This window comes from Legionella yabuuchiae, assembly GCF_900640115.1.
GTDB classification, from domain to species: Bacteria; Pseudomonadota; Gammaproteobacteria; order Legionellales; family Legionellaceae; genus Legionella_A; species Legionella_A yabuuchiae.
Genome location: NZ_CAAAIW010000005.1, coordinates 1 through 57,671 on the forward strand (window position 1 = coordinate 1; position 57,671 = coordinate 57,671).

Below are 57,671 nucleotides of genomic sequence, written 5' to 3' on the forward strand. Positions count from 1 at the left end.
GGGCAAATTTAAAAAAGAAAATTAAGAATGAAATTGCTAATTTTGATTCTTTAGCTCAGGCGATTGATCATGCTTTTCAGGGGATCGTTTAAATTTTAATTCACTATAATTGTTCCGGCATGCGTTAGGTGATTCTGCTTTTTTATGAATCACAAAGGCAACGCATGCGGTCAGTCTTTTAGCCATATCCAGATGCAAAAACTCATTGGGGCCGTGAGCATTTGAATTTGGGCCAAGCACACCAGTAATCATAAACTCGGCTTTCGGATAGGATTTACCGAGCATCGCCATAAAAGGAATTGTGCCGCCTTCTCCCATATACATGGCGGGCTTATGATAAAAGGTCATCGAAGCTTCATTCACGGCTTTAGATAACCAATCGGGCATGATGGGTGCGTGCCAGCCAGAGGCTTTATCTTCGATTTTAAAACGAACGCTCGCATTATAGGGCGGCGTATGGGTTAGTTGTTGTTCTAGCGCTGTTGCGGCTTTATCGGCATCTGTCAGTGGCGGAATACGCATGGACAGTTTCAACTTTGTTTTGGGCCTCAATACATTCCCTGCGTCTTCAATTGACGGTAATCCTTCAGCGCCTGTAACCGTTAATGCGGCTCGCCAGGTACGGTTTAAGAGCAACTGCTGCACATTAGACGTTACTGGTTTGACATGGGAATGAAACGGGAGAGACTCATATATGCTCTCATGCAGTACCTTCGCTTGTTCAGCTGCTTCATTAATACGCTCTGGTGGTATTTCACATTGCAATTCCGATAAAACCACCTCACCCGTTAATTCATTTTCAATCCGGCTTAACAAGGATCGAATTACGCGGAAACTATCGGCCGCGATGCCGCTCCCATAACCGGAGTGGATGCCTTCTTTGAGCAGCTCAACACTTAATTCACCAACAATATTTCCGCGTAGTGATGTTGTCATCCACAACTGTTCATAGTTACCCGCACCAGAATCTAAACAAATAATGAGCCGAGGGTTACCAATTCTTTCTTTCAGCCCCTCAATATAATAGGGTAAATCCTGACTTCCGCTTTCTTCGCTGGCTTCAATAATAATCACACAACGAGGGTGTTTAATTTGTTGCTCCTGCAGCGCTTTTATCGCGGTAATCGCGGCATAGGCAGCATAGCCATCATCCGCAGCACCCCGCCCATACAATCGCCCCTCTTTAATGACTGGGTCCCATGGGCCGTGATCTTTATCCCATCCAGCCATTTCAGGCTGTTTGTCTAAATGACCATAGAGCAGAACGGTATCATCAATTTCACCAGGAATTTCCATATAAATGAGCGGCGTTCTTCCCTTCTGGCGGATGACTTCTAGGATCATGTTCTCTGGCGCATTAGACTCACACCAATTGGCCACGTGTTGAACCGCTTGTTCCATAAACCCATGCTGTTCCCACTCACGATCAAAATGCGGGGATTTATTTGGGATTTTAATAAATTCACATAAACTGGGGATAATCGACTCATCCCACTGTTTAATGATGTAATCTTTTAATTGATCAGAATTCAACATGTTTACTTCCTTGCTGTTCGTTTGATTAATTCAATGATCGCATCACTACTGGAGTGAATGTGTAACTGTTCCATGTTTCGAACGCGCTCATTGTTCGTATTCATCACTTCCCCCACAGCTTCTATCAAACGCTCGGAGCTTAACTGCTCTTCATCAATTACATAACTAATGCCTAATGAGGCAAAATAACGAGCATTATGGATTTGATCGCCTCGGCTCGCTTTTTTCGACAGTGGAATCAAGACATGCGGTTTATTTAACGCTAAAAGCTCATACAGCGAATTGGCACCGGAGCGTGAAATAACCACGTCGCTTGCAGCCAGTAAATCGCCTAATTCGTGATTTACATATTCAAACTGTCGATAGCTTTTTTTTGAGTTCAAACCGGGATCGAGATTTCCTTTACCACAAATATGAATAACCTGAGCGAACGATAACAGCCTATCTAAGGCATTGCGAACCGATTGATTAATAACTCGTGACCCCAAGCTACCGCCCATAACTAACAGACAAGGTAAATCGTCTTGAAACCCACAAAGCGCTAACCCTTTTTCTTTGTTCCCGTTTAACAGGCCTTCACGAATTGGCGTGCCGGTCACTTCCACTTTGGATTGATTCTTAAAGTGTTGTTTTGCAGGTTCAAAAGTCAGGCAGACCTTCTCAGCAAAAGGGAAACTCAATCGGTTCGCTAGACCTGGCGTCATATCCGATTCATGAGCAACCACCGGGATACGCGTAAACCAAGCGCCAACGACCACCGGAAATCCAACAAACCCACCTTTTGAAAAAACGATATTCGGCTTCAGGCGATGTAAAATAAAAATCGACTGTAAAATTCCATATACAATTTTGATGGGATCAAGAACATTTTTCCAACTGAAATAACGTCTAAGCTTTCCACTTTTAACCGCATGATAAGGAATATTAAGCGCTGAGATCATCTCTTTTTCAATCCCTTCCTCAGACCCAATGTAGTCGACTTGCCAACCTTCCTTTTGTAAGGGAGCAATGAGCGCAATGTTTGGTGTTACATGCCCCGCTGTACCGCCTCCGGTGAAAACAATTCGCTTAGTCATATAGTTCTCAATCTTATTGGTTTAATCACCCAGGTTGATGATCAATAAGCTTAAATCAATTGCTTGAATGGATTTAGTTACAGCACCAACGGAAATAAAATCAACACCCGTCTCGGCAATTGTACGAATTGTCTTCAAGGTCACACCACCAGAAGCTTCCAGTGCACACGGATATTTTTGATTTAATTCAACCGCTTTCTTTAATTCTTCAATAGAAAAATTATCCAGCAAAATTCTATCCGGTTTTGCTTGTAGCGCTTCGCACAATTCCTCTAAGGTCTCCACCTCTATTTCAACAAACATGTTGTTATTCGCCTTGCGGGCTGATTGGATGGCGCTAAGAATAGAACCTTTGGCTTTTATATGATTTTCCTTAATCAAAACAGCATCGTACAACCCATGGCGATGATTCACTCCTCCCGCACAGGAAACGGCATATTTTTGCGCATGCCTTAACCCTGGGATTGTTTTTCGTGTGTCTAATAATTGTGTGCCGGTTCCTTTGAGTTCTTCTAAATAATGATGCACTTGGGTTGCAGTCGCACTGATGGTTTGTAAAAAGTTTAAGGCCGAGCGCTCGGCGGTTAAAATCGAATGCACCGGACCCTCTAATTCACATAATGTGGCTGGTTTATTAATCCACTCCCCTTCTTCATGTTGCCAGTAGATTTTTATTTCCGGATCCACTTCCTTAAACACAGTGTTCACCCAGGGTTGACCACAGAGGAGCATCGACTCACGGGTTTTAATCACTGCCCTACCCCACAAATCAGAGGGTAGTAACGAAGCGGTCACATCGCCCGTTCCGATATCTTCTTCTAAAGCGTGCCTAACATGAGATTGAATAATGGATTGATTAGGAATCATAATAACTACACCGTTGCCTGTTGCTTTGCATACCGCGCTTTCATCCAAAGCGGCGCGATTAAAGTCGTGACGATAACCATAAGAATAATGGCGGAAAATAGCTGATCTGAAATCACTTCGAGTTTTCGTCCAATAGAAGCAAAAATAAGCCCCACCTCACCTCGGGGTAACATACCAATACCCACTAATAGGCGATCAGATTTCCGACTCGCCCCAAAACCGCAAACCAATTTTCCTAAAATGGCTGCAATTATAAGCCCACTAGCCAGAAATAAAACATTCAAATTAAAAAATAGTTCGATTTTAACCTGAATTCCCATTAACACGAAAAATAGCGGCGCTAATATGAATTCTAACGGAGCAACCAACTCCGCCACGTTCAAACGATTATGGCGATCAAACTTCTTGGGGAACAGCTCTTCACTAATGATAATGCCTGCGGCGAATGCGCCGATGATGGTCGCCAATTGAATCAAGGTTGCAAACCAGGAAAAGAGCATGACAAAAATAAAACTAACGAATAATTTAGCTTCCCACACCTCCAAAAATTTAAAGAGATACAGGATTTTTTTCAGAAACCAAGGCCCAAGTAACAGTGCGAAAGAAAAGAACAAGACCGATAAAATAACAATTTGGCTCACGTTAAAAATATCAACAGCTCCGCTCACTACAATGCTGGTCACAATGGCAAGCGCAATTAATCCTAAAATATCGTCAATCATGGCCGCGCCAAGAATGGTTTTAGCTTCTCGGGTTTGTACTTTTCGCAATTCTTTTAGCACGCGTGCCGTGATTCCAATACTAGTGGCTGATAATGTGGCGGCAACAAATAAATCGGATTCAAAAGAATAATTCGGCATAAAGAGGAACATAAACACCATAGCCAGAAGAATGGGAGCGAGCACACCAATGATGGCGACTTTGAGTGACTCAGTCCCAGTATGCATTAACTCATCGACTGACGTTTCCAACCCCACCATAAACAGCAAAAAAATAACCCCATAGCGGGAAAAGATATCGACCACATAAGCGACTTTAAGCCAACTGGCACCACCGATTCCTTGCAGAGCTTGAATCATTTGCATTGCTTCAGTGGGGTCATGAATACTCTCATTAACCGCCGTATCAAGTGGAACTCCAGTGAGTAAACCATTCATAATGGTGTAAATAGCAGGCCCTTCCCGTAATACGATAGCCAGCGGCATTCCAAAAAAATAAAATAAATTTCCGACAAATACCCCCATGAGCAACTCACCTAGCACTCCTGGCTGGTTGAGCAGCTCGGCAATGTAGCGCCCAGTAATCCCAACAAAGAAAATCAAGGTTACCCACAAAATAACGGAGGCCACAGGCTCAAAATGACCTTCGGAAGCGCCTGCGTATAATAGTGCCGGAAAAAATAATGAGATAATGGGCCATAATCGGAAACGACGCATTAGGTTTCATCCTTTGAAAAACATGTTTTCTTCCTAGATCCCAGCCCCTAGATCATAACGATTGACTGAAGAAACTGGCTAGTTTGAATAGCTTAAGTTAAGAATTACTTTTTTGCCAGAAACAAACACGTCTCAAGCACCGAATCCGGATTTAGAGAAATACTATCAATTCCTTCTTGCATGAGCCACTCAGCAAAGTCTTGATGATCGGACGGCCCTTGACCGCATATGCCAACGTACTTTCCTTGTTGTTTGCAAGCAGAAATGGCCAAATGCAACAATTTCTTAACTGCTTCATCTCGCTCATCAAACTGGGAAGCAATTAAAGCAGAATCTCTATCCAATCCCAGGGTCAACTGCGTTAAATCATTTGAGCCAATTGAAAACCCATCAAAATAGTTTAAAAACTCTTCCGCCAACAACGCATTGGAAGGCAATTCGCACATCATTATGATGCGTAACCCCTCTTTTCCTCGTTCAAGTCCATGTTTTTTGAGAATCTGAATGACCGTCTCGGCTTCGCGAACGGTTCGTACAAAGGGAATCATGACTTCAACATTATCCAGGCCCATATCGTTACGAACCCGCTTAACGGCTTGACACTCCAACGCAAAACAATCTGCAAAATCCTCAGAAACATAACGCGATGCGCCACGGAATCCTAACATAGGATTTTCTTCCTCTGGCTCATAAAGTTTTCCACCGACTAAATTAGCGTATTCATTCGATTTAAAATCAGATAAACGCACAATTACAGGTTTGGGATAAAACGCTGCGGCAATCGTTGCAATCCCTTCTTTTAACCGCTCAATATAAAATTCAACGGGCGATTGGTAGGCGGCCGTTTTTTCGAAAATATGTTCTTTTAATTGTTTGTCCTGTAATGTGTCAAACTGCAACAGTGCCTTGGGATGAATACCAATGGTGTTGGAGATTAAAAATTCAAGCCTAGCCAGCCCAACCCCTGCATTTGGGATCGATTGAAATGTAAATGCACGTTCTGGATTACCCACATTTAACATTACTTTCACGGGCAAGTCAGGCATGGTATCCACATCAAGTTGGATGCATTCATAAGGCACAAGTCCTTCATAGACGTAACCATTATCACCTTCAGCACAACTAACTGTTACAGGAGTTCCATCCTGAATAACCTTCGTCGCATCACCACATCCAACCACCGCAGGAATTCCCAACTCTCTTGCAATAATAGCGGCGTGACAGGTGCGCCCGCCACGATTCGTGACAATAGCAGAAGCGCGTTTCATAATGGGTTCCCAATCAGGATCGGTCATATCTGAAATTAACACATCCCCTGGAGCGACTTTGTCCATTTCACTAATGTCAGTAATCACACGGGCGTTACCTTGTCCGATACGCTGACCAATACTGCGACCTTCGCTCAAAATGATTCCGCTTTCTTTAAGTTGATAGCGCTCAAGCACTTGTTTATTAGAGCGACTTTTAACCGTTTCAGGCCTGGCTTGTAAAATATACAGTTTGCCATCAACCCCGTCTTTCGCCCACTCGATATCCATTGGTCGGCCATAATGCTCCTCGATAATCACCGCTTGCTTAGCTAACAACTCTGCTTCTTCCGAAGTCAATGAGAAGAGCCGCTGCTCATTTTTAGGCACATCAATGACTTTGACGTTTTCTTTAGCTTCAGGGGTATCGTTATAAATCATTTTTATGGCTTTAGCGCCCAAATTACGACGCACCACCGCTGATTTACCAGCAACAAGCGCTGGCTTATGAACGTAAAACTCATCCGGATTTACAGCCCCTTGCACCACCATTTCACCAAGACCATAGGATGACGTAATAAACACGACCTGGTCAAAACCGGTTTCGGTATCCATCGTAAACATGACGCCACTGACGGCTAAATCACTGCGGATCATTTGCTGCACACCCACCGATAAGGCGACCTCCTGATGATCAAACCCTTGATGCACGCGATAAGCAATAGCGCGATCATTGTATAAAGAGGCAAACACCTTCTTAATGGCAATTAAAACCTCATCAATTCCATTGACGTTTAAAATCGTTTCTTGCTGACCTGCAAAAGAAGCATCCGGCAAATCCTCAGCCGTTGCAGAAGAGCGCACGGCTACACTAAAGTGCTCGTCACCAACGGTGTTGACTAAATTTAAATACGCTGTTCGTACAGCATCCTCAAACGCGCCTGACAAAGAGGCCTCCTCAACCATCGTTCGAATTTTTTTACCAACCTTAGCCAACGCTGTAATATCTTCAACATTCAAGGATGAAAGCAATACATGGATTTTTTTATCCAGGCCATTGTCGGCTAAAAAGCTTCGAAAGGCATCGGCTGTAGTGGCGAATCCGGTGGGCACAGATACGCCTGCAGAGGATAAGTGACGAATCATTTCACCTAAGGATGCGTTTTTACCGCCTACTTGATCTAAATCCTTCATCGTCAAGTGTTGAAGCTCTAATGTGTACGCGTGCTCAGCCATAAAATCCTCATATCCAATACGATTGTAAAAATCATTCTACTTAAATTGCTGGAGGTTGTGAATTACAAGATCATTTAATATCATATGCACTTTCTAATTTCTTGGTAATGCCATGACTTTGTCTCCATTAAACGCGATTTCTCCGATAGACGGCCGTTACCTCTCTAAATCTCGTAAACTAAGCCCCTATTTTAGCGAACAAGCTCTCATTTATTATCGCCTTATGGTGGAAGTTCGTTGGTTAGAATCCCTGGCTCTAAATCCTGTGATTAAAGAAATTCCCAAGCTCGGTTCGAATGAGAAAGCCTTTCTCAAAGCCATTTTAAATGACTTTAACGAGCAGGAAGCTGAACAAGTTAAACAGTATGAACAGCAAACGAATCATGATGTTAAAGCAGTTGAATACTATCTCAGAGACCGGCTGCAAGAACACGACGTTTTAAAACATGCGACAAGCTTTATTCATTTTGCTTGCACATCAGAAGACATTAATAATCTGGCTTACGCATTAATGATTAAAGAAGCGATTGCCAAAGTTATTCTGCCCAATTTAGCTGAAATTACCGCCATCATCACATTGCTTGGCAAGCAGCACGGCGATTGCGCCATGCTTGGCCGCACGCATGGTCAAGCAGCTACTCCAACCACGATGGGCAAAGAACTCATTAATTTTGCTGCTCGCTTAAAACGCCCTCAACAACAACTGGCTGAAGTCTTAATCTCCGCAAAATGCAACGGAGCGGTTGGAAATTACAATGCTCATGTGGTCGCTTATCCAGAAGTTGACTGGCGTGCTCATTGCTCAAAATTTGTTGCCAACTTAGGGTTGTCCTTTAGCGCATACACCACCCAGATTGAACCCCATGATGGGGTCGCTGAGGTTTCACATCTTATGATACGGATTAATAATATTCTTTTGGATTTAACGAAAGACATATGGAGTTATATCTCGTTGGGTTACTTCAAGCAAAAATCCGTTGACCAAGAAGTTGGCTCGTCCACGATGCCTCATAAAATCAATCCCATTGATTTTGAAAACGCTGAAGGTAACTTAGGACTGGCAAATGCGCTTTTTGATCATTTTGCTAATAAACTACCCCAATCTCGTTTACAACGTGATTTATCAGACTCGACCGTTATGCGAAATATCGGGGTTGCTTTTGCTTATACGCTTATTGCTTATAAATCGATCGTCAAAGGCAGTGAAAAGCTTCAAATTAACAAGCAGGCATTAAAAGAAGATCTGGCGGAAAAGTGGGAGGTCTTAGCGGAAGCAATTCAAACCACTATGCGACGCTACAATGTCCCCAACGCTTATGAACAATTAAAAGATTTGACTCGCGGCCATGGGATTGATGCCAATAGTCTCAAAGCCTTTATCCAATCACTAGATATCCCAGAAACAGCGAAGCGCCGGCTACTTGAATTAACACCCGAAGGATATACGGGGCTCGCCACGCAATTGGTTAAAGCGTTTTCATGAGCCCCCCCTTTTCTCAACAAGGAGAAACCTTCGAATTTGACGCGTTAGTGATCGGAACAGGGCTTGCTGGGTTGCATTATTGCAAACAGCTTTTAGAGCACGCCCCTCATGTTAACATTGCCTTAATCAGCAAAGCCAATGCCGAGGAATCAAACAGTCATTACGCACAAGGCGGCATTGCCGCGGTTTTTTTGCCAGAAGACTCTCTTGATTCTCACATCGAAGATACTCTTTTGGCTGGCGATGGCCTATGTTATCAACCATCAGTCGAACGTATTATTCGCCAAGGCCCAGAAGCCATTCGACAATTACAGCGCTATGAGATTCAGTTTGATAAAACCTCCGATGGTCGCTATGCGCTTGCAAAAGAAGGCGGCCACTCTCATCGCCGAATCTTTAATTGCGGTGATCGAACCGGGATGAGTACAACCAATGCGTTGCTTCACTCGGTTAAACAAGAACCACACATCACCTGTTTTGAAAATCACATTGCCGTGAATTTAATCGCTCGCTACCACCCCCACCAAACCGAGAATCAAGGCGAAATATTGGGGGCTTACGTGTTAGATTGTGAGCAAAACCGCATTCATACGTTTTTAGCACGCTGTGTGGTGTTAGCTACGGGAGGCGCTGGCAAAACGTTTCGTTATACTTCTAATCCAATGGTTGCTACCGGTGACGGGCTGGCTATGGCCTATCGCGCTGGCGCAAGGGTAGGAAATATGGAATTTTATCAATTTCACCCAACCTTATTGCACCACCACACGCTAAATAATTTTTTAATATCGGAAGCCATACGGGGCGAAGGTGGCTTATTAAAAAACGCCGATACCTATGAACGATTTATGCATCGTTATGCGCCCGACAAGCTGGAGTTGGCAACGCGCGATGTGGTATCCCGCGCCATCTTTAGTGAAATTGAACAAAGCCAACATGGGTTTGTTTATCTTGATATTACGCACCAATCCAAAGGTTTCTTAACAAAACGGTTTCCTAATATTTATAATACCCTGGCAGCTATTGGAATCGATATGAGCCAGGACATGATTCCAGTGGTTCCAGCCGCGCACTATCAATGCGGTGGAGTGCTCACCGATGTTCAAGGACAAACCGATTTAAAACGTTTATACGCCATTGGGGAGGTTGCCTTTACTGGTCTTCATGGCGCAAACCGTCTGGCCAGCAATTCCCTGCTTGAAGCGGTGGTTATGGCTTCGAATGCGGCAAGAGCCAGCCTTAGTGATCTCAATCAACCTTGGACCGCAACGGAGCCAATCCCGAACTGGAACTCCCCCTCCGAAGTCAATACTAGACGAGCGAGCCAGATTAATGCTCATTGGCGAAGTTTGCGGGGTGAAATGACGTCTTATGCCGGTATTGTTCGCACCGAAGATGGGCTTGAAGATCTGCTACAATTAATCATAAAAAGAAAAAAAATTATTGAAGAGTATTACTGGAATCATTGTATTACGCGCGATTTTATTGAATTAAGAAACATTATTCTTAATGCTGAGCTCATTGTACGGGCAGCGCTCATTCGTCGGGAATCACGAGGCGGTCATTATCGTGAAGACTACCCTTATAAGAGCGCCCATACACAAGAAAGTATCTCGCGCTTGAATTCCCCGCAGTTTCCATTTTTGTAACATAGGTGTCTCTGATGTTTAAAACCAATCATACCTACCAACCTGAAAAAACACTCATGCGCATTACAAACGATATGAGCATTTGTCAAAGCGATTATCCCATAGATTGGTATCAAGAAGAGCTTATTCCTTACGCAGAAGCCTACCAAGCGCTTCCAGACCGCAAACTTACCACGGTGTTAGAGTGGATGCGGCCTTTTATGACGAAGGCCCAAGATCATTTTGGTGATCAACTGTTGCTGCTTGCTCATTATTATATGGGCGGTGATATCGTCAGGCTCATTGAACAGTTTGGAGGGAAAATTGGCGATTCCTATCAGCTCGCGCTCATGGCGGCCAATCATCCTGAAAAATCCGTTATTGTGGAATCAGCCGTTCATTTTATGGCAGAATCCATTAGCATTCTGGCGAGCAACCATCAACAAGTGTATATCACCAATCCCAAATCAGGTTGCACCATGGAAATGTTGGCTAAGGATTTCATGGTAGAGCCAGCATTCCTCGATTTGAATGAACGGTACGGAGCCGACAAAATTTTACCCGTCTGTTACATGAATACTTCTGGTCGTGTAAAAGCCATGACTGGCGCGCAAGGAGGGGCTGTGTGCACCAGTTCTAACGTTAAAAAAATTGTTCAATGGGCACAAAGCCAAGGAAAAAAAATATTGTTTATCCCCGATCAACATATGGGAGAAAACATTGCCTGGTGGCTCAACATCCAACATTTAGCCTACTGGCCAGGCGGGACAGCGGGGGCGCAATATTCCCTGCACCATCAAGATAAAAACACCTTAGCTCAATTTGATAAAGCAGAACTTATTCTCTTTGCGAGCGAATGCGCCGTGCATACTTATTACCAACCCGATATGTGCGCCTATTGGCAGATCCAAGGTTACACCACCATTGTCCATCCAGAATGCCGCAATGACGTGGTTCGCATCGCCGATCACGCAGGCTCCACCGCCTTTATCTGGGATTATGTTACTAAAGATCGTGCTCATACCAAACGGTATGCGATAGGTACGGAAAATCATATGGTCGAAAATTTAAAGCAATATTGTAAACCGCTCGGTATTCAGGTTGTCAATTTAGCCGAAGCCCCTATCACCGAGAGCCCGCCTGGAGTGGGTTGTGGATGCGCGACCATGTCTCGAAATGATCCCCCTCATCTGGTTGGCTTACTAGACCTACTCCGCCAAGGCAAAGCCATGCCTTATAATGAAGTCAAAGCAGGCGATGTGGTGAATGAATTCAGTGGCACTCGTCAAAGACTTGAAACAAACGATCAAGCCTGGGTGATTGAAAACGCGAAAAAAGCTTTACAGATGATGATTGATATTACTGAGGGTAAACTTTAGAACTTATTGTTATTATGAAAAAGCAGGCGTAGCCTGGGAGTAGGCCCAAAGGGCCGTATCCCAGGGTTACATTCACGACTTATTTACTCTCCAAACTCACCTTGACCACCATCATATCCCCAATTTTCTTGCAAAACTGCATTCTGAACATAACGATGAAAACTGGAATAGGGCCATTCTTTAGCTGAGGATACATATCCATGTTTAACAGGGTTAAAGTGAATATAATCGATATGTGCTTGAAAGTCTGATTCATCACGTATTCGATGCTCCCAGAACCGACGTTGCCATAGATGATACTCTCCTCGTTGATCTTTTGTTATTTTTACGCCTTGCTTGATTAAATTTTTTGTAAAATACGATTTGATCTGATGCCAGCGTAATGAGTAATTAAAATCATCGTCTGGCAGTTTCCACACAGCATGTAAATGATCGGGCAATACAACTATAGCCTCCATACTAAAAGGATATTTTTGTTTCATTTTTCGAAATGCCTCACCCAACAGGCCAATATGGCTAGTTAATAATTGTGATTTCCGATTTCTCAAGGCAAGAGTAAAAAAATAAGTGCCGCCAGGCGTAAAATCTCTGCGAAAATAAACCATAATTATTTATAAAGTTGGATTTCTTGTGAAGGGAATTTTATAAGGGTTTGTTGAGCTATGGAAGTAAAATGAAACCCTGGGATACGGCCCTTTAGGCCTACTCCCAGGCTACGCCGGCTAAAAAAATCTGAGTAGTACAGAGCGTGTAGGGTATCGCGTTAAGGATAAAAAACACAGGTTTCAAGAGAATCGGTACAAGCATAACCGCCGAGATCTTCATGCCATTGGAACTCGGTGCGAGCAGGTCTTTTAACTCTAGTCTGCCACCAAATTGAATAGTTACCTAAAGAATTCTGATACGTACACATAACGCCAACCGTCATGCCAGCAAGTAAAATATTCGCCCGCACAAAGCGAGTGCCTTCTTCTCCCTGAGGTGGCTCAGAAAAAGGATTCACCTGCCAAGGTTCTGGTACTTCCCCCCAGGCCAGCGAACTGGTCTCAGGATGAGGACAAACCGCAGCATAGGCTTGAGTAAATAGAGCCAAGCTGATAACAGCAACTAGATAATGGAACCTACTCATACCAGCACCTCAATCATAGGGGAATATAATTCAGTATAAACTAAATTCTACCTTCTAATAAAAAACTTTTTTTAAATACCCATTGTGTAACGGAAGCACTTTGCTATAATGAGCGCCTGTGCCGGGGTGGCGGAATTGGTAGACGCGCCGGATTCAAAATCCGGTGGTGGTGACACCGTGTGGGTTCGAGTCCCACCCTCGGTACCAAGCCTTTGATTTATCTTGCATTACAAGTACTTTTTATCTTATCTCCTACATTAGCTATAGGACTTCTTAGAACGCACGTTTGAACTAGGACTGGGGTGTTGCTGGTTTATCAAGTGGTTCTTTCCTGAATGATCGTGTTTCTTCTTCATCCATCAGAGGCTTAATCTTAATAAGAAATGGAATAAATCCTAAAGCAAGAAGAACCGAAATTTGGTACAACCCTACCCAACCGAAAAAAGAATATAAATACGCCGCGATGGGGCCTGAAAAAATTCTCGGTGTAGTCGACAGTGCGGCTAAAATTGAAAATTGTGTGGCTGTGAAACGGCGATCAACGACTTTCATAATTAAGGCCACAAGAGCCGTTGATCCCATGCCAGTAGCAAAATTATCACAAATGACGGCCAACGCAAATAAAGCCACATTGTTTCCTACAACGGCCAGTGCTACGAATAATGTGTTCGCAATAGCTTGCATAAGACCGAACGTCATTAAAGCACGGTATAAGGACCACCGCATCATTAAGATTCCTGCAGTCAATCCGCCGATAAGGATAGCCACGACGCCCATAATTTTATTGACGTACCCGATGGTATCTAAGGAAAATCCTATCCCCTGAATTAAAAATGGCATTACAATCCCACTAGTGGTCGCGGTAAACGCTTCCCCCAGCTTGTATAATAAAATAAATACAATCAGAGCAAAGATACCTTTACGAGCGAATAATTCTTTAATAGGCTCAGAAAATGACTGAGCAAGAGTGGTATTGGTTGCCGTTGAAGTTGATGGCTCAGAACTCCAGAGCGTCGCAAGCATGCCAACGATCATTAACAACCCCATAAAACGGTAAGCAAACGCCCAGCCAAATTTTTGGGCAATAATTAAAGCGAATCCACCGGACACTAATAACGCAACTCGGTATCCAAATACCGCAAATGACGCGCCTAAAGCGTATTGTGTTGGCGTAAGATATTCGGTTCGATGCGCCTCGATCGCCATATCTTGCGTGGCGGAGGTGCACGCCAAAATTATAGCAATCAAAGCAAGCCAATAGGAATGAGCCGCTGGACTAAACCACGCCATAAGATTAAAACCCAACAGCAGCAGAACTTGGGTCGTTAATATCCAACTGCGACGTTTCCCTAGTGAAAATAACGTATAGCGATCTAACAGTGGCGCCCAAACCACGCGATAAAGATAAGGCAAACCAATAAGGCTCAACATCCCTGTAGCCATAACCGACATGCCGGACACGGCAAACCAAGCTTGTAAGGTGCTGCTCACTAAGGATAGGGGAAGGCCAGAAGAGAATCCCAAAATAAAAACTATCAGAAGGCGTTTGTTCATAAATAAGCCAATAATGGGAATAAAGAGATTTACTGTCTGTAGCCCAGATAGAAGCGTAGCTGTAATTCGGAGTTACTTTAAAATGGCTGAACGTGGGTCGTTGCGAATGAAATAAAGCAATCTAGATCGATATTCAATTGAAATACCGACCTGGATTGCTTCGCCAGTGCTCGCAAGGACGCATCAGTCGCATTTTGAGGTATCATGAATATACACCTCTGATTTCCCCGACTTTCGCCAGGGAAATCCGGCTACAACATCACACTTAATGTGGGTTTAATGAATTAGAGTTTACTTTTTAACCGAAACCAAATGAATTTTAAAAATTAACGTTTCATTTGGTCCAATTGGGCCACCAACACTTCGAGAGCCATACGCTAAATCAGATGGCACGTATATTTCCCAGGTAGCGCCCTCTTGCATTAATTGCAGTGCTTCAGTCCAGCCAGGAATGACTTGGGACAGTTTAAACGTGGCGGGTTTGCCTGTTTTTTCAGTGCTATCAAACACTTCGCCGTTAATTAATCGGCCAGTGTATTCCACCGTTACTGTATCATCTTTGTTAGGCTTTGGGCCAGAACCGGCTTGTAGCACTTTATATTGCAAGCCATTAGGAAGCGCTACAACGCCTTCTTTCGCTTTATTTTCCTTCAGAAACGCTTCACCTTTTTTTTTATTTTCTTCTGCTGTTTTATTGAATTCAGCGGTACGTTTTTCCATTAGATCTTTTTGAAACTTGGTCAGCACATCTTTCATTTGTTGGTCGGTTAACAGTTGCTTTCCACCGTTCATGCCGTCTTTCATCCCTTGTGCCAAGACTTCGGGGTTAACTTCAATGCCTTGACGCTTAAAGTTTTTACCGAGGTCAATACCGATGCTATAAGATAGCTTATCCTGATCCGTCTTTAAGACTTGTGTATCGTTTGCAGCCATTGAGGTGGACATAGCAACGCTCATCATAGCTGCAGCGACCAGTTTCATCTTCATAAATTATTCCCCTTTGTCTTCCATAAATAACATCAAAAAAATAGCAATAACGTCTAGGAGCACTCCCCTAGCTGTTCAGAACCTAAGCAAAAAACGCTTTCTGGCTTGTACCTAGGTTCTGTTCCCCAGCTATTCTGCCTAAAACAAACAAGAATTGCTAGAGTGAATTCAACTAACTAAAGCGTCATCTCGATGCATCAGATCCTCTTTAAGCATATCTAGGGCTACTTGATCCTGAAGTTTATTGATTAAAGCATCGCCTCTGGCCAAGATATCGTTTGTCAAATGGGTGAGATGCGTCGGTATTGCGGGCAACTGCTCGCGCAAACCGTTGAGTACCGCTATTAATCGCCTTGTCGCTTCAGTACCCTCTATATTGGCCAGTTGAGTTGCCCTATCGAGTGTACCGAATAGGGTTCTTATTGCCTCTAGCTTTTTCCGATTCCGGGGGATAAATAAACCGGCTTGAGTCAACCGACTTGAGAGCCACTTAGATCTAGGATCTAGAGGATTAAATTTCTCATCGAAACTGTCTTGTAATCCATCGAACAGTTTTTGAGACAGCATAGAAAGTTCTTCAAGTCCAAGCTGCTGAAGTATGGGCAAGCGCTCGACCGCATGCAAATCAGATGTCATGTGACGAATCACCATATCTTGCATTTGATTTAATGTGTTTAGATAGCGGCTTTTCCCACTGCGATTGAGCTTAAACCAACCTCTGGTTTGATTAATCTTAAAATCCTCCTCAATGGCTTTGATCTTTGCTTGTTGAATCGCTGCAAGAACCAATTCGTAACGGCGCTCACCTTCTGCAATAGGCTGATTCATAATGTCATCAATCTCTGCCTGAAGTTCATTCGCTTCAACCTTACGATGTGCCGCTTTAAACCAGCTTCCTTGATAAGCGCTTAATAGAGATTTAACCTCTTGTCCCATCACAGTAACTTGAGCGTTTGTTTCGGTTAATCGAATGTTTGATTCCCCGATCACTTCAAATTCATTCGCAAGCTTCATTAATTTAGTTTGCTGGTTTACGTTTAGATCCCTGATTTTACCAAGACATGACTTGACTGGATTAGCATCCAACACCGTTTGCGCATGCGCTAGGTATTTATTAAAACCAGCTTGCAATAGGCGCTCATTTTGCTCTGTATCAATTGGATGGATAGGATTAGACTCAGCCAGTTGCTCATCAGAAACAAATACCTCTTTCTGCAATAGGTGCATCAGAATAATTCGTCGCTCTCGTTCAGCGTTTGATTCATTTGAAGCAAAAGAAAAAGATGGACTTAATGCGGACTGATCAAATAACGCTTCTGACTTGACGCTTTCTAGCGGTAACGCGCTATAAAAATCTATCAGCACCGACCGAACTTTAGAGGTGTATATGGGCGATACGTTTTGACTGAGATAAAAGGCTCCATTGTCAAATAAAACATAAGACAAGTTTGTTTGCTCAAACAAATCAACCATGTTCCTAAGCACCGCTGGTGTTTGGGTTCTGAAGCGCTCTACTCCTGAAAGCAATGCCTCAATTGAAACTTCAGAATGTTGCTCATGATAAGAAATTGCTTTAAACATTGCTTGATACAATAACTCAGCCGCATCTAGAGTAATTTCTTCATCCGCTAGGTAGTTTAGAACTCGCTCTAATACCTGAGGGTATCGTTTAAAGTATTTTTTATCACTAGCCACGATAGTCATCGCGAACCTAATTTTTTCTTCATCCTTTATTACTTTCAAACTTAGCAAAAGACGTTCAAACAGTGCTTCTGCAGAGAGCGTTCTTCCTTGTTCAAATGAAGAAACCACTAGTGTTATCATCTCATTTAGTAAGAAGGTCTGATTTAAAGAAAATGTTGGATCTGCCAAATAATCTAACAGTTGTGCAAACAATTTCGGGAATTTTTCAAAAGAAGCTTCATGGTTTATCACCGCATCCATCAGAATGATAAATCGCTCTACATCCAAAGACCGCAATTTCTCAAGAATCTCTGCTCTATTTAACGCTTCAGCCTTCTCATCTAAAAGACGATAGACTTTCGCTAAGGCCACTATCTTTTGAGTAAAGCGTGCCGTCTTTTCGGACTTGGAATACCTAGACGCATCGATCGCTTGCCATAGAGACTTAATTTGCTCTTGATGATTTAACATTTGCTGATTTGATAATTCTTTTAAAATGGGTCTCATCACCTCAAACCAAGATTTACCTTGAAGCGTCAAGCCCCAAGCTAATAGGTCGCTCACTTGACTGATTTGGCCCCCTGGTTTGCCCAAGAGCATCCATAGCGCTTCAAGATTCTCTTTGTACTGCCCTGTTCCACCTTTATTCCACCACTCTGTTGTCTTTTTGACCAATCCAGCAAAGACATCCCAGTTTTGACCTTCTTCAAATTGTTCCATTATTCTACAAAACGCCAATAGTAATGGTAAGCGCTCTTGTGGGGTATGATTTATAGAACCCCAAGATTCCCATTTCGTTAACATCCGAACTCGATGTTCGGTGGTACCCGAAATCGCTCTATCGATATGATGGAGTACCTCTTCATAAGAACATCCCTCAAAATCGACCGTGTTTGCAATCTTACCAATGGTATGGAAATGCTTGATATTCATTGGACGAGCTATAGAAAAACGCATCGCTAAACGAGTAGACGATGATTCGCTCAATAACCGATCGTACTGAATTAAATAATCGCTGCCCCATCGTTGCTGTTGCTCAACGGTTAAACGATTAAGATAGTCAAGTACAGGGGAGATTTCTGCAATACGACTTTCCTTGCTCAGCATGCTGGTTTGACATAAGCGTTGAACCGCAAGCGTTTGAAGTTCAGGAACCAAACCGCGTAATTGGCGCATAGCGGCAAGTTTAATAGGCTCTGATACGCTGTCAAAGAAATGAGCCATCGCAATTTCAGAATTGGCTGAAGCCTCAACCGCTTGAAACGCATCCGATGGGTTAATGATTTGACGCACTGTGAGTTGCAGTGTTTGTAAAAATTCTTCTTGTGAAGTGCAACGAGCCATCAAATTAGCAAATCGTTGCAACGATTTATGCTCTTCCAAAATCCGCATGAGCTTTGGAACGTCTTGTAGTTTTGCATGATCTGGCAATCTAGAGATCACCCCACCAATGGCAGCAAGCGCTCGATCATCCTCGCTAGAGGCTTTGGGGTTCTTTGCAAGAACGAGCTTGATAGGCCGCGCATCGTATTTTGCTAACTCAAAGCGAAGAGCGTGGGCTTGGGTAGTCTCTGTATAGGTTCGCTCAAATTGTTGAGTCTGTTGAAGAATCGTATCATGAATTGCTGATATTTTTCCGTTCAAGTTTAAGTTCTGGCTTGATAGATCAATCCATTCTTTTTCTAGAGTTTTAAGCATCCGGCTAAACCGAGTCGTTAAGCTATATCGCTGTGTTGGTTCTTTAATCCCACCGAGGATATCCATGCCCCAGCTTGATAATTGTGCGATTGCACGACGATATTCCTGATTGGCTATATTTTGTAAGCTAAATACAAATTCGCGTAACGCCATAACGCGTTGAAAACATTGTTCATCCTCATTTTCTCCAATGGCCTCAGCTAATGCATCACCAATGCTGTCATAAGCTTCAGGGTAATGAGTGCCTAATAGCTCCAAAAGACGTCGCTCTTCCGCTTGTAACTCCTTACGGATGTAAAATTGGAAGACTTCCCCTTCTTCACCATTTCGCCCGGTTCGACCGCCTTTTTGTAACAAATCATTCAGATCATTAACATCAAACAGAAACACGGCTTCAACACCAACGTTATCGCCACGGCCGAAGCCAGAGGCCGCAAGTCCAATCCCGCGTTGTTTTTTCCCTCCATGCCACTGTTCCATTTGCATCTTGGACTCTAACACATCCGACGGACTTCTCTGTTCTTCATTGGTAAAGAAAATGAACTGCTGATCAATTTGTTCGTCAGAAAAATGAGAGGCCAATCTTTCTTTTAACCAATCAACTTGTTTGTCATTTTTACAGGAGAATAAAAAGGATTTATTTTGTTCCAAACAGTGTTGTATTTGAACCACCACATCGTGTATTCGCTCTTCTGCTGAATCGTAAAATTTTGGTTTATTCCAAAAGCGTAAATCGCGTTGGTTGGTAGGAACATGCAATACTTCTGTACCATACTCACGATTAAGCATTTCCGCTTGAGCCGCGGAAATTGTCCCTGAGAATCCTTCCCAACTTCCCCAAAGTTGTTTCATTCGCTGACTCACGACTTGAGAGCTAATGATGTTGCTTTCAGGGTGAATATGGAAATTTTGTGGTTCATCTCGAAGCCTTGCCTCCGTATTTAAACGAACGGCTAGCAATTGATGAACCCCTGCACTGTAGGTTGAACCAAACATGGTTTGGTTATCCGCAGACAGCGGCATAATTTCACGCATGGGGTAAGATTCAGATTCATCACCCATGTGGATTTCCACTTCGCGAACGGTAAATTCTACGCCCCAATTCAACTCATGCGCTTCATGAGCCGATTGTAGCCATTGAACCAGTTGTAAGGGTTCATTAAGCAATCTAATGACGAGACTTTGTCGCTCTTCGTTTTCTCCTGCAGCGAGCTGTAAAGCCTGACCAAGCGCTTTGAGCGTTTCTGCATCAATACGACCCCCATCAACCAAAGCGTCTTTATTCAAAAGATAAAACTCATTGATGGCTTGATAAAACCAAGTCATTTGTTTTGGCGTCGCACCGGTCGGTCTTGCGTAGTTGTATTCCGTTTTGCGGCCTTCTTCAAAGACAATAAAATCAAACTCATCAAATAACGCGACGCGTTTACGGGGATCAATTTCAATCGGCTCACCTGCATAACTCTGTTCATCTAAGAATAATGAAATATCTCCTGCAGTCGAGTAGCGAACTTGGCTATTCACATATTCTTCGCGACTGGATTTCGGATGGATGTAAGCGGTGTGAATATCAAGATAATCAAAAAATGATTGATAATCATCGATTAAATCGCGCTTGGCCAAAGTACGTTTTGCTGTGCAAACGTCTACTTGTTTGCCAAGACCAACGTTTCTCGCCGCACGCATTGCAACCAAATGACTCTTACCTTCTCCCGTGGCAAACTGCAACACCCGTGTTGCCACATTCACGCTAATATCATTAGCAATGAGTGAAAATTGCTGCGCTAAGTGAGGATATTTACGCGTGGTGCGACCTAAGGCTTCAAAAATAATTGCCCATATTTGTGCACGCAAATGGTCATCGCCTGGCTGTTGTTTAGAGGCTTCGGATAGTCCGTTAAAGGCATTTACCAGCTCTTGCCGTGTCATGCTAGAAACAGGCTTATTAACTCCAGAAATCTGCTCATGACCGGACTCAAGCTTTTTTAACTCTGCAAAAACTAGAATCAGTCGCGAAACACTTGCTGCATCTAACGACTGTCTCGCCGCTTGAGCACTTACCTTGGTATCGGTAATCATGCGAAGCAAATCCTCATCGCGTGTAGAGGCAAGGCTGCCGTAATCTGGGCGTGGTTCTTTAAAAGGGTGAGTAAGAAAATCGTCCATGGCTTCTTTAAGGCTTTTTTGTTCACCCTTAACCGATTTAATCATACGAAGCAGATCATCTGCTCCTGGAGAAGGTTGTGCGGGATAAACGTCGGCCATTAAACGAAGATCTATGTCCGATAAAGACTTTAAACGATCAACTAATTTACGGGCTTTGCGGTTAAACTCAGATACATGAGTTGCTGTGTCTTTTAAGCCTTGTCTTAAAGTGCTAAACGCCAGAACATGTAAAATTAAGGCTTGTCTTTGAGACCCGTCGTCAATACTACTACGAATGTTAACCAACAGATCTTCAGAAGCTTGCTGCTCATTTAATGCTTTTAACCATAAAGCGCTCATGGCAGGCCAATGCTCCACCACATGGTCATTACCTGGGTGTTGCAACAGCCAACGGCTCTTCTCAAAGCGAAGTTCCAGTTCATGGAACGTTTTAGATGCGGCCAGAATGTTTAGAGCAAAATCACGGCTTTCAGCGAATACGTCATCAGAAAACACCGCCATAATTTCATTCACCAGAGAAATACTGCCCTGCCAATTAAATTCTTTAAGCGCCGTTTTACATAAAACGGTTTGTTGTCCACGATTGAACACCGTATTTTTTAAAATGCATTGAATGGGGGCTATCAAGGAGCTAGGAAATGACTTTTCGATGCCATCAATTGGCTTCGGCGCTATCGTATGCTCTTCGAGTGCCGCTTTTAATAAGGATATAGGGTAAGCGGTTTGGTCATTGTCTGGTTGGAAAGCACGCAACATTTCATAAAAATAGCTCGCGCTCCAATACTTACCCTGCTCTGTTTTTTCTAAGGTTGAAATCAACGGCTCAATTTCATTTAAGTAGGTTCGATTCAGTTGCAAGCGCTTTAAGAAACGTATGATTGGCATTAAGGCTTCTTGTGCCTCTCCTTGCACGGGAACTGCAATATGCGCCTTTAAAAAGCGCCATAATCGCTCTTCGTGATCGATAAAGTAGCCAAGATCGGCAGGGGCATCCTGTTCTTTCGTTGTGAGCGCACGAAATTCCCCAGTTTTTGAGTATTTAAATTGAATACCACGCTGATTTAAGGTTTCAATCAGTTGAATTCGATGCGTCGCGGTATGGGCCAAATCTTGTCGCATTGCTTGGATGCATTCGATGAGGTTTGACCAGTTTGCTGAATTCGTTAATTGTTCAAGATCACTCGTCGCATAATCAATCGATAAGAGCTGGATATACAAGAGTTTAAGTTCTTGCTGCACCACAGGTGGTAGTGTTTTGGTACTAACAAACAATTGTTGCAACTGCGTTTGTTCTACCCCAAATAAAACAGCTAGTTTTAAGCTTTGATTAAATAATCCCTCCGGATAGGCGTGAGGTTTTTGAGTATTTTGTTCAAACAAACGAGCCACAGCGCGAGACTGATCGAACCGCTTGGAGTGATGCAAAATGGTTATTGCTTCTAAGAAAGTCCCCTTAGGATGTTGTTGTAATAACTCGTCCATTGCATGACTTAATGATTGCAGTTGTATCACTGCATCTAAGCTGACAACCAGAGATTTTTGACCTAATTCATAGACCGCTCGATGTAAGTGTTGAGCAATCCGTGTTTGATAGCGATCATTAACTTCTTCCAAAGAAGCGAGCGTTTCTTCAAGAGCCTCCATTCTATAATCGGTATGTAATAACCACATGAGCTTATGTCTAGAAGCCATTGAGCCATTATCCAAAGCCTGCTTCAAGGTATTAAATGCTTCAGCACTAAAGCGAGACTGAGAAGCCAAGGCACGCCGCATGTTTAAGGGAGCCGCATCCTCTCGCCAACGATAGAGGCCAGATAGATCAGAGGCGTAGGTAGGGGTTCCTTGGTGGAAATCATACAATTGAAGATCGCTGTCGAAAAATTTAAAGCGCTCATGCTGCAAGGCATAATGGACACCACCATGGCTTAAATCCATACGCGCAAGATTTTTTAAAAAAAGTTGTTGCGATTCCAAGCCAGGGATGGCTTTAAGACTCGCTAAAATTCTGTCCATGAAGACCAGCATGTTTTCAGGATTTAAACCATCAAACTCGTTGCCCTCAAGCTCTAACCCAAGTTCTGCAATCTCTGCAGCAAAATACTCAAAGCCATGCCACAATACTTCTGTATTTTCCCAGCCAACCGATTGTAAATGATGGATAAAAATACGTTGCCAGGCTAATTTTAGCCCGATTGCATGCTGCGGTCTTAGTTTCTCAATCATCGTATCGATGGCAGTAAACCACTCAACCGACATAAAACAATTAAAATTATCACTGGCACTTAAGAGCTGCCTGACTTCGTCAAAAAATTCATGACCTAATGCTTGTTCAACTTGACGTACTTTAGTTAAGAAATACCTAACTCCATCCTCGCCAAAGCGATAATAAACTTGTCCCAAAGCACGTAAATTTTTATCATCCGCTAAACGATGGTAAAACCACTCACGCAAATCTGCAGATACATTGGCCAATAATAGTGTAACGGCCTCATCAAGGGGTAATACCAAGTCTTCCTCAGGGGTATCTAAAAATTGTTGAATCCCATCGCGTCCTAAGTGTTGCCAGATTTGTAAGAACACTAACCAGTTCGCTTTGACTTTGGTTTGATTGCGTTCGATGTTCCTTAAAAGCTGGTCGGTGGAAACGCTGCTAAATATCCCTGTAGATCTAGGAAAGTAGGTTTTTACAAATTGATCGTAATCTTCATCATAGCTTGCTCTAACCGGCTGTAATTTGGCAAACAGTAAAATTCGATTTAAGTCACGGTGATCGAGGGTTGAGGTAGCGCTTGATAAATACTTATCAACCTCAAACAGTCTAAAATCTCCTTTCCAAGTCTCAGAGACTGGGGTCCGAATCGCCAAACCTAGAGTCAATGGATTGGGCGTAATGCTGTAAGCAAACTCAGGGCTGTAACATAAAACCAATACACCATCCTTTGACCGCTGAGTGTAAAATCCTTTCGGTAGATTATCTGGATTTAGACCAGAAGTAAGGCGTGTGTGTTTTCTGAGTAGTTCTTTCGCGGCTTCCAGTGTAATTTTTTGGATAGACTCACGAGCAGGAATAAGGGGGTTAGCGTTTACCCAGGTATGAAAAAATCCCTGCAGTAGTGTTTCGCCCTCGACTTTTAATGTTGCAGCGCGTTCTATTATCTCATGCTCTGCGGCGTATTCAGTATAAAAATCCCCTAACAGCACATCAACAGATGTATAATCAACCAACGTCATACTGAGCGCATGATCCAACTGATTCACCACCATCCGTTGTTGTTCTTTTTGAATTTGTCGTGCTTGCTGGATTTGTTGCTGCTGTTGCAACTGCAATTGAACGGTCCCGCCCCGTTTTAAGGGCCAGGGACCTAAACTATCTAAGCGCTGTAGTGCAAAATCCACCTCCTGTAGTTCTCCTTCACCCTCTTCTTCAGCGAATAACGGATGTTCTTCATCAGCAACTAAAGCCTCTTCCTCTGGGACAGAAAAATCACTTGCCTCTTTAATCGTTTTCAGAATCTTTTGCGAAGGGACTCTCTGGCGATTAATTAAGATGATATCATTGAGCAACGCATAAACTTGACGTAACTCGCGCTCGTCATCGCGGACTCGCTCTTTATCTTCAAGTTCAGGAATCGCAATAATACTGGTCCAACGCTCAGATTGCGCCTGGCGGATAAGGGAGCGTAAAAATACACCAAATTCAGCCTTATGATCCAGGCAGTTGGTCAACGTTATTTTCTCAAATGAATCGAGGCGATTTAATTCACTTAACAACCTCGATAACATACGGTCGTTACCGTGTTGATAGGGAAGCCCTAACTCGCTGTAGGGGAAATAGCATCGTCTTTGCAAATGCTCTAGGAGCAACGTGAAATAAGAATCATACTCAGTGGTAGGACAGGCAGCAAAAAACGCCGGTTTTTGCATTCCATATAAAGTTTTTAATGACTCTTGCTCGGTCTCATCGTTAAGAAATGATAATGTCTGCTGCAACCCCTTTATACCCATCTCTTCAACACAGCGTTTAAATAATTCATTCTCTTGTTTGGGCAATAAAATATCTGGATTACTATGTAGGTGAAGGATCCAATAGCGTGCTGCTTGCTTCCAATAATCATCACTCATAGGGGGCAAATACCCATTCGCCTTTAGCCAACGATTGCGCGCAAAAATAGGTAATAAGTGTTGCCGAACCTGTTCAAGCGATGAATTACCAAGCGGATTTAATAACTCGGTCACATAAGCATTATTCCCCATAAACCGAAAAATGGTTCGTTGATCGGCTTCAGATAAGCTATAGCGCTTTGGTAACTGAATATTTAATATCGATTTTTTAGCTCGGGCACGGAATACGGTCAAAACCATTGCACCCGCTTGTGAAGAAAGTGTTGGCGCATCAAACTGATTCTCTCGGAAATTTTTTGTAATAAACCCCCAGCCAACAGCATAAGGCTGACAATGACGCGAATATTTTTCCTGCAAAGTAGGCCATATCGCGTTTAAATCTTCTGGGATTGTTAAACAAATGGTGTGTTCGTCTAGGTCAGTTAAGATAGTGTCCTGGCTAGCACCCGGTAATGGGGTATCAGCCATAGCCGCATCCAAAGCGAGTGAAAAGCTTCGCCCGTTACGGTGCGTTTGAGAATCTTTAACACGATCGTAACTTTTGGAATAATTCCCTAGTTGAGTCATTTGATGATAATAGCGAATCGCCCCTACCAGATCATTCGGCCCATACCCTGGCGCTAGAGGATTATGATCACCTAAGATCGCAGCTCTTGCGAAATTATAACTATCTTCGTAATAGCCTGTATTTTTAGCTTCTTCCATCACAAAGCTCGTCTCTTCCTGGCCCAAATAGGATAAGTACTGTTGTATAAATGTAAATTCTTCAACCATCGCATAATAGTCAGAATGGCGGGTTAGCGCACATCCACTGCGCTCGATTTCGTCATTGATCCAAGCAAGGGCGGTTAAACCTGTGGAAAATGAAAAATCGGCCGTCCCCCCGAGGTAAGACACTGGTCGAGAATTAAGTTCTTTTTCGATCCCAAGCTTTTCATCCTCAGTTAAAAGCGCTTCACAAAATACATCTACAGGCATTTTTGAAAAATTTACCACACACCACTTAGGCATTTTTTTAGGATTATCGGTTACATTGACTAAGACAACGTTATTAACATTACTCTTCAAGTGAACAAGGTGATGCGATAGATTTCGTAGATGGCAAACGGAAAAAAGGTGTTTTGTAGCACTTCTTTGCATGCGATTCACAGCACGAACAAGATCGATATAACTAAGTGGATCTTGGGAGGTTAAGGTTCCTGTTTCAAGTTTCTCCCGCCAAGCAATTTGATGGGATGGTACGCGTTCTAATGTGGGGACAAATATATGTTGTTGAGTAATGAGTTGATGAATTAACCCGCGCGGAACGATTAAACTCGATAATGTTGCATTAACCTCGTCAAGTGTATATAAGCCTATGAGTTCTGTCATGCAGCGATTAAAAAACTCCCAGTAACTTCCTCTAATATTTCTCTGTTTAGCGAGCTCATCGAGAACACCCAATTGAAAAAGATCACTGAAATTTTTTTCAAGGGCCTCTGCAATCACTTCGAAGTTATCAAAGTTAAAATACTCAATTAAATGAGGGAAGTTTTCTGAGTACATAATCACCTTCTTTTGATTTGTAGAGCAGCTAAATCGGTCCAAGTACCAAACCCATAAAGATCAACTGTAGATCACAGTGCTCATTATTCGGGCTTGTTAGGTTATCAAAAATAGGGGCGGTGTACAAGATTTACACTTAGTTTATTTTTTCTACATGCTTGTAAATTGACTGAACTATAGAGTTTGATACCATGTGAAAAACTCAACACAGTGACTCTGATGCTAGAAAAACCCCCTATCCTAACCGTAACTGAACTCAATCGTCATATCCGCTCCCTTCTCGAATACGAAGTTGGAGAAGTATGGGTTGAAGGTGAGATTTCTAATGTAAGCAAACCGAGTTCCGGGCATTTTTATTTTACCTTGAAAGATGCCAACGCCCAGCTCCGATGCGTCTATTTCCGTAATCGTCATGCTACCGGATTAAAATCACTCGTGAGCGGCATGAGAATAATTGCGAATGGCACATTAAGCCTGTATGAAGCTCGCGGCGATTTTCAGCTGATTGTTCACGCTCTAAAAGAAGCCGGCTTGGGTGATTTATACCGCCAATTTGAACTACTAAAAACCAAACTACAAGCCCAGGGGCTATTTGAACCTGCACGCAAAAAAACCATCCCTGGATTCCCTGACGTCATTGGAATCATTACTTCAGCGACAGGAGCAGCCCTAAAGGATGTTCTATCCACGCTTTCTCGCCGCTTTCCCTTAGCGAGCGTTAAATTATATGCCTCCGAAGTGCAAGGCAAGAACGCTCCTATTCAATTAATTAAACAGTTAGAAAAAGCCAATCAGGAACGACAGTGTGATGTGTTGTTACTCGTGCGCGGCGGGGGCAGTATAGAAGATTTATGGGCCTTTAATGACGAGCAACTGGCTTATGCCATCGCCAAAAGCACCATTCCAGTGGTGTGTGGAGTTGGGCATGAAACCGATTTTACCATTGCTGATTTTGTCGCGGATTTAAGAGCCGCAACTCCAACGGCTGCTGCAGAATCGGTAACACCAAACCGCGAGGATTTAGCGCTCATCATTCAGACCTTAAAATCGCGCTTAGTCAGCGCGATGTCGCGAAGTTTAAGCCATAACAGGCTCTTACTTAATCATCAAATTAGAACACTAACGTCACCAGGCCAATTAATTTTAAGCCACTGGCAGACCCTAGATTATCTACGAAGTTATTTATTCCGCGCTTTAAACCTAATTCTAACGCAAGCACAGCACCAACTTAAGTTGCTTCAAGCGCGTCTTTTAGCCCAAAGTCCTGCACGTGTTTTAATGGAGACTAAACAACAATTGTTACTCTTAGGAAATGAACTCATTCGCCAAATAAATGATTCTATTGCCGCGCGCCATCAAACAATGGCTCATTTGAAAGCGACTTTACAAGCCGTAAGCCCACTAGCAACCTTAGAACGAGGTTATGCGATTGTGACTCATGGCAATCAGGTGCTCATGGATAGTCAAAACGTTCCTCTTGGCGATGAAATTACGGTACGATTAGCCAAAGGAAAGATTACCGGAACCGTCACGAAAAAAAATTAACCTAAACGAGTTATTCATGCTTGAACAAATTAATGCCAGTTTAGACGTAATCATTCAACAAACCCAAGCTAACTTAGAGATGCTAAGCATCATTCTTTTGATTCCTTGGACCATTTATATTATCAGTTTATTTCAACCAAGAATTTTACTGCTTGGAATTATACCAAGAACAATTCCTGGACTCACAGGCATCCTGTTTGCACCCTTGCTGCATGGAAATTTTAATCACATTTTTTTTAATTCCATTCCATTAGTGGTGTTAAGTAATTTTATTTTAATTAACGGCCTAACTTATTTTTTAATGGTGACCCTCCTCATCACGGTGAGTAGTGGATTTCTACTTTGGTGTTTTGGCAAGCCTGGACTCCATATTGGAGCCAGCGGTCTTATCACCGGTTACTGGGCCTTATTGGTTGGTGATATTGTTCAGCAAGGTACAGTAACGGCTATCATTTTAGGGATACTAAGCGCCTACTACTTTGCAGGAATTTTTTTCGGCATTTTCCCAGCAAAAAAAGGCGTATCCTGGGAGGGCCATTTATTTGGCCTTATTTCTGGGTTTGCAGTCAGTTATTTGAGTCATTATCAGAGTGTTTTATCGACTAATTTTTGACTATGGAGGCTATAGTTGTATTGCCCGATCATTTACATGCTGTGTGGAAACTGCTAGACGATGATTTTAATTACTCATTACGCTGGCATCAGAATGTAACCCTGGGATACGGACCTTTGGACCTACTCCCAGGCTACGCCTGCTTCCAGATACCACGCCTATATCAGGGGAATAAGGTTTCAAGCGCATCGGGAGCTTCCGGTAGGTCAAATTCTTTTTTGTTATGTCGCAGTTGGCAAGAGGCACATATAAGTTCTACCTTCTCACCTTCTTTAAGGTCCTTTGCTTTGTTTATGTCACTTGGATGCACTATACAGCGAAATTCCACCCCCGCTTCGGTTTTAAACTTATGCAAAATTGTGTCTCTTTTTACATCGGCAAATGAGACAAAACTCCATGAAGCAAATAAAAAAGCGATGCTTATCTAATGATAATCTACCCATTGCTCATAGTTTTCTCCAAAAACCATTATGTCAACTGGTAGTATAGTCTATACTCTGCGATCGTTCATAATGCGTGATGTAAGCTTTTCTTTTTCGCCCAGTCGCATTTTGAAGTTGATTGGGTATATAATCCAAAAATTTTATAGGTATAGATGTTCAATGTTTAAACCAGCGTTACTCTTAAATCAGCCACCATCCAAAAACGTTTGGGGTCAGCTTTATGGGAGCGCCTTACCCTTGGCTGTTGCCGAATATGCGCAACAAGAATCAGGCATTAAACTCATCATTACCCCGGATAATCTAAGTGCGGCACAGCTTCAAGCGGAGCTTTCTTTTTTCTTACCTAAAGATACAGCGCAAGAAGTGTTAATGTTTCCTGATTGGGAAACGTTACCTTATGATCAGTTTTCACCCCATCAGGATATTATCTCTCAGCGGCTATATTGTCTAAGCCGTTTGCAACATGCCACCAATGCAATCGTTATCAGCGCTGTTAATACCTTAATGCATCGCTTATGCCCCCCCTCTTTTTTAAATCAACACGTTTTAATGCTCAAAGCAGGGCAAACCATAAACGTTGAGCACTTTCGGCATCAATTACAGCATGCCGGATATTATGTGGTTAACAAGGTGCTGGAGCATGGGGAGTTTGCCGTGCGAGGTTCGATTATTGATGTCTTTCCTATGGGAAGCAACTCGCCTTTTCGAATCGAGCTGTTTGATGATGAAATCGAGAGTCTGCGCTGTTTTGAGCCAGAATCACAGCGTACCATTGAAAAAATAAATGAAATACAAGTGCTTCCTGCCCGAGAGTTTCCTTTAAATGATGAAAGCATTACCCACTTTCGCCGCGCTTTTCGCGAACAATTCGCCGTTAATCCCAGCAACTGTCCGATTTATGAAGCCGTTAGTGACGGACAATTTCCAAGTGGTATTGATTACTATCTACCCCTATTTTTCAGAGAAACCGCCACTATATTTGATTACTTGCCTACAGAAGCTAAGCTCTGTTTGGTAGAAAACGTTCACGAGCAAGCCGACTCTTTTTGGCAAGAAGTGACCACACGATATGGTCAGCGAAGCTACGACGTATCCCGCCCTATTCTCAAGCCCGAATATTGTTTCCTAAATCCGATTGAGTTTTTTACGCATGCCAAAGTCTTCCATTCCTTGAGAGTTCAGCATAAACCCTCCGAAAAGAAAGGCAGTTACAACGTTGACGTAGAAAAAGCGCCTCCATTACCAGTGGAACGCCAATCCAGCCAACCTTTAAAGCAACTCGTTGACTACTGTGCAGATCCTTTAAAACGATATTTGCTTGTGGTCGAAAGTGCGGGGCGTCGCGAAGTGATTTTGGATTTATTAAAAACCAGTTCCCTCAAGCTTAAACCCCAAGCCTCTTGGCATGACTTTTTGCTGGATAATGCACCATTTAATATCCTGGTTGGCCCACTTATTTATGGAACCGAGCTACCTAAGCTTGCCATCATAGTAGAATCACAGCTATTCGGTGAACAAGCCATTCCTCAGCGGCAAAGCCGCCAAAAATCGGTTGATCCAGACTTAATTATTCGGGATTTGGCCGAGCTATCGATTGGTGCGCCAGTGGTTCATTTAGAATTTGGCGTAGGCCGTTATCAGGGGCTTAAAACCATTGAAAGCGGTGGGATGATCAATGAATTTTTGATGCTTACTTATGCTGGTGAAGACAAAATCTACGTACCGGTGACTTCTTTAAATATCATTAGTCGCTATACTGGCGCCGATAGTGAACACGCCCCCTTGCATCGACTCGGTACGGATCAATGGCAAAAAGCCAAGCGCAAAGCCGCGGAGAAAATTCATGATATTGCCATCGAGTTGTTAGAAATCTATGCAAAGCGGGAAGCAAAGCCTGGCTTTGTCTATGACTATTCTCCCAATGATTATCAACGATTTGCGAGTGGATTCCCGTTTACGGAAACTCCTGATCAAACGCTTGCCATTCAACAAATCATTCAAGACATGCAATCACCGCGACCAATGGATCGTTTAATCTGTGGTGATGTAGGCTTTGGTAAAACGGAAGTCGCCATGCGCGCCGCCTTTCTAGCCGTTCAAAATGGGAAGCAGGTATGCGTGCTTGTTCCAACCACGTTGCTGGCAGGTCAGCACTTTGAGAATTTTAGAGATCGCTTCGCTGAATTCCCCATGAACATTGAACTCTTATCCCGTTTTCGCAGTGGAAAAGAAGCGGAAAAAGTAATCGCCAATCTTAAAAATGGCCAAATTGATATCGTCATCGGTACCCATAAACTCTTTCAAAAAGACATTGAGTTTCGTAATTTAGGCTTGTTGATTATTGATGAAGAACATCGTTTTGGTGTGAAACAAAAAGAACATATTAAATCATTACGGACGAACGTAGATATTTTATCTATGACGGCAACACCAATTCCACGAACGCTAAACATGGCCATGGCTGGAATTCGAGATATTTCGCTGATATCCACACCGCCGGCAAAACGATTGGCGATTAAAACCTTTTGGCAAGAACGCAACGACAGCATTCTTCGCGAAGCGATTTTGCGAGAAATTTTACGTGGCGGCCAGGTCTTTTTCTTACATAACAATATTCAAACGATTGACAGGATTCGGCAAGAGCTAGAAACGCTCGTACCCGAAGCAAAAATCCATACGGCCCATGGACAAATGCGTGAGCGCGAATTAGAACGCATCATGTCGGACTTTTACCACCATCGTTTTAATGTGTTAGTGTGTACAACAATTATTGAGACTGGTATTGATATCCCTACCGCCAATACCATCATCATTGATCGTGCCGATAAATTTGGACTTGCACAACTTCATCAATTACGAGGACGTGTTGGGCGATCGCACCATCAAGCTTATGCTTATTTATTAACCCCCTCCAAAGAGCTTTTAACGCCAGATGCCGTAAAACGCCTTGAAGCCATTGTATCGCTTGAAGATTTAGGAGCAGGATTTACCTTAGCCACGCATGATTTAGAAATTCGCGGTGCCGGAGAGCTGCTTGGCGAAGAGCAAAGCGGGAATATGCAAGCCATTGGTTTTAATTTGTTCATGGAAATGCTGGATAAAGCCGTGGAGGATTTAAAAGAAGGAAAAACCCCCGAGTTATCTGCTCCGCTTCATCAGGGTGCTGAAATCGATTTAAGAATAAGCGCCATTATTCCAGAGGATTATATTGGCGATATTCATACCCGATTAATCATGTACAAACGCATCGCCAATGCGAAAGACAAAGAACAATTGCGCGAGTTACAAATTGAAATGATTGACCGTTTCGGCCTGCTACCCCCGCAAATCAAGCATTTATTTTTGATTACCGAATTAAAATTACTAGCCAATGAGCTTGGCGTAACTCGAATTCAAGCCCCAGGGCAAAGCGGTAAGCTTGAATTTAACGATCAGCCTAACATTGATGCCGGTGTCTTAATTAAATTGATCCAAGTCCACGCCACCCGCTATCAGATGGAAGGGCCGAACCGCTTAAAATTCAACCTCGATAGCACCACCCATGAAGAACGCATCCATGAAATAAAAGCGCTTTTAACGAAACTTTCAAATCAATCCTAATGCCTTTGAAGTTCAGCGGACAAATCTATTCCCAAACGATAGTATCAGACTGCTCAATCACGTTTTGAATCTCTTTCTCATATTCCGATTCAACCTCTCGCCGCTTAACTTTTAAGGTGGGCGTTAAAAAGTTATTCTCGACGTTCCAAGTATCCTTAACGACGAGCACATGACTAATTTTTTCATATCCTTTTAAGTCCTGGTTCACTGATTTTAACGTTTTCCTAAGTCGCTCACGGACTTCATTTTCAGGCTTTTTGCGTGCTTCTTCAGTCAAACATACCACCATCACATTACTGGGCAACTCTTTGCCAACAAGGCAGAGATGCTCAATGTGATTATTATCGGAAAACGCTTTTTCTATTGGAGTAGGCGCGATGAATTCACCTTTTTGATTTTTAAAATTTTCCGACAATCGGCCTAAAATTTTAACGCGCTGTTGTTCATCAATTTCAACGATATCACCCGTCCTCAACCACCCATCTTCAGTGAATGCTTCTGCTGTTTGCTCAGGGCTTTTATAAAATTCTTTCATCAAGCAAGGGCAGCGCATCAACAGCTCATCGTCCTTACCCTTTTTAATTTCTACGTTTAGTCTTGGGGTTCCAACATAACCTGGCCTGCGTTCTTCGGGTAAAGATAACGTTGCATAAGCAAAATTTTCCGTCTGGCCATAGCCTTCTAATATTGGAATATCTAAGTTATCAAAAAAATTATAAATCGATAGCGGTAAATGCGCCGCACCAGAAATGTTTCCTTCGCTTCGACTCAAACCAAGCTGCTGTTTAACCTTGTGCTTCACTAATTTTGAAAGAAATGGAATTTGCAATAACACATGCGGCAAACCTGAAGAAATTTTTTCTTCAATTTTATTCTGAAATACGCCCCAAATTCGCGGAACGGCTGCAAATAATGAAGGTTCGACTTCCCGGAGATTCTCAGCGAAGGTATCCAAGCTTTGCACAAAAGAAACATCGCTTGAAATAGCAATACTACCCAATTGGATTGCAGAGCGCTCATAGACATGTGCCAAAGGTAAATAGGATAATAAATGATAATGATCTAATGGTGCGAGTCGATTGATGTCTTCTGGAAAAATAGCCAAATAGTTCGCAATGGCCTGGTGCGTATAAACAGCGCCTTTGGGTTTTCCTGAGGTTCCGGAGGAATAAATAATAGTATAGGTATCTTCAGGCGCGGGTTTTTTGACTTCCTTTAAGGGTTCACAGCCTAACACATCAACCCAGCGATACTGAGCGTCCATATCGGGATGATAATCAAACGCAACCGTCATCAAATCGTTTGGAATGTATTGCCGTACTTCATTGTGATTATCGAGTTTACCCAGAAACACCAACTTAACTTCGGCATGATCCAAAACGTACTCAATGCTTTCTTCGTGCTGATTAGCAAACAAAGGAACATTAACCATGCCAGCTAAAGTAATGCCAAAATCGGTGATAAACCATTCCGCGCAATTTTTAGAAAAAATCGAGACGTGTGCGCCTTTCTTTAGCCCTATTTGTTTGAGAAATTGAGCGACTTGCCTAGCCTGCTTTAAAGTCTTTTCCCAGGAATACTCATGCCACTTGCCGTGACGTGGTTGTCTTAAATAGATGCGATCAGCATGTTCTTTTTCATGATTTAACAAAATATCAACAACGGAGCTTCCTTTCATCGTTATTCTCCTGAAATGCCCTATTTTTTGTAATAAGTCCTCATTAAATTTAACGCTTGATGAATAATATGCGTTCTGGGGATCGCTTGTTCATCTACTTTGGCTTTAGGATTGGTGATTTTAATATGGCCCGATGCCTCGAGTGTCGTCAACCGATCTGATTCAATAATTCCCATATTGACATAACTTCCCGCTAAGATAAACGAATCGCGGTTATGTTTGTTTAATAAATGTTGACCAATACTATAATCTGAAATCGGATTTTCGCAAGAAAATAACCCTTGTAGTAACGTCGGAACCAAATCATACCCACTTGTTCGATGGTTGAATCGTTGGGGAATTGCGCCAGGCCAATGAACAATCATTGGGGTATGCACCTGGGTTTGGGTATAGTTTCCACTATGCCCCCAGTAATTTTGTTGATTATCATTAAATTCCTCGCCATGGTCTGATGTGATAATAACAATACTGTTTTCATAATAACCATTTTGCTGTAAATAAACCAGTAAACGATGAATTTCAGCATCCAAAAAATGGGCCGCATTCAAGTAGCGGTTGTAATAAGGTAACGGCTCCAATTCATCCGAAATACCAAATCTTAGGCAATTTTCTTTAGCTGGTTGAAACGGTTTGGAATACGTTTGCTTGCGGCAGTAGCTATGGGTGGCATCATAGAACAGATGCATAAAAAATGGCTGTTGTGGCCTGGCATTGGAGAGATAGCGTAGTGCTTCATCCGTCGTGTTTTTATCTTTTTCAGCCGTATCATTACCCAAAGCCCCACCTACATTCAGATCAGGCACATTCAAATAAATGGTTTGATCAAACGCGGGAGGAGTAATAAATGAACTCCAAATCACTTTAATGTCGTAATTATTTTCTCTAAGCACATCCATTAACACAGGAGCCTTTCTTTCCGTTTTAGCCGCAGTCCAATAGCTACTAGGCAAGCTATAAAAGAGCGAAAATAGTCCGGCTTGGGTTGAGTTTCCTCCGCTCAAATTATTTTGAAATTGCCAACGTTGTTCCGCAAATTGACTTACATGCGGCATCACTTGACGATTGACCGTATCAAAACGAAGTGCATCAGCCATAATCAAAATAATATTGGTTGGGTGCTTTGGCTTTTTGCAGCGCAAGGCTTTTTGGGGATAATTTAATGGCTCATTCGAGAATGGTGGTTGAATAAAAAACTGCTCGCTCCAGTTATAAATCATTCTCTTACTGTCTGATGAAGGAAAAACGTAGGCATAGAGTTTACTGAACAGAGGCAGATTAGGGATTTGTTGGCTGAAGATATTATTATAATGCACAATGGACATGGTTAAGGTGAAGTAACTCACACAGATCCCACCAAACCAAATTAAAACAATGAGTCGACCTGCTGTGAAGCGAGCAGGCACAATCACTTGATTCCAAATTAAACCTGCTAATAGATATTCCAGGATTAATATCAGAACAATTACTCCGATAAAACCCCAAATTTCCGCCTCGGAAAAACCAAACAAGCCTCCCCAATCCGTGCTCATAATAAAATGAATAATGGTTCCATTTAGATGGAACTTGAACATAGAGTAAATTTGGCTATCCATCAAAAGAAATAGAACAGAAATAGTCGCGACTAACGCGCTAAAAGGCAGGATAACCCGTCGATTAGGAATTAATGCAATCAAAGCGATCACAAGCAGCGCCGGTATAAAAGCCAGCAACATCATGTAACTGAGGTAATTAATCAACGTAAAGCTTAAGACGACACTTTTACCAATGACACTGGAAAAATCGGCAATCATGGTTTTATAGAGTGTGTCGTGTAATAAAATGGACTTTAAAAAACTATAGCCCAAGATCCAAAAAACCAGTGTATTTGCTAAAAAATACCAACCGGTAAAACGCAATAATTGTTTATACTTCAATACCTTACCTCAAGTTATTATCGAGTTCCACCTACGGTTAAGGCATCTATTTTCAAGGTAGGCTGTCCGACCCCAACCGGGACTGATTGTCCTTCTTTCCCACAAACTCCAATACCAAGATCCAGTTTTAAATCATTTCCAATCATGCTGATTTTTTTCATCACATCAGGTCCATTACCAATAAGAGTCGCCCCTTTCACGGGTTTTGTGACTTTACCATCCTCGATGAGGTACGCTTCACTCGCTGTAAACACAAACTGTCCGGAGGTTATATCCACCTGTCCTCCTGCGAAGTTTACCGCATAGAGTCCTTTTTTAACCGACTGAATAATCTCTTTTGGATCATGCTGTCCCGCGAGCATATAGGTATTGGTCATGCGTGGCATAGGAAGATGGGCATAGGACTCTCTTCGACAGTTACCCGTCGATTTCATGTTCATTAATTTAGCATTGAGTTTATCTTGCATATAGTTGACGAGCTTGCCATCTTCGATAAGGGTTGTGCACTGCGAGGGCGTTCCTTCATCATCAATGGTTAATGAACCTCTACGATGTTCTAGAGTACCGTTATCAACCACGGTGACTCCTTTGGCTGCGACTTGTTCTCCCAAACGATTTGAAAAAGCAGAAAGGCCTTTGCGATTAAAATCGCCTTCTAAGCCATGGCCAACTGCCTCATGCAGTAAAACTCCCGGCCAGCCCGGCCCTAAGATGACCGGCATTAAACCCGCCGGAGCATCTTCTGCTTGCAGATTAACTAAGGCTTCTCTAACCGCTTCACGAGCATAACCAAGCGCTCGTTCTTCTTCAGTAAAATAAGAAAGCGCAACGCGGCCACCGCCACCACAACGCCCAGATTCACGACGACCGTTTTCTTCGACCATAACACTCACATTAATGCTGACTAAAGGTCTAATATCAGCAATCATTTGACCGTTCATATCAGCCACCATGACCACTTCATAAACACCACTTAATGAAGCATTCACCTGTTTTACTCGCGGATCTAAGCGGCGAGCTTCTTTATCAATGGATTGCAATAAAGCTATTTTTTCAGGCTTAGTCAGGGAATCAATGGGATTAATATTCGAATATCGAGTAATAGGCGAGGTAGCGATTCGAATCGCAGGAGTAGAAGCTTGGCCACCAAAAGCTATCGAACGTGCGGCATCTGCGGCTCGTTCCATGGCAGGCATAATAATATCATCGCAATAGGCGAATCCTGTTTTCTCACCACTAACCGCACGAATCCCAACGCCGCGATCGATTGAATAACTCCCACTTTTAACTTCTGAATCTTCTAGGTACCAAGATTCATAGCTACAACTTTGAAAATATAAATCCGCATCATCAATTCGTTTCGCCCTCAGAATCTTTAATAATTGTTCAATTCCTGATTCATCTAGCGAAGCGGGTTTTAATAGAATATCTTTAGCTATAGATAAAGCGTTTACCTTCATGCCGTTACCTTATTTAAGATGTGGTGGTCATTACATGGGAATTGTTTACGAAGCTGATTCTGACGTTCTAAGTCAATATTCGCTACAACCATACCCTTACCGTGTTCGTGAAGACCAAGTATCTGTCCCCAGGGTTCTACAATCATACTATGCCCATAGGTTTCTCTACCGTTATCGTGGCGTCCACCTTGATTGGCGGCTAGCACGTAACATAAATTCTCACTCGCCCGCGTTCTTAGCATTACCTCCCAATGGGCTTTACCGGTGATAGCAGTAAATGCAGACGGCACTGAAAAAATTTGAGCGCCTTTTAATAATAATAGCTGAAATAATTCAGGAAATCGTAAATCATAACAAACACTGAGCCCAACTTTCCCAACAGGGGTGTCCACAACAACCACGGCTTCCCCTGGTTCAATCGTAGCAGACTCTTTATGAGATTCCTCTTGAGATATTTGAACATCAAACAAATGAATTTTATCGTACCGCGAAACTTGCATCCCCATTGCATCATATACGATGCAAGCGGATTTCAACCGCTCGGAGTTTGTTCTAAGCGGTATGGTACCTGCGATAACCCAAAGACCATACTGTTTCGCAAGATTACTAACGGTATTTTGTATGACACCGTGCCCATCCTCCTCGGCAACCGCATATTTATCTCGCTCATTTAACCCCATGAACGCAAAATTCTCCGGTAACACCAAAAGTTCTGCCCCAAGCTCATGAGCGTTAATAAAAAAACCTTCCAATTCCTTTAAATTCTTATCAACGTCAGAAGATGATATCATTTGCACTACAGCTACATGACTCATAGACTATTCCTAAAATTAATCCTTAACTATTGTAAGGGCATTATTGCTGATTAAGCTATGGAATCTTTAAAGAAAATTATTATTATTTTTTGGGCGCTATGGTGGCTGATTGCCGCATGGACGGATATCGCTGGTTTTTTAAGCCATATTCATTGGTTATCAAAACCTTGGGCGCCTGATTTAAATTATCCGTTTCTTTTAAAGTCGCTGAATATTTATTCTCTCCCTAGTTGGCTACCTCCCATTTTTTACGCTGGAATTATAATCTGGAGTAGCTTAATTGCCCTTCTCTTTCTTCAAGCTTCGTGTTCACTGATTAAGCCCACTGCAGTCTGGCACAAAAAAGCCGAACGCGCGTTTCTAGTCAGCATCACGTTTTGGTTAGCTTTTTTTTTAGCGGATCAACTGATTATGAACTATGATTTAGAACAAAATCATATGGTGCAAGGAAGCTTTCAACTTCTTACCTTTTTTTGTCTAAATTGGCCTGCTAATAAACCCGATAGGGCTTGCTAGTAAGAATGCAACCCTTTAGACTTGAAAAGCCAATGGAATGTCCCCATTTATGCTACAATAAACTATAAATAATCTGGAGTTTCACATGAATCGAAATGACGTATCTGTGTTAAGCCGCCAAACGGAATCCGCTTTAGCAACCAATAAGGTATTACGAAACACCTATCTGTTGCTTGGCATGACCTTTATGTTTAGCGCGTTTACTGCTTTTTTATCGTTTGCTATGAACGCCAAGCCCGTTAATCCTTTATTAATGATTGTTGGCGCTTATGGCTTAATGTTTTTAACCCACGCGCTTCGTAATAGCCCTATGGGTCTGCTGAGCGTCTTTGCATTTACTGGCTTTTTAGGGTACACCTTAGGCCCAGTGTTAAATGCTTATATTGCGGCATTCTCAAATGGCCCGCAACTTATCGCCACCGCCTTAGGGGGTACTGGCGTCATTTTCTTTGCTTTGTCAGGCTATGCGCTTACCACTCGTAAAGATTTCAGCTATCTAGGCGGCTTCTTATTCGTTGCCGTTATGGTGGCTTTTCTTGCGATATTAGCCGGTTTGTTCTTTAACATTCCTGGTTTACAGCTTGTTATATCCGCCGCGTTTGTTCTAATTTCTTCTGGATTGATTCTATTTCAAACCAGTGAAATTATTCATGGTGGAGAAAGAAACTACATCTCAGCAACCGTGACGTTATTTGTTTCAATCTATAACTTATTTATAAGCTTACTGAATTTATTAGCCGCTTTTTCAGGCCGCGAATAACGAAACGCATAAAAAACCCGGCTAAAGCCGGGTTTTTTTATTGCTTCCAACTCGCCTTTGTCCGATACAGTTCCTGCAGATCCTCAACCGATTTAAACTGGTGTTTAAAAGCAAAACTATCACGCGTTTCTTGATAATATACCCCAAGTGGTACAGGAAAATCAGGGAAAGATAGCTGTGCTAATCGCATTGCGGCGATGAAATTAGCAGGGTTATGGCTATAACCGTCCGCTTCTTTCTGTTTTACTTTTTTCCATTGCTCCTGACCAAATTCCAAAACCCACTCCTGCTCACGACCGAAACTCAATGGCTCTCCTGATTTGAGTTCGATGGTATGTTCGGCACGATGCGTTTTCTGAGTAAACGCATCAAACGCACCATGATTAAAAATATGGCAGTCTTGATAAATTTCTACAAACGAGACCCCTTTATGTTCCGAGGCAAGTTTTAAGATCTCACTGAGATGTTTCGGGTCTTTATCAACCGCTCGTGCCACAAAGGTAGCTCCAGCAGATAAAGCTAATGAGATGGGATTCATTGGTTGGCTGTTCACCCCCTGCGGAGATGTTTTTGTGACCTGACCTCTGCGAGAAGTAGGAGAAAACTGCCCTTTCGTTAACCCATAAACCTGATTATTAATCAAAAGAATATTAATATCGACGTTCCGACGCAAACAATGAATTAAATGGTTTCCCCCAATACTCAACGCATCGCCATCCCCCGTAATGACCCAGACACATAACTCATCGTGCATGGCTTTTAATCCAGTCGCTACGGCCGTAGCGCGGCCATGAATGGTATGCAAGCCATACGTATTCATGTAATAAGGCAAGCGGCCAGCACACCCAATTCCCGATACAAACACATGTTGTTCAGGAGGTAAGCCTATCTCTGGTAACACTTTTTGCAAGGCTGCGAGTATCGCGTAATCACCACAACCCGGACACCAGCGAACCTCATTGTCATTTGTAAATTCTTTACGCGTGAGTGGTGTATTATTCATAGCATTCACCTACCAGGAGATGGACAGCGTTTTTGATTTGTTGCACTAAAAAACTAGCAGCGAAAGGATGGCCATTACATTGATTAATTGCTTTAGCATCAATGAGATAACGCGCTCGCAGTAACTCACATAAATGACCAGTATTTAGCTCAGCGACCAGAACAAGTTTATATCGGGACACCAGTTTCGCTAACTCGTTTGGCAGTGGGTTTAAATGTCGTAATTGAAGGTGTGCCACCGCAACCCCTTCCTGCAGACATTGGGAAACGGCAGACTTTAAGCTGCCATAGGTGCTTCCCCACCCTATAACTAATACATCCGCATCGGACTTTCCTTCTACGATTACATCCGAATATTCTCGAGCGATTCCGGCAATTTTCTCTGCTCTAAGATGTACCATGGCCTGGTGATTATCCGCATCATAACTGACTCGGCCTTCTTCACCTTGCTTTTCTAATCCCCCCAATTGATGAATAAATCCTGGTGTTCCTGGTTTATTCCAACTACGACTTAACACGTCATCGCGCTGATAGGGCTTAGGGAATCGATTAAACGAGAGCGTCGGTAAATGTAAGGAAGAAACATCAGGAATTTCCCAAGGTTCCGCGGCATTGGCTAAATAAGCATCCATTAATACGATCACAGGAGTCATGTATTTAATGGCAATTCGAAACGCTTCTAAAACAGTAAAGAAACAATCTGAAGGCGATATCGCAGCAATTACCGGGAGCGGAGCCTCTCCATGCCGTCCGTATAGCGCTTGGCGGAGATCAGATTGTTCGGTTTTTGTAGGCAGACCTGTTGAAGCGCCTGCTCGCTGAACATCCACAAGAACGAGCGGTAGTTCAGTTACTACGGCTAATCCAAGGCTCTCGCTTTTTAAATCCAATCCAGGACCTGAAGTACAAGTTAATGCCAATGCGCCACCAAAGGCCGCACCAATGCATGCGCAAATGGCTGCAATTTCGTCCTCAGCCTGAAACAATTGCACTCCGAACTCTTTTAACCTGACGCACTCATGTAAAATCGCTGAGGCGGGTGTAATTGGATAGCCGGATACTAAAAAGGGGGTTTGGGTATGTGTGGCCAGGGTTGCTACGGCCAAGGAAACTGCTTCAACCCCCGTGATCTGACGATATTCACCTGGTTTTCGTTCAATATGGCCTAACATGTACGCCTGGCGACTTAACTCGAGTGTGAGCGCATAGTTAAAGCCAGCCATTAGGGTTTTCTCATTAGCCTTGGCGATCAATGGATCTTTTTTAAATTTCTTTTTGATAAATGCCAAACAATGATCGGGGTTGAGATCAAACAACCATAACACCACACCCAAAATATAGAAGTTTTTTGCCTTTTTGGCTTGGGTTAAACCCAGTTCAAGTCCTTCCACTGCGCTCAATGTGTGGTTAATCAACGGGAGGCTTAATACCTGATACTGTTCTTTCGCCTCATTTAAGTAGGACTCATTCAGTCCTGCTTTCTCCCAATCTTTAGGACCAAGGCTATCTTCATTGATAATCAATAATCCACCCTGATTAAGGAATTGCAGCGAGTTTTTTAACGCAGCCGGGTTTAATGCGACTAACACATCTAAAGACTCACCCGCTGTAAAAATCGCTTGCTCTGCCATAGCAAGCTGAAACCCAGACACCCCCGCAACGGTGCCAGCAGGGGCACGTATTTCAGCCGGGAAATCAGGCATTGTTCGTACATCATGACCGGCAAGCGCTGCAGTGATGGTGAGTTGCTCACCCACCAACTGCACCCCGTCGCCGGAGTCCCCGGTAATTCGGATCACAATGGATTCTTTCATAGTCCGCGCTCTCATTAGTAAAAGCGGTTTGATTAAGCCCTAGCTTCGAGCATTAGCTGTCGCATCTCTTTTACAGCTTGTTTTAAACCACTAAATAAGGCTCGTGCAATAATGGCATGGCCTATATTTAATTCGTGAAGTTCTTTTATGCCAGCAATAAGCTTAACATTATGATAATGTAACCCATGCCCAGCATTGACAATTAAATTGAGCTTAGCAGCATATTCTGCCGCTTGTCTAATCCTATCAAATTCATGCAATCTAGCTGATTCGGTAATGGCATCAGCGTAACATCCCGTATGAAGCTCAATCGCCTCAGCGCCACTTTCTGCGGCCGCATCAATCTGTTTTAGATCCGGATCAATAAATAAAGAGACTTCAGAACCAATGCCTTGCATGCGTTTAACCCCGGCAACGACCTGTTTAAAATTAGCGACCACATCCAAGCCGCCCTCAGTGGTTAGTTCTTCTCTTTTTTCAGGGACAAAGCAACAATGCTCAGGTTTAATTTCTTTTGCAAACGTTAACATCGCTTCGGTGACAGCCATTTCAAAATTCATGCGCGTTTGAAGAATTTCTTTGATAAGTGTTACATCGCGAGGCTGGACATGGCGTAAATCTTCGCGCATATGCAAGGTAATTCCATCCGCTCCCGCTTCTTCTGCTTCAATAGCAGCTTGGACGGGATCGGGATAACGAGTTCCTCGTGCCTGACGTAACGTTGCGATGTGATCAATATTGACACCCAATAATATATCTTTAGTCATTTTTTATTGTTCCAATTTAACTTAAATCAGCTTCATCGAAATAACGCGCGAGCGTTCAATGTTCGGCCATCCAACACATGATCGATTGCCTGGCGCATAATCCGTTTTGCTGCTTTTAAAACATCAGGATCCTCAAAGCGATTTTCAGCAAGGGCGAGAAGATGCTCGCCTAAAAAACCCTTTGAAGTCATTTGAAATCCTTCGCCCGGAATAAACTGATATTGTTTATGTATGGCAATCGGGTGTTCTTCCGCGTCATGAGTTAGCGATAGTTGATAACCACTATCTTTTAACAGCTCTCGCTCAAATTGTCTTAAAGCCACTTCAAGATCAAGGCGATGCTGCACGACGCTTAACGTATACAAAACCGACTCATAGGCGTCATACAGCTTTGGATGGGTGTCATTAGGAAGCAAGATATAAGACACCAATTCATTGATGTACAACGCTGAAAATAACGCGTCGCCTGCAAGCGGGAGTGAAGGCGCCCTCAACTCAAGCTGACGAATGTAGTGCCAATTTCCTCTTCGATTTACGGCCACCCACATCGGTGTAAACGGCTGCAATACGGCGTTCTTAGACCGAGCTCGAGCCCCCTTATACAGACCGCTCACAATACCCTGTTCTCTGGTTAAAAAACTCACCTGGGCGCTGGTATCACCAGACCAACGCTTATGCAAAATCCATGCTTCGAACGCCTCAATGGTCATAGCCTAAATGCTTCAACAAACGCTCATCATCCAGCCAGCCAGATTTTACCTTACACCAGCATTGCAGGAAGATTTTTTTATCCAGTAGGCGCTCCATATCCCGGCGAGCGGCGGTAGCAATTTCTTTAAGTTTGCTGCCTTTATCACCGATGATCATCCGCTTATGATTCGGCTTATCTACTAAGATCAAGGCATGAATACGTACCAGCCCCTCTTCTTCTTTAAACGATTCGATGTCTACGGTGGTTGAGTACGGCAGTTCTTGACCACATAATCTAAATATTTTCTCACGAATGAGTTCAGCGCATAAAAATTTTACCGAACGATCGGTGAATTGGTCTTCTGCAAAAAGATATGGCCCTTCCGGCAATGCTTGTTTTAGTTGTTCTTGTAAACCGTCCACCCCTACTCCTGTTTTCGCTGAAAGAGGAATGATCGCTTTAAAAGCATGGCGTTCACTTAGACTTTTTATCCAGGGAAGTAATCTGTCTTTTTCGGAAATTTTATCCACCTTATTTACCGCTAAAAAACAAGGAACGTTGGTTTGGTTAATCAAACTCAACACATACTCATCCTCTTCTTTCCACTGCAGCCCATCAATCAAAAACACGATTGCATCCACATCGCGAAGAACGCTGATGGCTGTTTTATTCATCATTCGATTAATGGTCTTTTTTTGGCCTTGATGAATGCCCGGTGTATCTACATAGACAAACTGATAATTTCCCTCGGTCCGTATGCCAAGAATACTATGCCGAGTTGTTTGAGGCTTTCTAGAAGTAATGCTGAGCTTTTGCTCTAGAATGCGATTAAGAAGCGTTGATTTACCAACATTGGGTCGCCCAACCAATGCAATGTATCCACAATATGTTGTCATCGTAAAATGCCTTGTTTATTTTCGCGCCATTTTAGCATAGGCTTAGAGATCACGATAGCATCAGCAATAATGATCAGCCTGGTTTATGGCTATACTTATATAAAGAAACTGATGATATAAATTATTAAATGAAGGATTAAAGTTGAAACTAGGCTTTTCACTTATAGAATTGTTAGTGGTGATGATTGTTGTTGGTATTCTCGTGAGTGTTGCTTATCCGAGTTACCGGGAATATATCAATCGTGCGCATCGAGCCGATGGGCAGTCGGCTTTATTAAACCTTGCCAGTCGCATGGAACGTTATTATTCTGAGCGCCATACCTATCAAACGGCCACCATCGGAACCGGGGCGGCAACCGACGTGCTCTCGAGCGCCACCAGTCCTGAAGGCTGGTATGTTTTGAGCATCCCTACTGCCACGGCGACTACGTTTACTTTGCGAGCGACCCCTACTGGAACTCAAGCGACTTCAGACACCCTATGCCAGTCTTTAACACTGAATCATTTAGGTGTAAAAGGCATTACCACAGGCCCCGCGGGTACGCCAACAGGCACGGCGAGCCAATGCTGGTAATGATCTCGGATTCGGCGTTTAGGGGAGTTTAACTGCTTCCCCATTGTCATTTGATGCACTTGTTCAGTTTTGTTTTTGCACGTATAATTTAATTATTAATCAAATAAGGCGATCGAACCATGGCAACTAAAGTTTTTCTTAGACCCCCAAAGAACGCTCATCAAGATGCGCTACAGCAAATACAAAGCACCTCTTTAGAATTAAATACAAAAAATAAACAAAAGGTTACATTAGATTCTAAGCGACTGAACGAGGTATTTAGACAATCTGAAATTGACATTGGTCGCTTCGGATTTAAAACCCCGAATGATTTGATTACCTTTTTAAAAACACCCGCTGGTGAAAGCGCGCTGGAACATATAGGAGAAGAGTTAGCTCAAATCGCAGCCCTAGAAGAATACAATCAATTTCAACTGCAAGAAGAACAAAGACTCAAACAGCGAATTGCTGTCGCCATAATGGTTTATTTTGCTGCCAAGAACGATGCCCATGCAAAAGAGTTAATGCAATACGTTGAAGAACAACTTGAAAAACACTTGCATTCTGAAAAAGAAATTCTTGAACACGAGGCTCTGGCCAATAACGAAGAACCTAGGGGTGAGACGCTAGTGGATCGCATTACCAATAATCGAACAGAGCTCGCTCAAGTCGATAATAAAATTAAACACTTAGAACAAAAAATTCAAGATATTGAAACCGTACATCAGGAATATGCTGGGACGGTTCAAGCAGTTGAAACAGAAGCCAAGAGCCGTATTTTTAATAATAAAGAGATTAATCAGTTAACTCCTGAAGAGAATACTAACATCACTCAAAGTCTTTCTGAAGAAATTAAAGCGGTTACAGAACAATTAGAAAAGAAAAATAATGATTATATTGATCACGTAAACGCATACGCTGAAGACTCTAATCCAGCGAATTTAAAGATGGTTAACGAATCTAAGAAAGAATTAGATAAGTTACAATTAAAAGAAGAAGCGCTTAAAGATATGAGCGATGTTGTTGAAGGAAAAAAAGTGTTATTGGATGAACATTGCAATCAGGTGCATTCATTTGATAAGGCAAAATTTGTAATTAATAAAGATTCAGCGGATCGCCTTGTAGCCGACCAAGGTAAATATTACCTATTAAAACCAGATCAAAATTTTTCGAGCATGTCAGCCACTGATAAGGCCGATGCACAGGAACTATTTCATCAAAAAAAATCCAGCTTTCAACGCTTGACTCATATGGTTCAAGAACGTCATGAAACTCTAAGAACTGATGCTCAGAGGGATCTCAACGAAAGTACAACCAAAAGAACTCGCTTAGAAACTCAACACCAACGTTTACATGAAGAAATTCACAACAATAGGACAAATGCCCAGGCTCAACGTGGATCTAATATGAGTCGTCCTGCAGAACCTCCTGTGCCCACACCTACATCAGGCCCCAGAATGAGGTAGTAATCGAGTCTGAGCCTATTGTTTATTTTGCACCCTTTGGAGAATTCGATGGGCTGATTCAAGCCCATCGTTAATGTTGTCATCCTCTAAAACTGGACAAAGGTACGGGCACGTATCAGTTCAGTAATTTTTTGGTCGGCATGAAATTATTAACCTTGCCATTGACCTTTAAGTCTTCTAAGATGTCAGGACTGTAACTACTTTGTGAATGATGAAAATGGATAAGCTCATTGATAATCAATCCATCATTATTACGCTGGATATTGACTCTCATTTATATGAGAAGCTGCGGACAATATCAAAATCAGGGTACTCGGTGGTTGAAATTAACAGCACGGATCCTGCCATATTAAGCGGTGTAATTGGCGACTTTCCCCATCTTCGCATTGGTGCGGGCAATATTATAAATACTGAACAACTCGAGCGGTGCTACCAAGCGGGAGCGCATTTTGTAACAAGCCCTGGTTTTTTACCCGCTATCGCACAAACCGCTAACATTTATTCCATTAATTATATACCCGGCATTGCCACCTTATCCGAAGCTATGGAAGCTCTATCCTTGGGATGCCAGCATGTGCGACCTTATCCTGCCAATTTAAATTTTTGCACGTTATTAAATAAGAGCATTCCCTTACTGCGACTATTTCCAGCAGAGGTAGAATGGGAAGAAGTCGAGCACTTCTTAACGTTACCATCCGTTGCTGCAGTGAGCGTATTAAATCCAGACGTCAAACAATTACCTACTTTAGAAGTAGCTTAGGAACCTCATTCAGCCATACCGGAAACCGATTGATTGCGGTTTAGCTAATGGCAGTTATTTCTCTGGGTGCTTAACTAAATCATACAATAAAATGATGGCACCTAGACAAATGGCACTGTCTGCTAAATTAAAGACTGGCCAATGATAGGACTTATAATAAACGTCAATAAAATCAACCACATGCCCCAAAGTAAAGCGATCCACCAAATTTCCTAGCGCCCCCCCTAAAATAAGACTTAATGCCAGCAATAATAAATACGAAGACGGGGCGGTTCTAATGATCCAAACGATCAATACTAAACTCATCACCAGGCTAAACCCGAAAAAAAACCATTGATGCCATCCGCCAGCGCCGCTTAAAAAACTAAACGCTGCCCCCGTGTTGTAAGCTAAGGTAAAATTAATCATAGGAAAGAGTGGATGGGGCTCATAAGGCGACAAATGGGTTGTTGCCCAATATTTACTGAGTTGGTCAAAGAAAACAACCACCAAACTCACCAAAAACCATGCCCACTTTTTCATGCAAATTGTCTCACTTCGTCCATGCCACTTATATTGCCCACACACCGTACACAAAGATCAGGATAATGAGGGTCTTCGCCAACATCCGAACGTCGATGCCAACAGCGTGCGCATTTTTCATGCTCGCTTGCTTTAACCGAAATGGCAACGCCAAGCTCCTGACTCGCCAGCACTTCGGATGGTGTTTCGCTAAGGGGCAAAACCTTAGCGCCTGAGGTAATCAAAAGAAAGCGTAATTCATCTCCAAGACGATTGAGTAAATTAAACGATGGCTCATCGGCATACAACGTCACTTCTGCACCCAGTGCTGAACCGAGCCCCCCTTCCTTACGCTTTGACTCAAGGGCTTTATTTACTTCATCTCTGATTGCCTGTAACCGTTGCCAATCCTTCATGTCGATAGGATCTAATTTAGGCCAAGCATCGTACCAGGTTTCTAGGAAAATGGATTCCTTGCGCATCCCTGGAATGTATTGCCAAATTTCTTCGGCAGTAAATGATAAAATCGGAGCTAGCCAACGGGTTAATGCCTGAATAATATGATACATCGCCGTTTGGCATGAACGGCGAGCAACGCTGTTTTCAGGTGTCGTGTATTGACGATCTTTAATAATGTCCAAATAAAAACTGCCCATATCCACCGCACAAAAGTTATGAATTTTTTGATAAATCACATGGAATTGATATTGCTCATAAGCCTTAAGTATTTCGTCTTGCAATTGCTGGCAGCGTGCAATGGCCCACTGATCCAGTTCAACCATCTTTTCAACAGCCACTGAATTTCGTTCAGGAACGAAATCAAATAAATTGGATAACAAAAAGCGTGCTGTATTGCGAATACGACGATAGGCATCGGCATTGCGCTTAAGAATTTCCTCTGAAATACTCACTTCATTGCGATAATCTGTTGACGCTACCCATAGACGCAAGATATCAGCGCCATGCTGGCTAATCAGCTTATCAAGCGCCACATAGTTGCCTTTGGATTTTGATAATTTTTTACCTTCGGCATCTACCGTATAACCGTGAGTTAATACTGTTTTGTAGGGAGGTTCTCCGTACATTGCAACAGAGGTCGTCAAGGAAGAGTTAAACCAACCACGATGCTGATCCGACCCCTCAAAATACACATCCGCCGGAAAACCAAGTTCGTGGCCTTTCTGAAGCACGGTATAATGCGTCACTCCCGAATCAAACCAAACATCCAGCGTATCGGTAACTTTTTCGTAAGCCTCCGCTTCCTCACCGAGCAACTCTTCAACCGCAAGATTAAACCAAGCGTCTATCCCTTCCTGTTCAATCCTTCCAGCCACTTGCTCCATTAATGAAACCGTATCCGGATGCAATTGGCGAGTTGATTTATGGACCAATAAAGGGATAGGCGTTCCCCAGGCTCTTTGCCTAGAAACACACCAGTCGGGTCTATTCTCTACCATGAGACGAATGCGAGCTTGGCCCCAGTCAGGAACCCATTTCGCTTTATCAAGCTGCGACAATATGTTGTCTCGTAGCCCATTTTTATCCATCGAAATAAACCACTGTGGCGTTGCTCTAAAAATTACTGGGGTTTTATGACGCCAGCAATGAGGGTAGCTGTGATGAACCATCTCTTCATGCAGCAATACGCCTTTGTCGCGTAACACCTGGATAATTTCTCCATTTGCTTTATAGACATGCCTACCCGCAAACAGAGGCACATCGTCGCTATAACAACCATTGGCCATGACGGGGTTTATCAAAGGTAAATCATAGGCTTGGCCAACTAAGTAATCGTCAGGACCATGAGCTGGTGCTGTATGCACACATCCCGTTCCTGATTCGGTGGTGACATGCTCGGCAAGAACCACCGGCACTTCTTTATTATAAAAGGGATGGTGCAGCGACAAGCGATCAAACGCACGGCCTTGAACACGTCCTAGAATGGTAAATTTTTCAATGCCTAACCGTCCCATAACCGACTCAGCCAATTCGTTGGCTACAATAAAATATTGATTGCCTGAATCAATCAAGGCATATTCCAACTCGGGATGTAAACTTACGGCTTCATTTGCGGGCAATGTCCAGGGCGTCGTGGTCCAAATTGGTACAATCACATTTTTTTCTGGCAACCCACGTTCTACTTTATCTAGAAATTCGTTGGGTTTCATTGCAAAAAAAGCCACATCAATAGAGGGCGATGTTTTGTCTTCATAATCCACTTCGGCTTCAGCCAATGCAGAACCACAATCTAAACACCAGTGAACAGGCTTAAACCCTTGTTGTAAATGACCGTTCGCCACAATTTTAGCCAACGCTCGAACGATATTGGCCTCATTCGCAAAGCTCATCGTGATGTATGGGTTATTCCACTCGCCAAATATCCCTAAGCGTTTGAATTCTTCGCGTTGTATATCGATTTGAGTCGCCGCATACTCTCGACACTTTTGTCGAAATTCACTCACAGAAAGTTTTAAACCCGCTTTACCCACTTTCTTCTCAACATTTAATTCAATAGGAAGACCATGGCAATCCCATCCTGGAACATAGGGTGCGTCATAACCGCTGAACGTTTTCGACTTGATAATGATGTCTTTAAGAATTTTATTTAAAGCATGTCCACAGTGAAGATGGCCGTTGGCGTATGGGGGGCCATCATGCAAAATAAATCGTTTTTGACCAGCACGCGCGTTGCGAATCTTTTCATAGACCGCTTTGGCTTCCCACTCTGACAACATGCTTGGCTCTCGCTGTGCGAGGCTCGCTTTCATAGGAAATAAGGTATTGGGTAAATTTAAAGTGTCTTTATATTCTGCCATGAGCTCTACTCTATAAGATAAGTCTATGTATTAAAATAGTGAATCGCCGCTTCAATATCCGCTTTTATCGTTGCTATTAAATCATCAAGCGATGAGAATCGTTGCTCATCTCGTAACTTCTGAAGAAATACAACCTCTAACAATTCACCATACAAGGATTGATTAAAATCTAGTATATGGACTTCCAGGATATTTTTACTACCATCGACCGTCGGTCTACAACCAATGTTGGCCACGCCATTTAACAGTGTACCATTTCTTAACACATGAACGAAATAAACTCCACGAATTGGGAGTTTTTTTCGCGTTAAATTAAAGTTTGCCGTCGGAATACCCCACTGACGCCCTCGTTGGTCGCCTTTCATGACGCGCCCACACATGCTGTAGTTTCTACCTAGCAGTTTGCTAGCCAGCATTAACTGATCGGCTTTAAGTGCGGCTCTGATTTTAGTGGAGCTTACGCGTTCTTCAAACACCTGAAAATCAGAAAAAAAACGAACCGACCGCTCTTGAGCTTGAAACAGTAGGTTTAATAACTCAGCATCTCCTTCACGGTGTTTACCAAAACGAAAATCTTGCCCTACCATTAATAATTTTACATTCAATAACGATAAGAGAAACTGCTGAACAAACACCTGAGGCTCCATGACCGCAAGCGTTTTATTAAAGGTCATACAATAGACAAAATCGACCCCTAGCTGTTTAAGTCCAATGATTTTTTCTCTTAAACTCGATAACCGCGCAGGTGGGTTTGAGGGATGGAAGTATTCGCTCGGCTGTGGTTCAAATAATATCACCAGTAACGGCAACGTTAAGACTTCCGCTTGTTGCCGCCCTGCTTGGATCAGGGCCTGGTGACCAACATGGACACCATCAAAATTACCGATTGTAGCCACCGATCCGGCACTAAGCTCACTAAATGGGCCACTCCCTCGTAGTAATTGCATATGAACTGATTTTTACTAAGCAAAAAAAATAATTATACCCAAGATACTTCAAAATGCGATATTTTAGACGATATAATTTTTTTGCCCAAACGTTGATAAAAAACGAGTAAAAGCCTGCTCTATCGCGATCTGCTTGGACGAAACAAGCATCATCCCGAGAGTCGCATTTTGAAGTATTTTGGCTATAAAATAGGCTTATGCTGCATCTGAACCTAACATCGCTGTTCTTAATCTTTGTAGATTTCGACAACCGGCTTGCCTTCCTTGTCTATGTAAGCGCGGTACATCCCCTCGGAATTGAACGAGATTCCTATGTTCCCGAACTTGTCGATCGCGATCACCCCTCCGCCGCCCCCCGCCTTCTGCAGCTTTTGTTGGATGACTGCGTCCGCCGCCTGCTGAACAGAAAGCGCACGGTATTCCATAAGTGCTGCAATATCTCTTGCGACAGTGAGGCGTATGAAGAACTCGCCCCAGCCGGTCGCTGATACCGCGCACGTCGCATTGTCAGCGTAGGTTCCGGCCCCAATCACGGGCACGTCGCCGACGCGTCCGTATTTCTTGTAGGTCATTCCTCCTGTCGAGGTCCCCGCCGCGAGATTTCCGTCCTTGTCGAGCGCGACGGCGCCCACTGTGCCAAATCTATTCTCGGGGAGATCCTGTTCGGTAGAAAAAGCTGCGCTGTCTTTTTTCTTCTTATCCTGTTCTGCCTCAATGATCTTCTGAAGCGAGTCCCATCGTCTTTGGGTGAAGTAGTACTTCGGGGTTACCAATTCGATCTTCATTTCTTCGGCGAATCGTTCTGCACCCTCGCCGATCATCATCACGTGCGGCGACCTATCCATCACCGCACGCGCAAGCGTGATGGGGTTTTTCACGCGATGAAGCCCTGCAACAGCGCCTGCATTCAGCGATTTGCCGTCCATTATCGACGCCTCGAGCTCGTTTTTGCCGTCGGCAGTAAATACTGCTCCCTTGCCCGCGTTGAAAAGCGGCGAATCCTCGAGGATCCGGATCGCTATCTCGACCGCATCCAGTCCTGTCTTACCCTCTTTCAGGGCGTTGTACCCGCCGAGAACGGCTTCTTCAAGCTTCGCCCTATATGCTTTTTCCTGTTTGAAGGTAAGTCTACCTCTGGGTATGACGCCGGCTCCACCGTGTATGACGAATCCGATCCGTGGGTTCTGAGGCGACTGAAGCTGAAGCCCCCTGGGACGCCCGGTCTTCTGCGCGAAACCGACAAACGGAACCGCAAGAAATGCTGCAACCAAGAGCAGAGAGGTAATTATTTTCATAAGCTACTCCGAAGAAAACACCTGAACGATTACCAAAAACGACTGGACGACTTAGTCGCGACGATCTCGTGTTCAGTCTTTTGAGTTGTTTCCGTTCGAGGATGTGGAGGATACCTTCGGGCGGTCAGCGCTTCTTGTAATCGGCGCCAAGGAAGGCAGCATAATCCCATTTTTATATCCAAGAAACTTCAAAATGCGACTTTAATGCTATCCATTATTTTGCCTTTACTATCAAGACCTAATCTTTTTTATCCTGTGGAGGACGAACCACTAGGACATCACAGTTGGCACCATGCAGAATTGCGTTAGCAGTTGATCCGAGTAAAAGGGCGAGTCCATGCTTACCATGGCTGCCAGTGACAATAAGATCCACTTTATTTTCTTCAGCGACACGCAACACTTCGTTTTTAGTGGAGCCAAACTCTAAATAGCGATGGTTGTTATCAACCTTGAGTTGATCTCCTAACGCGTTTAGCTCTTTCTCGGCTTGCTCACGTATTGAAACTTCAACTTCGGCAAAACCCGCAAATCCAGGATAGGCATACGCAGGTATTGGTTCAACCACATGCACAAGAATCAATTCCGCACCATTTTCTTCTGCTATTTTTTTGGCCTTATGTGCTGCATTAACCCCGACCTCATCAAAATCGGTAGCAAACAATACCTTCTTATACATGTTTCTCTCCTTGAGAATGCTCTATGAATCAAAGACTAGCAGAAAAATTAATAATTTCCCAGTGGCGGGCTAATCATTTATAATAGTAAATGGGGTGCTACCAAAATACTCATAATGAGCAAACTCGGTGGCTGAGACTATACCCATAGAACCTGTACGGGTAATGCCGTCGTAGGAAGTATTTAATGATTTATGATTTAACCGGCGCTATTGTTTCACTGATCGCAACTTATTTTTTTATCCAACAAAATAAAAAGGCGTGGTCGATTAGCCTCATAGCCACCCTCTTTAATGCTTGGCTTTACTTTACCCATGGTATCTATGCTGATATGGCCCTGGAATGTTTTTATTTTGCCAGCGCGGCTTATGGTTGGTATTGCTGGTCATTGAGTGAAGTAAATGCTAAATCAGCGACTAAAGCAATCATTCGATTATCGCTCAGATCTTGGGTTTACTTATTAATAGGGACAGGGACCGGTTTCGCATTGATTCTGTTATTACTCATCAACGTCACTAATTCAACGATTCCAGGACTGGATGCCTTCACGACTTCGATGAGTTTAGCGGCTCAGTTATTAATGTGTCATAAGGTTCTTTCAACTTGGATATTCTGGCTCGTCACTGATGCGATTTACGCTGTTCTTTATTGGCACAAACAACTGCCTTTTCATACGGTTTTGATGATGCTTTATATGGCCATGGCCATAGTTGGCTATAAAACTTGGTCAAAAGCACATTCAGGTGTTAGGGATCAGGTGTCGGGAATGCTAACACCTGATATCTGATCCATGCTCAAGGTTATCCTAACGATTGTAAATGATCGACTTTCCGTACCCATGGTTTAAACTTTGCTAAATCCTGCGGAAGCTCTGCAATGGCGTGTTTTGCCCCATCGTGGTCTTTATAACCCCCCATGGTTAATACATACCAATTTTTACCTTGTTTCTTTGATTTATGAATATGGGCTTTGTCTTTGATATGATGAAGGATTGCAAAGCGTTCTAATTCAGAACGACTATGACTTGCTATTAACTGAATGGTGTAGACCCCTTTAGATGATTGTTTCGCTATTTTGGCTATTTGGGGTTTGGAAGGTTTAACTTCCTGCTTGGCTATCTTAAGGTCAACTCCGCTGTTTAGGTCAGATTCTTCTGCTTGCTCAAGAGGCATCTCGTCTGCAGATTTGCTTTTGTGAATGATTTTAGGAACCACAACGACTTTATCCATCACAACGAGGGAATCATTGAGTGAATCATCATCTTCATTATTCACGACAAGCTCAGCACGTCTTAATTCAATAGGCTGTAAAAATTGACGTACGGCTGCCAGATCATAAGACGGAATGCTGCTCATAAAAAAGGGTTCATCGTCTGTTTTAGAAGCGATAAGGCTATCTTTTGTGGGTTTTTCAAGCTCCACGACCACTTGAGACGAAGGATTTAGTCCAGATTCAGAGGGTTTTAGTGTAAATGCCAAACCAAGAGCCACCACAACGGCACCCGCTATCAAAGATAAACGCTGATAATGTTTTTTACTTTGCTGCGCAGCGCCAGGTACCGCGGCCTGACCTAAATTAAAAAAACTTGCCATTTGGGTATTAATTCCTAAGATGCTGCCATCGGTATACTGATAAAATTGTTTTGTACGCTCTTCAGGAATAAACTCAGGTTGAGTTATAAAGCGGTGAAGAACATAATCCTTTGTTTCTTTTTCGTTTAAATGCCCTAGTTCAATAGTATGAATCATTTCTTTATAGTCTTGCTGTTCAAATTGATTCAACACTTTCAAAAATGATTGATTCGCCACAAAACAAACATGGAAATAACCGTGGGATCCTTGCTGCTGCAAAGGGTTCAAAAGCTTTTCGATAAAACACTCTGGCAAATGGTGAGCATCATCGATGATGAGCAAGGTATGTGATTGATTCGTCTGACAGACGTCAATAAATTCCTCAAACGTATCCTTGCCCCGAAGATTAAGTTTGGCGCTAATCTTACGCATAAAATCCGCTTCATCAAATAACGGATCCACGACAAAATAATGGCATTGAATTTGAGGATCTAGATGCGTTTGCAAGAGCACAGCAAAGGATGTTTTACCATTGCCTTGTTCACCTAGTACAGAAATTAATACGTTTGTGCCAAGGACAATCTGATTAATGAACTCCATTTTAGCCAGCCAGCTTGCAGGCTGGTACATTTTGTTTAGATCGTGTTTAACCTCGATGGCTCCATCACTCATTTTATTGATCTCCTTTAACAGCATTCATTAATGTGTCCATAAGCACAGAATTAGGTACGCCAGATTCAAGATAACATTGGCCAAGCGACTTGATAACTACAAAACGCAACGCGTTGTCTTTCACTTTTTTATCATTAAACATTAGATCACGTAAACGGTTTAAATCAATCTCTTTTGGGATTCTTCTAGGTAAATTGGCTAGGGTTAACAACTCGTCTATAAATTGAACCTCTGAATCGCTCAAAAGATTCATTTTATTGGATAATAAAGCGGCGCAATAAAGCCCAATTCCAACGGCTTCGCCATGACGCCAAGTTTGATAGTGAGTATAGGCTTCCAAAGCATGCGCAAACGTATGACCGAGATTTAGTAATGCACGCTGCCCCATTTCATGCTCATCTTTCTCAACCAATTTTGTTTTAATCAAGCAACAACCCGCAATGAGTTCAGCAAGCGTATTTAAATTAGTTCTAGCGTTTTGTTTTAAAAAAGATTCCACCTGCGCTAGAAATTCACCACCTGCAAGCAATCCATGTTTGATTACTTCGGCCATTCCCGCACAAAACTCTCGATCTGGCAAGGTAGATAATGTCTCTAAATCCATGATCACAGCATGAGGCTGATAAAAACTACCAATCATGTTTTTACCTTGGGAATGATTGATGGCAGTTTTTCCACCCACTGACGCATCAACCTGAGCCAGAAGTGTGGTTGGGATTTGGATAAATCGGACTCCACGTTGATAAGTAGAAGCCGCAAACCCTGTTATGTCCCCGATTACCCCCCCTCCTAATGCAAGTAAGGTGGTATCACGATGATGTTGATTGTGAATCAGAGCGTTATAAATCAGCTCGAGACTTTGATGATTCTTATATTGCTCACCATCCGGTAAAATAACTACATTGTACTGAATCGAACGTAATGTTTTGGTCAGCTGATCAAGATAAATTGGAGCAATGGTATCGTTCGTAACGATCAGCAATTGATTGGCTTTTAAATGCAACTTTAGCCAATGATGGTCTGATAAAAGCCCGCTGCCAATATATATTGGATACGTTCGTTCTGCTAGCCGAACTTCAAGCCTGTTTAAAATCTCAGACTTCGCCATAAATATATTTTATTATATTATTCGCC

General features: G+C 42.9%; 39 protein-coding genes, 1 tRNA gene and 1 riboswitch (1 of these 41 running past the window's edge). Of the genes, 13 read left to right on the forward strand and 27 right to left on the reverse strand.

Annotated elements, in window-relative coordinates; all coding sequences use genetic code 11:
* Positions 1 to 36 precede the first annotated feature (36 nt).
* The 5 genes from E1O47_RS02720 to ppsA all read right to left on the reverse strand — a co-directional run bounded on the left by E1O47_RS02720 (position 37) and on the right by ppsA (position 7,398).
* Positions 37 to 1,536, reverse strand: a complete 1,500-nt coding sequence (locus E1O47_RS02720; RefSeq protein ID WP_133129737.1) for a M20/M25/M40 family metallo-hydrolase — start codon at positions 1,534 to 1,536, stop codon at positions 37 to 39.
* A gap of 2 nt (positions 1,537 to 1,538) precedes the next feature.
* Entirely contained in the window at positions 1,539 to 2,612 is a 1,074-nt protein-coding gene (locus tag E1O47_RS02725) for an undecaprenyldiphospho-muramoylpentapeptide beta-N-acetylglucosaminyltransferase (RefSeq protein ID WP_133129738.1), read from the reverse strand.
* A gap of 21 nt (positions 2,613 to 2,633) precedes the next feature.
* A complete protein-coding gene (nadC, locus tag E1O47_RS02730; protein WP_133129739.1) occupies positions 2,634 to 3,479 on the reverse strand; it encodes a carboxylating nicotinate-nucleotide diphosphorylase in 846 nt (281 codons plus the stop codon).
* 5 nt (positions 3,480 to 3,484) lie between these two features.
* The gene (locus tag E1O47_RS02735; protein WP_133129740.1) at positions 3,485 to 4,915 is read right to left on the reverse strand and encodes a cation:proton antiporter; all 1,431 of its coding nucleotides are present in this window, start codon (positions 4,913 to 4,915) and stop codon (positions 3,485 to 3,487) included.
* Between the two features lie 104 nt (positions 4,916 to 5,019).
* A complete protein-coding gene (ppsA, locus tag E1O47_RS02740) occupies positions 5,020 to 7,398 on the reverse strand; it encodes a phosphoenolpyruvate synthase (protein ID WP_133129741.1) in 2,379 nt (792 codons plus the stop codon).
* Between the two features lie 112 nt (positions 7,399 to 7,510).
* Between ppsA and purB the strand changes: the two genes are divergently transcribed.
* The 3 genes from purB to nadA are packed head-to-tail and all read left to right on the forward strand — an operon-like array spanning position 7,511 to position 11,885.
* Complete coding sequence (gene purB, locus E1O47_RS02745) at positions 7,511 to 8,881, forward strand: adenylosuccinate lyase (protein WP_133129742.1); 1,371 nt, start codon at positions 7,511 to 7,513, stop codon at positions 8,879 to 8,881.
* Positions 8,878 to 10,527 (forward strand): L-aspartate oxidase, encoded by a 1,650-nt coding sequence (gene nadB, locus E1O47_RS02750; protein ID WP_133129743.1) that lies wholly within the window; start codon positions 8,878 to 8,880, stop codon positions 10,525 to 10,527. The genes purB and nadB overlap by 4 nt, the downstream gene beginning before the upstream one ends.
* Positions 10,528 to 10,541: 14 nt before the next feature.
* A complete protein-coding gene (nadA, locus tag E1O47_RS02755) occupies positions 10,542 to 11,885 on the forward strand; it encodes a quinolinate synthase NadA (RefSeq protein WP_133129744.1) in 1,344 nt (447 codons plus the stop codon).
* An 83-nt stretch (positions 11,886 to 11,968) separates the two neighbouring features.
* Here nadA and E1O47_RS02760 read toward each other — a convergent pair whose 3' ends face one another.
* Both E1O47_RS02760 and E1O47_RS02765 read right to left on the reverse strand, forming a co-directional pair.
* Positions 11,969 to 12,490: an REP-associated tyrosine transposase gene (locus E1O47_RS02760; RefSeq protein WP_133129745.1), complete on the reverse strand. Its 522-nt coding sequence runs from the start codon at positions 12,488 to 12,490 to the stop codon at positions 11,969 to 11,971.
* A gap of 158 nt (positions 12,491 to 12,648) precedes the next feature.
* Positions 12,649 to 13,014, reverse strand: a complete 366-nt coding sequence (locus E1O47_RS02765) for a DUF3757 domain-containing protein (protein ID WP_133129746.1) — start codon at positions 13,012 to 13,014, stop codon at positions 12,649 to 12,651.
* A gap of 120 nt (positions 13,015 to 13,134) precedes the next feature.
* Between E1O47_RS02765 and E1O47_RS02770 the strand changes: the two genes are divergently transcribed.
* Positions 13,135 to 13,221, forward strand: a tRNA-Leu gene (locus E1O47_RS02770).
* Positions 13,222 to 13,305: 84 nt separating this feature from the next.
* On the opposite strand, the gene E1O47_RS02775 is transcribed toward E1O47_RS02770, so the two are convergent.
* From E1O47_RS02775 to E1O47_RS02785, 3 genes are all read right to left on the reverse strand, one after another.
* A complete protein-coding gene (locus E1O47_RS02775) occupies positions 13,306 to 14,568 on the reverse strand; it encodes an AmpG family muropeptide MFS transporter (RefSeq protein ID WP_133129747.1) in 1,263 nt (420 codons plus the stop codon).
* 291 nt (positions 14,569 to 14,859) lie between these two features.
* Complete coding sequence (gene bamJ, locus E1O47_RS02780) at positions 14,860 to 15,555, reverse strand: BamJ family beta-barrel-assembly machinery protein (RefSeq protein WP_133129748.1); 696 nt, start codon at positions 15,553 to 15,555, stop codon at positions 14,860 to 14,862.
* Positions 15,556 to 15,723: 168 nt separating this feature from the next.
* Entirely contained in the window at positions 15,724 to 26,769 is an 11,046-nt protein-coding gene (locus tag E1O47_RS02785) for a preprotein translocase subunit SecA (RefSeq protein ID WP_133129749.1), read from the reverse strand.
* Positions 26,770 to 26,988: 219 nt separating this feature from the next.
* Between E1O47_RS02785 and xseA the strand changes: the two genes are divergently transcribed.
* The 3 genes from xseA to mfd all read left to right on the forward strand — a co-directional run bounded on the left by xseA (position 26,989) and on the right by mfd (position 32,970).
* Positions 26,989 to 28,314, forward strand: a complete 1,326-nt coding sequence (xseA, locus tag E1O47_RS02790) for an exodeoxyribonuclease VII large subunit (protein WP_133129750.1) — start codon at positions 26,989 to 26,991, stop codon at positions 28,312 to 28,314.
* Between the two features lie 16 nt (positions 28,315 to 28,330).
* On the forward strand, positions 28,331 to 28,927 hold the full coding sequence (locus E1O47_RS02795; protein WP_133129751.1) for a rhomboid family intramembrane serine protease: 597 nt from the start codon (positions 28,331 to 28,333) through the stop codon (positions 28,925 to 28,927).
* A gap of 602 nt (positions 28,928 to 29,529) precedes the next feature.
* Complete coding sequence (gene mfd, locus E1O47_RS02800) at positions 29,530 to 32,970, forward strand: transcription-repair coupling factor (RefSeq protein ID WP_133129752.1); 3,441 nt, start codon at positions 29,530 to 29,532, stop codon at positions 32,968 to 32,970.
* A 25-nt stretch (positions 32,971 to 32,995) separates the two neighbouring features.
* Here the strand turns inward: mfd and E1O47_RS02805 are convergent, their stop codons facing one another.
* The 4 genes from E1O47_RS02805 to E1O47_RS02820 are packed head-to-tail and all read right to left on the reverse strand — an operon-like array spanning position 32,996 to position 38,836.
* A complete protein-coding gene (locus E1O47_RS02805) occupies positions 32,996 to 34,648 on the reverse strand; it encodes an AMP-binding protein (protein WP_133129753.1) in 1,653 nt (550 codons plus the stop codon).
* A gap of 20 nt (positions 34,649 to 34,668) precedes the next feature.
* Positions 34,669 to 36,561 (reverse strand): DUF3413 domain-containing protein, encoded by a 1,893-nt coding sequence (locus tag E1O47_RS02810; protein WP_133129754.1) that lies wholly within the window; start codon positions 36,559 to 36,561, stop codon positions 34,669 to 34,671.
* A gap of 17 nt (positions 36,562 to 36,578) precedes the next feature.
* The gene (gene tldD, locus E1O47_RS02815) at positions 36,579 to 38,021 is read right to left on the reverse strand and encodes a metalloprotease TldD (protein WP_133129755.1); all 1,443 of its coding nucleotides are present in this window, start codon (positions 38,019 to 38,021) and stop codon (positions 36,579 to 36,581) included.
* Positions 38,018 to 38,836, reverse strand: coding sequence for a carbon-nitrogen hydrolase family protein (locus E1O47_RS02820; RefSeq protein WP_133129756.1), 819 nt, complete (start codon positions 38,834 to 38,836; stop codon positions 38,018 to 38,020). The genes tldD and E1O47_RS02820 overlap by 4 nt, the downstream gene beginning before the upstream one ends.
* A gap of 57 nt (positions 38,837 to 38,893) precedes the next feature.
* Between E1O47_RS02820 and E1O47_RS02825 the strand changes: the two genes are divergently transcribed.
* Positions 38,894 to 39,352 carry a hypothetical protein gene (locus tag E1O47_RS02825; protein ID WP_133129757.1) on the forward strand — a complete coding sequence of 153 codons (459 nt, stop codon included), beginning with the start codon at positions 38,894 to 38,896 and terminating at the stop codon, positions 39,350 to 39,352.
* A gap of 85 nt (positions 39,353 to 39,437) precedes the next feature.
* The gene (locus E1O47_RS02830; protein ID WP_133129758.1) at positions 39,438 to 40,112 is read left to right on the forward strand and encodes a Bax inhibitor-1/YccA family protein; all 675 of its coding nucleotides are present in this window, start codon (positions 39,438 to 39,440) and stop codon (positions 40,110 to 40,112) included.
* Positions 40,113 to 40,149: 37 nt separating this feature from the next.
* On the opposite strand, the gene E1O47_RS02835 is transcribed toward E1O47_RS02830, so the two are convergent.
* The 5 genes from E1O47_RS02835 to era are packed head-to-tail and all read right to left on the reverse strand — an operon-like array spanning position 40,150 to position 45,282.
* Positions 40,150 to 41,115 carry a 2-oxoacid:ferredoxin oxidoreductase subunit beta gene (locus E1O47_RS02835; RefSeq protein ID WP_133129759.1) on the reverse strand — a complete coding sequence of 322 codons (966 nt, stop codon included), beginning with the start codon at positions 41,113 to 41,115 and terminating at the stop codon, positions 40,150 to 40,152.
* Complete coding sequence (locus E1O47_RS02840) at positions 41,108 to 42,928, reverse strand: 2-oxoacid:acceptor oxidoreductase subunit alpha (RefSeq protein WP_133129760.1); 1,821 nt, start codon at positions 42,926 to 42,928, stop codon at positions 41,108 to 41,110. The genes E1O47_RS02835 and E1O47_RS02840 overlap by 8 nt, the downstream gene beginning before the upstream one ends.
* A 32-nt stretch (positions 42,929 to 42,960) precedes the next feature.
* Positions 42,961 to 43,695 (reverse strand): pyridoxine 5'-phosphate synthase, encoded by a 735-nt coding sequence (gene pdxJ / locus E1O47_RS02845; RefSeq protein ID WP_133129761.1) that lies wholly within the window; start codon positions 43,693 to 43,695, stop codon positions 42,961 to 42,963.
* Positions 43,696 to 43,727: 32 nt separating this feature from the next.
* Positions 43,728 to 44,405, reverse strand: a complete 678-nt coding sequence (gene recO, locus E1O47_RS02850) for a DNA repair protein RecO (RefSeq protein ID WP_133129762.1) — start codon at positions 44,403 to 44,405, stop codon at positions 43,728 to 43,730.
* On the reverse strand, positions 44,395 to 45,282 hold the full coding sequence (gene era / locus E1O47_RS02855) for a GTPase Era (RefSeq protein WP_133129763.1): 888 nt from the start codon (positions 45,280 to 45,282) through the stop codon (positions 44,395 to 44,397). Before era ends, recO begins: the two co-directional genes overlap by 11 nt.
* Positions 45,283 to 45,424: 142 nt before the next feature.
* Here era and E1O47_RS02860 point away from each other — a divergent pair, with 142 nt between their 5' ends.
* From E1O47_RS02860 to E1O47_RS02870, 3 genes are all read left to right on the forward strand, one after another.
* Positions 45,425 to 45,856, forward strand: a complete 432-nt coding sequence (locus E1O47_RS02860) for a type IV pilin protein (protein ID WP_207384282.1) — start codon at positions 45,425 to 45,427, stop codon at positions 45,854 to 45,856.
* A 119-nt stretch (positions 45,857 to 45,975) separates the two neighbouring features.
* Positions 45,976 to 47,301: a hypothetical protein gene (locus tag E1O47_RS02865; RefSeq protein WP_133129764.1), complete on the forward strand. Its 1,326-nt coding sequence runs from the start codon at positions 45,976 to 45,978 to the stop codon at positions 47,299 to 47,301.
* Between the two features lie 211 nt (positions 47,302 to 47,512).
* Positions 47,513 to 48,061 carry a bifunctional 4-hydroxy-2-oxoglutarate aldolase/2-dehydro-3-deoxy-phosphogluconate aldolase gene (locus E1O47_RS02870; RefSeq protein WP_133129830.1) on the forward strand — a complete coding sequence of 183 codons (549 nt, stop codon included), beginning with the start codon at positions 47,513 to 47,515 and terminating at the stop codon, positions 48,059 to 48,061.
* A gap of 54 nt (positions 48,062 to 48,115) precedes the next feature.
* On the opposite strand, the gene lspA is transcribed toward E1O47_RS02870, so the two are convergent.
* From lspA to E1O47_RS02895, 5 genes are all read right to left on the reverse strand, one after another.
* On the reverse strand, positions 48,116 to 48,583 hold the full coding sequence (lspA, locus tag E1O47_RS02875; RefSeq protein WP_133129765.1) for a signal peptidase II: 468 nt from the start codon (positions 48,581 to 48,583) through the stop codon (positions 48,116 to 48,118).
* Positions 48,580 to 51,378: an isoleucine--tRNA ligase gene (gene ileS, locus E1O47_RS02880; protein ID WP_133129766.1), complete on the reverse strand. Its 2,799-nt coding sequence runs from the start codon at positions 51,376 to 51,378 to the stop codon at positions 48,580 to 48,582. The genes lspA and ileS overlap by 4 nt, the downstream gene beginning before the upstream one ends.
* Positions 51,379 to 51,401: 23 nt before the next feature.
* Entirely contained in the window at positions 51,402 to 52,325 is a 924-nt protein-coding gene (ribF, locus tag E1O47_RS02885; RefSeq protein WP_133129767.1) for a bifunctional riboflavin kinase/FAD synthetase, read from the reverse strand.
* A 227-nt stretch (positions 52,326 to 52,552) separates the two neighbouring features.
* Positions 52,553 to 53,620, reverse strand: coding sequence for an isoaspartyl peptidase/L-asparaginase family protein (locus E1O47_RS02890; protein WP_133129768.1), 1,068 nt, complete (start codon positions 53,618 to 53,620; stop codon positions 52,553 to 52,555).
* A gap of 238 nt (positions 53,621 to 53,858) precedes the next feature.
* Positions 53,859 to 54,296, reverse strand: coding sequence for a universal stress protein (locus tag E1O47_RS02895; protein ID WP_133129769.1), 438 nt, complete (start codon positions 54,294 to 54,296; stop codon positions 53,859 to 53,861).
* A gap of 80 nt (positions 54,297 to 54,376) precedes the next feature.
* Positions 54,377 to 54,492: riboswitch (TPP riboswitch) on the forward strand.
* Between E1O47_RS02895 and pnuC the strand changes: the two genes are divergently transcribed.
* Positions 54,482 to 55,081: a nicotinamide riboside transporter PnuC gene (gene pnuC, locus E1O47_RS02900; RefSeq protein WP_133129770.1), complete on the forward strand. Its 600-nt coding sequence runs from the start codon at positions 54,482 to 54,484 to the stop codon at positions 55,079 to 55,081. Its footprint overlaps the riboswitch before it by 11 nt.
* A 13-nt stretch (positions 55,082 to 55,094) precedes the next feature.
* Here pnuC and E1O47_RS02905 read toward each other — a convergent pair whose 3' ends face one another.
* The 3 genes in view from E1O47_RS02905 to aroK are tightly spaced (at most 1 nt apart) and all read right to left on the reverse strand, a layout consistent with a single transcriptional unit that may run on beyond the window.
* Positions 55,095 to 56,537 carry an SPOR domain-containing protein gene (locus E1O47_RS02905; protein ID WP_165475030.1) on the reverse strand — a complete coding sequence of 481 codons (1,443 nt, stop codon included), beginning with the start codon at positions 56,535 to 56,537 and terminating at the stop codon, positions 55,095 to 55,097.
* Position 56,538: 1 nt separating this feature from the next.
* Positions 56,539 to 57,645 carry a 3-dehydroquinate synthase gene (aroB, locus tag E1O47_RS02910; protein WP_133129772.1) on the reverse strand — a complete coding sequence of 369 codons (1,107 nt, stop codon included), beginning with the start codon at positions 57,643 to 57,645 and terminating at the stop codon, positions 56,539 to 56,541.
* Positions 57,632 to 57,671: the end of a shikimate kinase AroK gene (aroK, locus tag E1O47_RS02915; protein WP_133129773.1), read on the reverse strand. Its footprint extends 488 nt past the window's final position; only the last 40 of its 528 coding nucleotides appear in the window; its start codon lies off the right edge, out of view — the gene reads right to left on this strand; its stop codon occupies positions 57,632 to 57,634. The genes aroB and aroK overlap by 14 nt, the downstream gene beginning before the upstream one ends.

Bases quoted from the DNA above. Each gene is read 5' to 3' on its own strand.
- nadC (WP_133129739.1), bottom strand. From the start codon at position 3,479: ATGATTCCTAATCAATCCATTATTCAATCTCATGTTAGGCACGCTTTA.
- era (WP_133129763.1), bottom strand. From the start codon at position 45,282: ATGACAACATATTGTGGATACATTGCATTGGTTGGGCGACCCAATGTT.
- E1O47_RS02825 (WP_133129757.1), top strand. From the start codon at position 38,894: ATGGAATCTTTAAAGAAAATTATTATTATTTTTTGGGCGCTATGGTGG.
- E1O47_RS02890 (WP_133129768.1), bottom strand. From the start codon at position 53,620: ATGAAAATAATTACCTCTCTGCTCTTGGTTGCAGCATTTCTTGCGGTT.
- bamJ (WP_133129748.1), bottom strand. From the start codon at position 15,555: ATGAAGATGAAACTGGTCGCTGCAGCTATGATGAGCGTTGCTATGTCC.
- E1O47_RS02735 (WP_133129740.1), bottom strand. From the start codon at position 4,915: ATGCGTCGTTTCCGATTATGGCCCATTATCTCATTATTTTTTCCGGCA.
- E1O47_RS02820 (WP_133129756.1), bottom strand. From the start codon at position 38,836: ATGAGTCATGTAGCTGTAGTGCAAATGATATCATCTTCTGACGTTGAT.
- E1O47_RS02795 (WP_133129751.1), top strand. From the start codon at position 28,331: ATGCTTGAACAAATTAATGCCAGTTTAGACGTAATCATTCAACAAACC.
- E1O47_RS02805 (WP_133129753.1), bottom strand. From the start codon at position 34,648: ATGAAAGGAAGCTCCGTTGTTGATATTTTGTTAAATCATGAAAAAGAA.
- xseA (WP_133129750.1), top strand. From the start codon at position 26,989: ATGCTAGAAAAACCCCCTATCCTAACCGTAACTGAACTCAATCGTCAT.
- E1O47_RS02775 (WP_133129747.1), bottom strand. From the start codon at position 14,568: ATGAACAAACGCCTTCTGATAGTTTTTATTTTGGGATTCTCTTCTGGC.
- mfd (WP_133129752.1), top strand. From the start codon at position 29,530: ATGTTTAAACCAGCGTTACTCTTAAATCAGCCACCATCCAAAAACGTT.
- E1O47_RS02765 (WP_133129746.1), bottom strand. From the start codon at position 13,014: ATGAGTAGGTTCCATTATCTAGTTGCTGTTATCAGCTTGGCTCTATTT.
- E1O47_RS02760 (WP_133129745.1), bottom strand. From the start codon at position 12,490: ATGGTTTATTTTCGCAGAGATTTTACGCCTGGCGGCACTTATTTTTTT.
- aroB (WP_133129772.1), bottom strand. From the start codon at position 57,645: ATGGCGAAGTCTGAGATTTTAAACAGGCTTGAAGTTCGGCTAGCAGAA.
- recO (WP_133129762.1), bottom strand. From the start codon at position 44,405: ATGACCATTGAGGCGTTCGAAGCATGGATTTTGCATAAGCGTTGGTCT.
- E1O47_RS02870 (WP_133129830.1), top strand. From the start codon at position 47,513: ATGAAAATGGATAAGCTCATTGATAATCAATCCATCATTATTACGCTG.
- pdxJ (WP_133129761.1), bottom strand. From the start codon at position 43,695: ATGACTAAAGATATATTATTGGGTGTCAATATTGATCACATCGCAACG.
- lspA (WP_133129765.1), bottom strand. From the start codon at position 48,583: ATGAAAAAGTGGGCATGGTTTTTGGTGAGTTTGGTGGTTGTTTTCTTT.
- E1O47_RS02720 (WP_133129737.1), bottom strand. From the start codon at position 1,536: ATGTTGAATTCTGATCAATTAAAAGATTACATCATTAAACAGTGGGAT.
- ileS (WP_133129766.1), bottom strand. From the start codon at position 51,378: ATGGCAGAATATAAAGACACTTTAAATTTACCCAATACCTTATTTCCT.
- ppsA (WP_133129741.1), bottom strand. From the start codon at position 7,398: ATGGCTGAGCACGCGTACACATTAGAGCTTCAACACTTGACGATGAAG.
- tldD (WP_133129755.1), bottom strand. From the start codon at position 38,021: ATGAAGGTAAACGCTTTATCTATAGCTAAAGATATTCTATTAAAACCC.
- nadB (WP_133129743.1), top strand. From the start codon at position 8,878: ATGAGCCCCCCCTTTTCTCAACAAGGAGAAACCTTCGAATTTGACGCG.
- purB (WP_133129742.1), top strand. From the start codon at position 7,511: ATGACTTTGTCTCCATTAAACGCGATTTCTCCGATAGACGGCCGTTAC.
- E1O47_RS02905 (WP_165475030.1), bottom strand. From the start codon at position 56,537: ATGAGTGATGGAGCCATCGAGGTTAAACACGATCTAAACAAAATGTAC.
- E1O47_RS02895 (WP_133129769.1), bottom strand. From the start codon at position 54,296: ATGTATAAGAAGGTATTGTTTGCTACCGATTTTGATGAGGTCGGGGTT.
- pnuC (WP_133129770.1), top strand. From the start codon at position 54,482: ATGATTTATGATTTAACCGGCGCTATTGTTTCACTGATCGCAACTTAT.
- nadA (WP_133129744.1), top strand. From the start codon at position 10,542: ATGTTTAAAACCAATCATACCTACCAACCTGAAAAAACACTCATGCGC.
- E1O47_RS02725 (WP_133129738.1), bottom strand. From the start codon at position 2,612: ATGACTAAGCGAATTGTTTTCACCGGAGGCGGTACAGCGGGGCATGTA.
- E1O47_RS02865 (WP_133129764.1), top strand. From the start codon at position 45,976: ATGGCAACTAAAGTTTTTCTTAGACCCCCAAAGAACGCTCATCAAGAT.
- E1O47_RS02785 (WP_133129749.1), bottom strand. From the start codon at position 26,769: ATGTACTCAGAAAACTTCCCTCATTTAATTGAGTATTTTAACTTTGAT.
- ribF (WP_133129767.1), bottom strand. From the start codon at position 52,325: ATGCAATTACTACGAGGGAGTGGCCCATTTAGTGAGCTTAGTGCCGGA.
- E1O47_RS02835 (WP_133129759.1), bottom strand. From the start codon at position 41,115: ATGAATAATACACCACTCACGCGTAAAGAATTTACAAATGACAATGAG.
- E1O47_RS02830 (WP_133129758.1), top strand. From the start codon at position 39,438: ATGAATCGAAATGACGTATCTGTGTTAAGCCGCCAAACGGAATCCGCT.
- E1O47_RS02840 (WP_133129760.1), bottom strand. From the start codon at position 42,928: ATGAAAGAATCCATTGTGATCCGAATTACCGGGGACTCCGGCGACGGG.